This is a genomic window from Psychrobacter piscatorii (assembly GCF_001444505.1).
GTDB lineage: Bacteria > Pseudomonadota > Gammaproteobacteria > Pseudomonadales > Moraxellaceae > Psychrobacter > Psychrobacter piscatorii_B.
In genome coordinates this window covers 1-41,949 of record NZ_LNDJ01000058.1, presented here as the reverse complement: position 1 = coordinate 41,949, position 41,949 = coordinate 1, and the positions used below count along the sequence as shown (strand labels likewise).

The window sequence follows — 41,949 nt, the reverse complement described above, 5'->3', positions numbered from 1 at the left end:
ATCACTTTCGAAGTTGAGAGTGGGGTTATAAACATGCTATCGAATATGATGCTAACCACGAGTTGAATCTATATAAACAAAGCTTAAAAATCATCGCTTCTATAGCAGCCTGTTATTAACTTAGCTCATCACTTGTATTTCTTGTACTACTGTACTAGAATGCTGATACAAGCCGAGAGCTTCATGGTTATCCTGACTGTTTTTGATTAAGACGACTGATTATAAGACGATAATTTATGAGTACTGACCCTTATCACAGCTTACTGAGTCATCTGGCAAACTGTACTGATAGCGCAGAGATTGAAAAGCTACTCAGTGCCCTGCTGACGGATAAAGAGCAGCACGACATTGCTAACCGCATTCGTATCTTTGACTTGCTTGATCGAGGTATCACGCAGCGTGACATCTCTGAGCAACTAGGCGTTGGTATCGCGACTGTCTCTCGCGGTGCTAGAGCCATGCACAGCCATGATGTGAGTGCATTACTTGCGACTCATAGAGAACGGTCTTAAACCACCGATCCCAATACCGTTTACCCTTTTCCTCATTACTTTATTAATTGTTGATTGACACATATTTGAACCATTTTGGAATTTATTATGACTGCTAGTACGCCCATACATACCCAACCTGCACCTATCGATATCCCGAGCAAACCACAACGTATCAAGCTCACGCAAGATATCGATTTTTTTGCATTATTCAAACGTATCGAGAGCGCTTTTGACACCTGTTATTTGCTCGAGTCATTGGGCGAAGACAGTCATATCTCACGCCATCACGCCATCGGCTTTGATCCTGTGACCACCATCGCTGCTATTGACCGTAATACGCTCGCTATCACGGACAATAAAACGGCTGAAACGACTCGTTATCAAACTGACAATCCTTATCAATTGCTCCGCGCCATCACGCCGCAGCACGTCATTGCCCGTGATCAAAGTGGCGGTCTCGTCGGTTATTTGGGCTATGATTGTGTGAATTTTTTTGAGCCAAGCCTGACAGCCAAAGCCAGTGAAGACTTTGAGCCGTTCAAATTCGGTGTCTATTTAGATGGATTGACGCTCGATAAAATGACGGGTGAGATTTTCTACTTTTATTATCCAACCGCTCAGCAGAATAATCGTATCGAGCAAATCAAAGCCCTACTTGATGAGCCAGTTCCCAGCTACGAAGCGCCCACCGTTGAATTTTTGGGCGATGGTATGAGTCAAGAGGAGCATGCCAAGGTAGTGATGCAAGTCAAAGAAGACATCATCTCTGGTCGTATCTTTCAGTGTGAGGTTGGGTTTAAGTCCAAATATCGTATTGCTGGCGACAAAATGCCCATCTACGAAAAATTGCGTACCGTGAACCCCTCGCCGCACATGTATTTTATGAAATTTGCTCAGCAGTGCATCATTGGTGCTTCCCCTGAGCTACTGTTTCGTTTGCGTCAAGGCGAGATGGAAACTTACCCACTCGCAGGTACTGCCAAGCGTGGCGTCGATGTGGCAGAAGACCGCAAACTTGCTCGCGCCCTACTCAACGATGATAAAGAAATTGCCGAGCACAATATGTTAGTCGACTTGCATCGTAATGATATTGGCCGAGTGGCGCGATTTGGCACGGTAAAAGTGCGTAGTTTGATGGACATCAAGCGCTTCTCGCACGTACAGCATATCTCCTCTGAGATCGTCGGCATCCTGCACCCTGACGAAGATATGTTCAGTGCCCTTGCCAGCAACTTTCCCGCGGGTACGTTATCAGGCGCTCCTAAGGTAGAAGCTATTAAGGTGATTAACGAGCTGGAGCCCGATGGGCGCGGTGCTTATGGCGGCGCGCTGGGTTCATTTAATTTTAATGGCGATTGCATCTTTGCCATTCCAATTCGTAGCCTGTTTATCAGCGGCGAGTCAGCCTACGCGCAAACGTGCGGCGGCAATGTCTATGACTCAAACCCAGCCGATGAGTATCTAGAGATTCAGCGTAAGCTGTCGGCGATGAAAGTCGTATTAGACAGCTTTATGCAACCATAATTACCCCTATTTTTATCAAAGAGTTTATGACCCATGAATGTTTTAATTATCGATAACTACGACTCGTTTACCTTCAATCTGTACCAATATGTGGGCGAGATTCTGCAAACCTTGAGCGATGATAAAGAAACCAGCGTCACCGTGAAGCGCAATAATGAGATTACCCTCGCAGAGGTAGAAGCGATGAATCTGGATAGAATCATCATTTCACCTGGCCCTGGCTCCCCTGATGATCCCGCTTACTTTGGTATATGTAGCGAGGTCATCGAGAAACTGGGCAAAACTGTGCCGCTACTGGGCGTATGCCTCGGTATGCAAGGTATCGCGCATGTGTTCGGTGGCGATGTGGTACGTGCCAGTGTGCCGATGCATGGCAAGGTCTCATCGATTCGCCATGATGCTAAGGGTATCTATCAGGGTTTGCCGCAAGAGCTTGAAATCATGCGCTATCATTCACTGGTGGTCAAAGCCGATACGATCCCAAGCTGCCTAACGATTACCTCAGTAGTTGCCAATGAGAGCCGTGCTGATCTGAGCTTTGATGAGTCAGCGCTGACAGGTGATGAGATTATGGGACTAAAGCACAAAGACTATCCGATACAAGGCGTACAATTTCACCCTGAATCTTTTGCCACTGAAGGTGCTAAGCGACTGCTGAGTAATTTTTTATTGCAGGTGTAAATGCTACTATCCAGCCACGTCTTCCATTTTAAATAATAGTCGATTGAATTTAGACCACGCCCTAGTAGCAGTTTATAATCTTTTAATGATAGACTAAAAGAACAAACAAAAGACAGCCCTTGAACCGGTTGTCTTTTCTTATTGCAATACGGCTTGGTGCCCTCAAATCACAGGCGCTTTGGCAATAACCCAATGTCATTTAGATCGTAAGAAGAAACCACTATGGCAAATATCGACAGTACAGCGGCGATACACTCGCATCAGTCATGGATAGGCATTGTCCAAATCATCACCGCAGCGACCTGCTGGGGGACACTTGGGATATTCTCAACCTACCTCAATCAAATGGGCTTTAGTGGTTGGCAAGTCACAATATTACGCATCGTGACGGCGGCAGTGATTGTGCTGGCCATGTTACCGACCCTATGGCCACAGCTGATGAAGCTGAGCGCCAGACAGTGGTTTGGCTTGGCGATGCAGTCGATAGTTGGTGTACTGGGGATGTCCGTCTGCTATTTTTTTGCTGTCAGTTATGTTGGCGCGGGCCCTGCGGTGGCTTTGCTTTATACCGCACCCGTGTTTAGCCTGTTATTCTCAAAGTTTTTGCTCAGTGAGTCCATCACGCGCAAATCTATCGCGCTGGCATTCATGGCAGTGTTTGGGGTTGGGCTGACGATGCTGGGTGAGCAAGCAGAGGTCAATTGGGGTATTTTGCTCGGCTTAGCATCAGGGATGTGCTACTCCTTATACGGCGTGCTCGGTAAGCGCGCGATGCATGACGCGCACCCTGCCCCGTTGGTATTTTTTACCTCCGTGGTGATTAGCGCATGCGGGCTGCTACTACTGCCTGAGACGTATCAGACGTACACGCAGCTACTTACCCTGCCATTATCGACTTGGGGTTATGTGCTTGGGCTGTCGCTCTTGGGTACGGTTGTGCCCTTTGGCCTGTATATGAAAGCGCTGGAGAAATTGCCTGCCTCTCGTGCATCTGTGTTTACGATTTTTGAGCCGTTGACGGCGATTGCGCTGGCAATGATACTGCTACATCAAGCTTTGTCTTGGATTCAATATCTGGGCGTGACGCTGATTTTACTGGCGGCGTTGTTAAATGCAGTGGTTAATGGCACGACCACGCGCGTTCCTCGTTGGCTTAAAAGACGGCAAACGGTCTAGCCTTGTTATTTAGTTGTCTGGCAGGGCGCGATAACCAAATTTGGATTAAAAAAACGACGCAATAGATAGGCTTGATTAATGGTATAAACTTCAAGTTAAATTAAAATGATCATTTATAATCTATGAATTAGAACTATTTATCATGCAACGCTCTTCCATCTGGCAATCCAAATAAAACTAAGATCTTATCCAAGTTGCACTTATCTGAAGGTGTGGTTTTTAAGCCTTTTAGAATATAGCCGTTAGGATTATCTTTAGAAGTTAGAGTCCCTCCAGCGCTTATAGTATCGCCTACTTGGTAAATGACATTAAAATATTTTAAAGTCTGATTCTTTTTATCCCAGCTCGAAACCCCGTATGGTAGCAGCGGTACGGCTTTGTGTGGGCCATACTGGAAATAAATACATTCATTTTCGTATTTAAGCTGTACATTTACACCTTGTAAAATTTCACTCTCATTGAGATCGGAAAAATTGAAAGGGTAAGTATAAAATAAACCCTGACCACTAGTAGAAGAGTAATGAACTAAAGGCATAGTACTTTGAGAATAGTCCTTTGCTACTTTCATGTCTTTCGAAGGAGAGGTTGTAACTTGACAAGCAGTCAACAAAACGCAAAAGAAAATTGATACGTTACGAATATTCAAACCAGCTCCTTTAAGCAATAGGTTAAGAGTTTTTTTAACTTTATTAAAACATCAATATAAATAAAAAAAAGTTTTAATATATTACTATTTTGTTAAGGTGGCTATGATGCTTAGAATAGATCAAGTATGAGTATATGTATTCTTGACCTTACCGACTTGGCTTTTAAAAAAGGTATTTTTCTCGCTTGCTGTATCTACGCTGACAGAGGCTGTGTAAAATTTATTCCAAACCGTTAAACTCAAATTATAGATATAAAAAAAGCCCTCAATGGGCTTCTTTCTAACTGAACATATTGTAACGATATCAACGGCTTACTGTTCAATACGCTGCAAAAACGCTTGCGTACGCGGATGCGTTGAGTCTTCAAATAACTGCTTAGCGCTGCCCTCTTCGACGACAACGCCGTCTTCGATCAAGACCACATGATCGGCAACGTCACGGGCAAAGTTGATTTCGTGAGTGACCACGACCATCGTCCAGCCTTCTGACGCCAACTGCTTCATCGTCTCAAGGACATCTTGTACCAGCTCTGGATCAAGTGCAGACGTTGGCTCATCAAACAATAACAATGAAGGCTCAATCGCGAGCGCACGAGCAATCCCAATACGCTGCTGCTGACCACCAGATAGCTGGAACGGGTACAGCTCAGCTTTGTCTGCCAGTCCGACTTTTTCAAGCAATACCAGCGCGTCTTTACGCATCTCAGCCTTGTTTTTACCTTGCACCACCGTAGGCCCAAGCATCAAGTTTTCAATGGCTGTCTTATGCGGGAACAAATTATAAGACTGAAACACCATGCCAGATTTACGCTGCAAAGCGAGCAGCGTTTTTTTGCTTGGCTTAGTCGCAAAGTCAACTTTTAAGCTGTCATCATCAAACGCAATGACACCTTTATCAGGAATCTCCAGTGCATTAAGACAACGTAGAAAAGTGGTTTTACCCGAGCCTGAAGGTCCTAATATGACGACCACTTTACCTTTATTAATGGTCAAGTCGATGCCTTTAAGTACCTGATTGCCACCAAAGGCTTTATGAATATTAGTGACTTTGATCATAAAAATTCCTATTGTACTGGTCTATATGTACGATGGTCTGTTGCTAAGCGCTCTTGTCAAGCAGCTCGGCTATGACTTACTTTGCCACGTAACGGTCTAATCTGGTTTCAAGCTTGCCTTGGATAAAGGTCAAGAATAAACAAATACCCCAATAAATAATCGCCGCTTCGGTATACACCAGCATGAATTCATAGTTACGGGCCGTAATGATCTGCGCTTGTTTAAACAGCTCAGTGACCAATACCAATGAAGCAAGTGAAGTATCTTTTACTAGACTGATAAAGGTATTAGACAATGGCGGCACTGACACGCGCAGTGCTTGCGGCAAAATCACATGACGGAAAGTCTGCAAATACGTCAAGCCAACGGTTGAACCCGCTTCCCACTGCCCTTTCGGAATCGACAAAATCGAGGCACGCACCGTCTCTGATGCATACGCACCGATATTGAGCGAGAATGCAATGATCGCTGAGGGGAGCGGATCGAGCTTGACGCCCACACTTGGTAAGCCATAAAAGATAATAAATAGCTGCACCAGCATCGGTGTACCACGAATCGCGGATACATAGATACGGGCCAAGCGATAAATAATCTCATGGAACCAACCAGTACGCGGTACGATTCGAATCAAAGCAACGGTCAAGGCAATGGCCATACCGATAGAAAACGATATCAGCGCCAGCGGTATCGAATAATAGATACCGCCTTTGAGCATTGGCCAAAACGACGAGATGACGATCTGCGCCCGATCAGGGCTCATAAATGGCAATAATGCCAATAAGTCAGCGAGCACAGATGTGATAGAAGCCAACATTACTTCTGCTGACTTACATCAGCACCAAAGAACTCTTCGCTAAGCTTGGTGAGTGTACCATCAGCGGCGAGTGCAGCCATTGCTTCATCCAATTTTGCCACCACTTCATCGTTGCCTTTGATAAGCACGAGACCTGAGCCTGTTTGTTCACTTGGTGGGGCTGTCAGTTTGATCTCAAGATCAGAATCTGGGAATTTTTTGAGATAATCAAGCACGGCTAGATTGTCATTCATTGTAAAGTCAGCGCGGTTTTGCTTGACCAATTGAATCGCTTGTGCCATACCATCAACAGGGACAATCTCTGCGCCGTATTTTTCTGCCAGCTCACCGTAGTTACTGCTGAGTGATTGAGCCGTACGTAAACCCTTTAAGTTATCCCAAGAGCTATAACGGTTGTCATCAGTCGGTGCCAATGCAACCGCGCCTGACCAGCTATAAGCCATAGATTTGTCATATTTGGCTTGACGCTCAGGCGTCGTTAAGCTGACTTGGTTGGCCACCATATCGAAGCGTTTTGAGTCCAAGCCTGCCAGCATAGCATCCCACTGAGTCTCTTTAAACTCAACATCAACGCCCAGTTTGTCCGCGACTGCGCGAGTCACTTCGACGTCATACCCTGTCAGCTTGCCGCTCTCATCATGATATGTGAACGGAGGATATGTACCCTCTGTACCGACGTTAATCGTGCCGCCGTTATTGATACGTTGCAGCAAATCAGAACCGCCTGTTGACGCAGTGTCAGTGGTAGTAGTGTCAGCTTCATTAGTATTAGACTGACCACAAGCGGCAAGTAACACAGTACTAGCAGCAAGGGCTAAAAAAGTACGACGTTTCATAAGACGTCCTTATAAAAGTAGATGAATGAGATAAAAGGGTTTACATGAAAACAGTTAGCGCTAATAAATAGGGAAAAACCGATACAAGAGGGCAATATAATAATCGCCCTGCAACATTCGGCTTTGGCTGCTCGATTTGAGGATGCTCAGCATATTTTTCAATGCGGCTTCCCTATTATTTTTGAACTTTTATAGCGTATGATTATTCAATAGGCAGCCGATCAGACGTTCATAGTTGCTACTGGAACAATCGCCGCTCATAAATATAATATCTTACTTTAGATAAAAAAGCGTACAAACTCCGTGAGCATACGTCAGGTAACGACTGTCATTAATGGACGACTACAGCTCACCGGAGAATTGATAGCGATCACCGGCATGCCACATCTTCACAAAAGTGACGACCTGACCGGCTGAATAAGTCTGGCGACGCAATACAAGCGTTGGTGACTGCGGCGCAATCTGCAACGCATCTGCCACCTCGTTTGGTGCCGCTAGCGCACGTATGGTGTAGCTGCCACTCTCTAGCGGTATTTTGGCAACCAAATAATCACTGGTATTAACCACAGTAAAGTTTTGCTCAATAAACTCAGGCACTTTTTTGGCATCGACCCAGCGCTCTTCGAATTGTATAGGCTGACCATCTGCAACGTGAATGATTTTTACCTCATATAAAACGGGCGTATCACTGCGGTTATCTAGCGTTGTATCGGGCGTATTGGTCGTCTCTTCAATACCAAACTTGCGGCGTAGCTCATCATCGAGCAGCGAGGCTGTGACCGCGCGCTTACTCACCACTTTTGCTTCATAATCGCGATTGGCAGATTTGAGATCCTCTGCGATATTACGCACTTCTACAAAGGTATGGTTGAATTGCTGCTGCGCGACAAAGGTTCCTGAGCCTTGACGCCGCTCCAATACACGCTCTTCGCTTAGCTCTTTGAGCGCGCGATTCACCGTCATCCGTGAGACACCAAACTCTGTCGCCAGTGCCATTTCTGTAGAGATCGCACTGCCCGCTTGCCATTTGCCAGAGTGAATATTGTCTAATATCGCATTTTTAATCCGCTGATACGCCGGAATCGTTTTTGTCATATTTGTTTTAAACCGTCAGTTCCGCTAATAAGAGTAGCGCCATAATATCACGACAATCATGCGAACTTTTATTCATATCACTCTATCAGTTATGCTCTTTTTTTCATTAATTCTAATTTTTATCAAAAATCCTTGCATGAAAAAAGTATCTTTGATAATTTGTATATACAACTTATAGCAAGTCTAAAAATCTTGATCTAGCTACTCTATATTTCGATGCCTTTATAGACTGCCTATAAAACATTTACTCTGATTATTTTATCGCCCTATGAGTTACCACAAGGATATGACCATGACTACTGAAAACGGAACCAACAATAAACTTACCCGCCGTGATGAGTCTCGCGATATCGCTGCGCCCACAGGCAGCACACTACATTGCAAAAGCTGGCTGACCGAAGCGCCGTATCGCATGCTGCAAAACAACCTACATCCTGATGTAGCAGAAAACCCAAAAAGTCTTGTGGTATATGGCGGTATCGGACGCGCTGCCCGCAATTGGGAAAGCTATGATCAAATCCTAGAGTCGCTCAAAGAATTAGAAGATGACGAAACCTTACTCGTACAATCAGGCAAGCCTGTGGGCGTGTTTCAAACTCATGAGAACGCACCGCGCGTACTGATTGCCAACTCTAACCTAGTACCACGCTGGGCGACATGGGAGCACTTCAATGAGCTCGATCGCAAAGACTTGTTTATGTATGGACAGATGACCGCAGGTAGCTGGATTTATATCGGCACCCAAGGTATTGTCCAAGGTACGTATGAGACTTTTGTTGAAGCGGGTCGTCAGCATTATGATGGTAGCTGGGCAGGTCGTTGGATTCTGACCGCGGGTCTTGGCGGTATGGGCGGCGCGCAGCCACTAGCCGCAACCTTTGCAGGCGCAACCTCATTGAACATCGAATGTCAGCAGTCTAGTATCGATTTCCGTTTGCGCACGGGTTATGTCGATAAGCAAGCGCGCGATCTCGACCATGCTTATGAGTTGATTGAGCAGCATACCAAAGCAGGCGAGGCGATCTCTATCGCACTATTGGGCAATGCCGCCGACATTTTACCTGAAATCGTTAAGCGCGCTCGTGAAGGAGACATCAAACCTGATTTGGTGACCGATCAAACCTCAGCGCATGACCTGATCAATGGTTATCTGCCAAGCGGCTGGACGGTCGAAGAATGGAAGGCCACTCAAGAAGATCCAGAGCAGCATGCAGCATTGACCAAAGCCGCTGCTGAGTCTTGTGCGGTACACGTCCAAGCGATTTTGGATTTGCAAGCGATGAATATCCCAGCGACCGATTACGGTAATAATATCCGTCAGGTGGCGTTCGATGAAGGGGTTGAGGATGCCTTTAATTTCCCAGGTTTTGTCCCTGCCTATATTCGTCCGCTGTTCTGCCAAGGCAAAGGCCCATTCCGCTGGGTAGCGCTATCAGGTGATCCAGAAGACATTTATAAGACTGATCAAAAAATCAAAGAGCTGTTCCCAGAAAACACCCACGTCCACCGCTGGCTCGATATGGCAAAAGAGCGTATTCAATTCCAAGGTTTGCCTGCACGTATCTGCTGGTTAGGTCTGGGCGAGCGTGACAAAGCAGGTTTGGCATTTAATGAAATGGTCAAAAACGGTGAGCTAAAAGGCCCAATCGTGATTGGGCGCGACCACTTGGATACAGGCTCTGTTGCCAGCCCCAACCGCGAAACCGAGAGCATGAAAGACGGCTCAGACGCGGTATCTGACTGGGCACTATTAAACGGCATGCTAAACGTGGCAGGCGGCGCGACGTGGGTATCACTACATCATGGCGGCGGTGTCGGCATGGGCTACTCGCAGCATTCAGGCATGGTCATTGTCGCAGACGGTACAGATGCCGCAGCCAAACGCTTGGCACGCGTATTGGTCAATGACTGCGGCTCAGGCGTTATGCGTCATGCCGATGCTGGTTATGAGTTGGCGATCAAAACCGCAAAAGACTATGGTTTAAAGCTACCGATGATCAAATAATTTGCCCTCTGTCCTTATGAGCTTGTAGCTAGGCATAAGGACATAATCGCCTATTTATCAAGGAGGATAATATGATTGAACAAGACACCACCTCTGATCTGCATGATGACCATGCAACGACATCGTCAAAAAAACTGCTATCAAAGCCTGTGGCACTGATACAGCTGATTGTCTTTAGTGCTATCGGTCTGGTGATGTTCTTTGTGCCGTTTACCATTGGTGAAAAAAGCACGATATTGTTCGATCATGGCGCGACCTACTTGGTGACGCAGCAGCATACTTTATCTGTCACGCTATTGTTTTTACTCATGCTCTACGGCGTGAGTAAACCATTTATAGACGGCTCGTGGCGTAAGAATATCACTCACATGATTATGACCACTTTTAAAGTGATCGGTCTAATATTGGCGGTGATGTATGTTGCTGGCGCTGCGCCTGCCTTCATGATGGAAGCCGATATGCTGCCGTTTTTATTTGAAAAACTGGCACTACCCGTCGGAATGATTGTACCCATTGGTGCGCTGATTTTAGCCTTTTTGGTGGGCTTTGGGCTGCTTGAGATGGTTGGTGTGCTGATGCAACCCATTATGAAACCCATTTGGAAAACGCCGGGATCATCAGCGATTGATGCCGTTGCTTCCTTTGTCGGTAGCTACTCTATCGGTCTGCTTATTACCAATCGTGTGTACCTGCAAAAACAATATTCAGCGCGTGAAGCCGTCATTATCGCCACTGGCTTTTCGACGGTATCGGCCGCATTTATGGTAATTGTTGCCAAAACGCTTGGTATCATGGAGTTTTGGAACCTCTTTTTTTGGTCAACGCTAGTGATTACTTTTATTGTCACTGCGATTACTGCTCGGATTCCGCCCATCAGTCTGTTTGATGATAAGGTGGAGCGTCCAACCCTCGATCACGCAAGAGGTAAACGACTAGCCGCAGCATTTGATTTGGGTTTGTCCACTTCCCGTCAAGCAACTGACCTCAAACAAATCTTATGGTCTAATTTTCGTGATGGTCTGACGATGGCAGCGGCTATTGTGCCTTCTATCATCGCTGTTGGTCTGACCGGATTACTATTAGCAAAATATACGCCCGTGTTCGATGCGTTAGGCTTGCTGCTTTATCCGTTCACATGGCTTGGCGGCCTACCAGACCCTCTAGTCGCTGCCAAAGGAATGTCAGCAGGATTGGCTGAGATGTTCTTGCCAGCACTACTACTGAGTGACGCAGATGTACTGACGCGCTATGTCGCAGGGGTCATCTCCATTAGTAGCGTGCTGTTTTTCTCCGCCATGATTCCTTGTGTCCTTGCAACCGAAATCCCAGTCTCTGTTGCTAAAATGGTCATTATTTGGTTTGAGCGCGTGGTTCTTAGTATTTTGCTAGCCGCAGCGTTTGGACAATTGGCGCTGTATATGAACTGGATTGGTTGATAAAAATGATATCAAATAAGATATATTAAATGATCTAAAAGCGCCCAAACAGCTTAACCTCACAACGATTTGCCTTAAAAATAATACCATTAACACCGCTTACAACCCTAGGATTACCCCCATGAATAATATCAAACAACTAACCCTACACCCGCGCCAGCTTAGCTTTAAGATGCTACGCGACATCTACGATCAGCCCGTGGTATTGAGCTTGCCTGAGAGTGCTTACGCGGATATTGACGCCTCGCATAACAATGTCAAAACCATTATTGAGCGTGATAAGAGCGCCTACGGCATTAATACCGGCTTTGGTCTGCTTGCCAAGACACGTATCAGTGATGATCAACTTGAGCTGCTACAGCGCAACCTGATCATTTCTCACTCGGTAGGTACGGGTGACGCGCTACCAGAGGGCGTGGTGCGCCTGATTATGGTGATGAAAGTCGCCAGCCTAGCACAAGGTGTGTCTGGCGTACGTCGCGAGGTGGTTGATAGCTTGCTTGGTTTAATCAACAATCAAATCACCCCAAATATCCCAGCCAAAGGCTCAGTTGGTGCCTCTGGTGACTTAGCGCCACTATCACATATGACACTTGCGATGATGGGCGAAGGTGATGTGTTTGTCGCTGGTAAAAAAGTGTCAGCTGCTGATGCCCTAGCAAAGCATGGACTTGAGCCAATCACATTGGCAGCCAAAGAAGGCCTTGCGCTTATCAACGGTACGCAAGTCTCAACTGCGCTAGCATTACGTGGTTATTTCTTAGCGCGTGATTTACTTGAGACAGCTACTATCGTCGGCTCACTGTCAATTGATGCCGCCAAAGGCTCAGATTCACCATTTGATGCGCGTATTCACGAAGTACGCGGTCATCATGGTCAAATAGAGATCGCCAAAGCACACCGTCAATTGATCAAAGGCAGTGCTATCCGTGCTTCGCACGATGGCGAACAAGATGATCGCGTTCAAGACCCTTATTGCTTACGCTGTCAGCCACAGGTCATGGGTGCCTGTCTTGATATCATCAACCAAGCAGGGAAAACGCTGCTAATCGAATCTAATGCGGTAACAGACAATCCGCTTATCTTTAATAATGAAGATGGTCCGGTCGCCATATCAGGTGGTAACTTCCATGCTGAGCCAGTCGCTTTTGCCGCGGATATTTTAGCATTGGCAATCGCTGAGATTGGCTCGATGTCTGAGCGCCGTGTCGCTTTGCTGATCGATGCAACTTTGTCAGGTGGTCTGCCACCATTCCTAGTCGATAACGCTGGGGTAAACTCAGGCTTTATGATTGCTCATGTAACCGCAGCAGCACTGGCTTCAGAAAACAAATCTATCGCCCATCCTGGTAGCGTCGATAGCATCCCGACTTCTGCCAACCAAGAAGATCATGTCTCAATGGCTACCTATTGCGCACGCCGCCTATATGAGATGGCGCAAAACACTGCGACTATCATAGGTATTGAGCTACTGGCTGCTGGTCAAGGTATTGATTTTCATCGCGGACTCGAGACATCAGAGCCGTTGACTGTGGCACATCAAAAACTACGTGAGAAAGTGACGTTCTATGATAAAGATCGCTACCTCGCCCCTGATATCGAAGCGGCCAAGCAGTTAGTATTAGACGGTACACTTGCTCAGCACTGGCAAGAACTACGTAGCGACTGGTACGAGTCTAAGTAACGGTTAATTGTTAAAAGGAGAGCAATGATGGCAGTCACAAACATGACCACACCCATTAGCCATATACCTGCTGATATGCCCCAATGGACAGGACGCACAGAGCCGTTTGAGACTGCACGCGCCCGTTATTGGTATCAGCTTGCTCAGCCTTATGAGGCTCAACATATTGGGCTAATTGGCTTTGCCTGTGATCAAGGCGTCAGACGCAATCAAGGCCGCGTGGGTGCTAGAGCTGCACCGCCATTGATTCGTCGAGCTTTTGCTACGCTGCCAGTCATCGCTGATTTGCAACAACGTTTTGATAGCCAATTATCAACCTTATTGGGTGATGCTGGCGACATTCATTGTGATGATAATGATGGCTTTGCCGACAGTATTCTTGAGCAAGCTCAAATCAAATATGCCGATGCAGTGAGCACTATCGTCAAGCAAGGTGGATTACCCATCGGGCTTGGCGGTGGTCATGCCATTGCTTATGGTAGCTTTTTGGGATTATGGCAGGCCTTAGAAAAGGCAAACGATACAACTATCAGCACAAACACAGCGCCTACTATCGGGATTATTAATTTCGATGCCCATCTTGATATTCGTCAGTCTGATGTGGCGACTTCTGGTACACCGTTTCGCCAGATTGCCGAGCATCTTGACGCACACGATCAGCCCTTTCATTATTGCTGTATTGGCGTCAGTCGCTTTTCTAATACGGCAGCGCTCTTTGATCGCGCTGAGCAACTGGGTGTACAGGTTATTAGTGATGAAGACTGTCATTATCAACCTTGGGACACCATTGCCGAGCAGGTCAAAAGCTTCATAGATCAGGTTGATATTATTTATCTCACTATTGATATGGACTGTCTCCCCTCTAGTGTCGTTCCGGGTGTCAGTGCGCCTGCTGCTTTTGGTATTGAGCTTGGTTTTGTTGAGCGTATGGTCAAGCTGATTGTGTCATCAGGCAAAGTAAAAATGGCAGATATTGCTGAAATCAACCCGACCTTTGATGTGGATAGTCGTAGCTGCAAAGTCGCTGCTCGACTGCTGGCAACGATTGTAGAACAGCACTTACTTGTCAGCTAGCTCTTACAAAAAAAGGTCTTAACAGGTTACTCGCCTCCCAATTATTAGGAGCATACTATGAATGAATCAGAAAATTTTAAAGAGCAGACGCTCGACAAATCTACTATGACATCGTTTGATCAACTCATTATCAATGCCAATATTGCGACGTTTTCAGCGCACTATGGTTTTAATAATAATAAGAATGAAGACGCTCGTAGTATCCCATATGGTCAGTTAGAGAACGCGGCTATCGGTATTAAAGACGGCAAGATTGCATGGATTGGGGCACAAGAGCAAATCACGACGCATCTGCCACATTATAAAGACAAGCAGGTTACAGACGCCGATGGCAAATGGCTAACGCCTGGGCTTATCGATTGTCATACGCACATTGTCTACGGTGGCAACCGCAGCAATGAATTCGAAGCGCGTTTGCAAGGGGCCAGTTACCAAGACATCGCAGCACAAGGCGGCGGTATTGTCGCGACCGTTAGTGCCACCCGCGCCGCCAGTATTGAATCGCTATTTTCCCAAAGTGAAAAACGTCTAGTCGCGCTAATGAAAGAAGGCGTCACCAGCATCGAAATCAAGTCAGGTTATGGTCTCGACTTAGACACTGAGCGCAAAATGCTCACCGTCGCGCGCCAGCTTGGCGAAAAATACGACATCCACGTCAGCACCACGTATCTTGCAGCACATGCGCTACCACCTGAATATAAGTCTCACTTGCAAGACCGTACCGACGACTATATCGAGCAAGTCTGTGAGTGGCTACCAATCCTGCATGCAGAAGGCTTAGTCGATGCGGTGGATGGTTTTTGTGAAAACATTGCGTTTAGTAGCGATCAGATTAGACGCGTTTTTGAGGTTGCACGCTCCTTGGATCTACCAGTCAAACTACACGCTGAGCAATTATCTGATATTGGTGGTAGCGCTTTAGTTGCCGAATACAAAGGGCTATCTAGCGACCATTTAGAACATTTATCAGAAACTGACATAGAGAAAATGGCTGCTAGCAACACGGTTGCCGTGATATTGCCGGGTGCATTTTATACCTTACGTGATACCAAGCTGCCACCGATTGAGGCACTGCGCAAGCATCGCGTCCCGATGGCGATTTCAACCGATTGTAACCCTGGTACCTCACCTTTAACATCGCTGTTGTTGGCAATGAATATGGGCTGTACGCTGTTTTACCTTACTCCTGAAGAAGTATTGGCAGGATCAACCGTTTATGCAGCCAAGGCTTTGGGTCTATCTAATAAAGGCAAAATAGAAGTGGGCTGTGATGCTGATTTAGCACTATGGGATATCGCTCGTCCTGCTGACTTGGCCTATCAGATGGGACTGAACCCTATTGCAGGCACTATGTTTCAAGGTCAATGGCGCGACACAATATAATCAATCTACCTTTGTTTATCTCAATTAAAAAGCCCCAACCATTCAATGATTGGGGCTTTGCTATTTGTCCATATTAACCAACCACTAAGGCTTGTTTACCACTTATAAGTAAGACTAGTTCAAAATACCAAAAGCGACCAACGCATCAGCCACACGTTTGAAGCCAACCATATTGGCACCAGCCATATAATCGACATAACCATTGTCAGTTTGACCATATTGTTCTGAAGCATTCGCAGCACTGTCGTGGATATCTTTCATAATACCTTTTAGACGCTCATCGACTTGCTCAAAGGTTTGATATTGACGGACAGAGTTTTGCGACATTTCAAGCGCAGATACTGCTACCCCGCCCGCATTAGCAGCTTTACCAGGTGCATAATGAACACGGTGCAAACGGATATAATCAATTGCTTCCGCAGTGAGTGGCATATTAGCGCCTTCCACCACATACTTCACGCCATTTTCGACCAACAATTTGGCATCAGCTTCATTGACTTCATTTTGAGTAGCGCATGGAATCGCAATATCAGCTTCAAACTGCCACGGTTTCTGTTTGGCAAGCCACTCGCCACCATAAACATCAACATACTCTGCTAAAGGCTTGTTTTGCTGCTTTTGTTTTTTGAGCCAATCAATTTTTTCTTGATTGAGACCATTTTCATCATGCAACGTCCCTTGTGAATCAGAGACAGTTATTGCCATACCACCTAGCGTATTCACTTTTTCGGCAGCATGTAATGAGACATTACCTGCTCCTGATATCAGCACCTTTTTGCCTTGAAGCTTATCGTTCTGAGCGATGAGCATATTTTCTAAGAAGTAGACTGCACCGTAGCCAGTCGCCTCTGTACGCATCAAGCTGCCACCAAAGCCCACGCCTTTGCCAGTGATAACCCCTGTTGATTCACGCGTTAAATTCTTATACATCGCAAACATATAGCTAACTTCTCGACCACCGACGCCGATGTCACCAGCAGGCACATCCATGTCTTTGCTCACGTAATGATGTAGCTCACGCATAAAGGCATAGCAAAAACGACGTATCTCACTGTCTGTTTTACCTTTAGGATCAAAATCTGACCCACCTTTACCGCCACCAATAGGCAAGCCAGTTAAGGCATTCTTAAAGATTTGCTCAAAGCCTAAGAACTTCAATACGGATTGATTGACGGTAGGATGGAATCTAAGACCGCCTTTGTAAGGGCCTAGAGCATTGCAAAACTGCACACGCCAACCACGATTGACTTGTACCACGCCTTGATCATCTTCCCAATTGATACGAAAGCCAAATACCCGATCAGGCTCTACCAAACGCTCGAATACCTTTAACGTACTATATTCAGGATGCGCATCGTATAAAGGTTGAATCGTAATTGCCACCTCTTTTACTGCTTGAATGAATTCGGGCTGATGGGCATAACGTGCTTCGACTTTTTGGATGGCTTCACTGATGCTCATGTATTTCTTCCTTAGGATAAAACTGGTGATAGTAATTATTTACATCGACGCTACAACATATTGAGTAAACGAAAGGACTATAAACGTTGATGTAAAACTGAAATCGCCCCTATACAAGATTATGTATAGAGACTGATAGGATCAAAAAAGCTGACTCAATTTGTATTTTTATAACGCATTTAGAAGTGTCAACATTTATCCCCTCATGACTGTATATCATTTTTGAGACTTATAAGTCTAGTAAATATCTTCATCATAAGAATCTATAAGCGATTTTTATTAGCTAAATTCCAGCGGCTCCGTTTGATAGCAATGGTGGACATTAATCTATAGTTACAAAGAATATCTCTATTGAAAAAAAATACCAAGGATTTTGCTAGGTATTCAACCGCTCATCGATTAGACATAATAAAAAACCACCATTTTCCTCGAAAAAATAAAGATAAAGGGTAATGATTTGATGACAAAAGGCAAAAAAGTCCAAAAAAATTTACTTTTAATTGGGCAAATATATATCAATATTATCAGTAAGGATTTATAATACCATTTTTTAAACAGGGTTATTTTTGACTAACTTCATTAGTTCATAAATAAAAAACCAATCACCAGTACAGAGAAAGCGATATGCGTACAGATTCATTTCAACAGATATTGGAAGACTTAAACAGCTCATCAGCAGATGTTGAAGCATCTGCCCTAATCTCTAACGATGGTCTGATGATTGCCTCAGCTCTACCAACTGGCGTTGATGAAGACCGCGTGGGTGCGATGTCAGCAGCACTGCTATCATTGGGCGACCGTGCAGGCCGTGAATTGGCACGCGGCAGTATTGATCGCATCATGATTCAAGGCGAAAAAGGCTATGTGATTATGACCTCATCAGGCGATGAAGCGGTCCTTACCATTATGGCAAAACCCAATGCCAAGCTTGGTTTGATATTCTTGGACATCAAGCGCGCCTCAGAAGCCCTAGCAAAACTCATTTGATTGGTGGCTTTGGCTTTTTGACGAGTGCCCTATGTACTCGATTTTACTCATTATAAATATAACGACCAACGAAGGAGATGACCATGGGTTCTCCAATCCCTGATGCACACAAGCCTGACCTGCCTGCTGAGCAAATCACCCTGACCTATCATGATGGCACCTCTCGGACTGTCTATGATACAGGTGTAGAGCGTCCCTACCCAGATGGTAAGCTCATTGTCTCGCGTACCGATTTAGACGGTATTATCACTCACGTCAACGACGCCTTTGTCGAGATTAGTGGCTATCACGTCGATGAGCTCATCGGTCAACAGCACTATATTCTGCGTCATCCTGATATGCCAAAAGCCGCTTACAAAGACCTGTGGGATACTGCTGAGTCTGGACAAAAATGGCATGGCTATGTCAAAAATTTATGCAAAGACGGCAGTCACTACTGGGTATATGCCACGGTCGTGCCCAATGTTCGCCGCGGCGAAACTGTAGGATACACTTCAGTACGCCGTAAGCCATCACGCAGCAAAATCGAAGCGGCAATGGCTCAGTACGCCCAAATGAAACAAGATGAGGAAGGCTAAATCATGACGACACACAATATGTTAATCGCCCCTGATTTTTCGCCTGAGCGCTTTGCTGGCTGGCACATGTTCAATACGCTGATTCAAAAGCGTGCCAACCTAAACATGCACCTCAATATCCCAGCCTCACATGCTGAGCAAGAGACCTTGATTGAGGCAGGTGATATTCAAATTATCTACGCCAACCCTTTTGATGCCGCTGCCCTCATCCGTGAGCAAGGCTACCGTGCAGTTGCTCGTCCCATTGGCAAATCTGATGAGATGGTCATTGCCGCGGCGGCCAATAGCGACATCAATCACTTAGAAGATATCCATAAAGGCGCAACCGTTGCGATGGCAGACAATCGAGACGTCAAGCTGATCGGTTTGCGTTTGCTCGAAGCTGTCGATATAGAAGAATCTGACCTCAACTGGGATATCACTGAGACCTATCAAGCAGCTGCTCGCAAAGTCATCAAAGGCGATGCCCAAGCGGCTTTCTTCTTGGCGGAGATTTTTCACAGCTTCTCACGCTTGACCAAAGCTCAGCTCTCAGTATTGATTGAAAGTGATCTGGCAGACATAAGCCACGTCCTTCTCATCAAAGACGACTTTCCAGATGCGCAAATTTTTATAGAAGCCATTCTGGATTTGCATAGCGATGATGATGGAAAAGAAGCCTTAACTGAGCTTGGTATGTCTGAAGGGTTTGAGGCAATGAGTGAAGAGGATGCTGAATTTATGATTGATTTGATGCAGACATTGCTGGATTGATGGCTCATTGACACTCATATTATCAGAGGTTGTTTTGCTGAATGAGCTCATAGCCTGAGGCGCTGGTTGTCGTCACGGCTATGACACAAGGAGACCATTATGTCTGACTCAGACCTGATCAAAGAAAACGAGAAAGTGGCGCACCGAGTCTTTCGGTTTTATTCACGCAAAGTGTTTTTGGCACCCAACAACCGTCATTTTCATGAGCAGCGCATCAACGCCGCCTTATTACTCACCGAAAAAGAACCCCTACAGGGCGCGGTAGCAGATTTTTTCTATGGGTGCTGGTTTGACATTCCATACGATGTCAATAATTTGTTTACGCGTATCAAAGACCGTTTGACCCCTGAGGCCAAGCAAGGGTTTCGCGAGTGTATTGACAAAAAAAGATACATTCAGCGTAACAGTATGCTCGCCACTCGCTGGAGCGTTTTGGTATCACCGTCGCTCAATGAGCAAAAACAACGACTGCGCATCAGTAGCGATGATGCCAAAGAAATCGCTAAAGACATCACCGCTGAGTTGATGCAAGCACGTGCTAGCCAAGACTGGGGCACCATTGAGCAAATTGAAAATGAGTTTTTTGCCTACTGTACGGCGCGCAACGATCGTCTGGCATTTTCCTTAGTATGGTTTAGCTTGGGCAAAAGTGATTGGCAATTTGATCAACGCTGGGATAACTGCCAACAGCATTTGGATCAGACCATCAAGCCTACCACGACATCATAAACTGTCATGCGTTTATAACTTAACTTCTATCACTTTTTACCACTTTTTCATCGCTAAGGTAGCCCTATGTCTTCTTATTTGAATGCCGATAAGACCTATCTAACCTTAACGCCTGCTGGTATTTTTGAGGCGTTTTCACAGAATGAGCCGACGGATGAGCAGTTGGCGCTACAAGATTTATTGTCTTATGGGCAGACACTACTCGCTGCCGATTGGTTGCAGCGTTATTCTGATGAGTGGTTACAAAGCTTTATCGAGCATGGCTGGATCGAAAAACTGTCTTTGCTATTGCCAGCGCCCAATCTACCATTGGATCAGTTTTTGCCTTATGTCGTGGCAAGCCTGTCTGGTAAGCGCCGAGCGGCGATTGGCTCTGATGAAGGGTTTTGTTTGGCTCGGATTGGTTATAGTCAAGAAGAAGCGGACATGCTCAGTGTTGCCGCCGCTGACTTTTCAGGGTTTATGCTGCGCCAAAAGCAGCGCGGCTGGGCAGTCGAGAGCCAAGCTATCTCGTTTTTTCAGCAAGTCGACTTGCTCATTCCTGAAACCAGCTTTGTGTTTTTATGGATCGATGGCGCAGGTTATGTGCTCATCATCGATGGCGAACCCTTGACCAACAGTCGCGCCTTTGTAGAGCTGGTCTGGGCACTTAAGACCTCTGGACTCAAATTTCTAAATTGATTCAGCAGCACACGCCAGCTTTAATCCTCTCTTGTATGGGCTTGTCAAAATAAACGACAAGCCTATCATGCCAGCATAAAAGCCATTCAACATCTCTCATACGCTTCTTTTACCGTCCGCTTTCACCAGCCCTTTTATCCAGCAATAACAATACCTTCAGAATTAACAATAACTTGTCATCATTTAGGTCATACTCTCCTCACACTTGTAAGACGCTTTTCTTGGCGCTGCCTAGTCTTTTCTAAAACAATAACTTCTACAAACGCTCATTTTCTACCATTTCTAAGATTTAGACACCCTATTCCAACGTCCTACCTCATCGACAGTGGCAATCTTTGCCAACCTTTGCACTTTTGCTTATTTTTTAGGACAGTTTATGACTTCGCTGACCACTGTGCGCGTGCGCTATCAAACGATTGAAATTGGCAACACCGACATTCACCTCTGCACCCTGCGTGACAACCAACAATTTAGTGACCCCGATGATGAGGCATTAAACTTGGGTATTTGCTCCGCTTCTTGGCCGATGTTTGGGGTAATCTGGCCGTCAAGCTTGGTATTAGCCAATCATATGCTGGAATATGATATTAAGGACAAACGGATATTGGAAGTGGGCTGCGGCATGGCGCTATCAAGTTTGCTGCTCAATCATAGACATGCTGACATCACAGCGACCGACTATCATCCGACCGTTGAGTATTTCCTTGATAGAAATACCACGCTAAATAATAACAAAGAGATTAACTTTGAGCGTTTGGATTGGGCAGAGGATAACAGCCACCTTGGCAAGTTTGATATTATTATCGGTAGCGATCTGCTCTACGAAGACCAACATATTGGGATATTGGCTGAGTTTATCGAACGTCATGCGCTGCCAACTTGTGAAGTCATCGTCGTTGACCCTGGTCGCGGTCGCAAAAACAAGCTTACCAATAAGATGATTGAGTTTGGCTTTAGCAGTCAGCACGTCAAACCTGAAAATACGACTTATCTAGCGTTACCTTTTAAAGGGCATATTTTGACGTTTTCAAGATCGGCCGTATAATATAAATAGAGTCCGTTATACTATAAGGGCTTGCCACTGCTGACGCGTGATTTTATACAGGACATGCTCAGCCAGTCGATGCTCAGCATCGAGCATTGGATGAGAGAAGTTGTCCTGCGTATCAGTCATACCAAGACGCTGCATAAGCTTTTGCGAGCGCTTATTGATAACGGCAGTAAAGGCAACAACCTCGCTAAGTTCTAAAACTTCAAAAGCATAGCGCAAAGCAGCCAGTGCGGCCTCGGTCGCATACCCTAGACCCCAATAATCCCTGTGCAAACGCCAAGCGATCTCGACAGCAGGGGCAAAGGGCATATCAGAATGAACGTTATTTAACCCAACCATACCGATAAAATCATCGCTTTTATCTGCGCCATCTTTACGAGCCACCGCCCAAAATCCCCAGCCATGTTCTTCAATTAATTTTTGACACTTATTGACAATGGTATTACTCAATGCAGGGGTTAATAGTTTAGGAAAATACGCCATCACTTCAGGATCAGCATTCATCTCGGCAAACAGCGCAAGATCACTTGCTTGCCACTGTCTTAGGTAGAGACGCTTGGTTTCTATCATGCTTGTCATGTCAGTCGCTTACTATTCATATTCGTTCAGAGTGCTGATCAAGCCAGCCTTTTTTTTGAGCAAACGCTAGCTGTGCTGGCGTATCGATATCATAACTGAGCTGCTTATTGATCACTGTATGTATTTGGCTTGGCGGTAATGCTCTGATTAAATGACGCAAGCCTTTATCACCTGTCAATTCAGTTTGCCATTGTCTGAGTAAACCTGTATCAATCACTAGCGGTAAGCCGACGATATTTTTTGGTTCTGTAGCGCTTAATTCATCTGAATACGTCCAGCTATGATAACTGCTGGCTACCACAGACTGATCACCAGCCAGCAAAGCCGTTAAATGCGACTCAGCTAATAGAACCTGATCAACTCCCATGATAAGCACGCGCTCGATTGACGAATTTCCAAGACTCGCAATGCTCTCAATACCCAAACGTAAACTGTCCGCCATACCAGTCTCAGGTTTTGGGTTTACTACCGCTTGAACCGCTGGATATTGCACAGCCAACTCTGTAACTACACTAGCAATTGCAGGATGCTTATCAGGAATCACAACGATGACGGCTTGCGGATTGGTGCTCACTGCCTGCCCAATCATATAAGTGATCAGTGACTCGCCATTCTTAACGAGCAGCTGCTTAGGTTGGCCAAGGCGCTGACTGAGGCCACTTGCCAACATGATGACCGCATGATTTTGCACCTGTCTGTTCTTGTCTTCTAAGACAATACTACTCATACGGTAATCGGCACAATATCAGCATCCGTATTACCAACGCTTGCTTCTAAATTCGAGACCCTACTGTGAGAGCCTTCTACTGATGCAGTTTGATCATGCATGACTGCATTTATCTGTGCCATGATACCCAGTGCGAGTGCCTCTGGACCATCTCCTCCTAGCTTATAGCCAATCGGATAATGCAGTTTTTGAACGCCAGTATCCAAGATAGCAGGATGATCCATGTTAGCGCTTATCTCATTGATTAAGCGTTCGGTACGATAGCGCGGCCCTAACTGTCCTAAGTATCTATAATTTTGCGCATGTGCTAGCAATATCGCCAAGCGAGCGCGGTCTTGGGTCAGACTATGTGACATAAGAGCGACCGCTGCGTTATTACTCAGCTTTAGCAGGGTATCACTATCCTCTAAAGATAATGACATTACTGCATCTGCCTGAGGAAACCGCATACGAGTCGCATATTGCGCGCGACTGTCTATGACCGTGACATGCCAATCTTGTAGCTTGGCCATGGTCACCAATGGCATCACATCATTACCTGCGCCACAAATTAATAAACGCACTTGTGGTTGCAGGCGTTGTACGAGCCACTCGGTGGTTGCCTCGTCCGTTTTCATGGTCACGTATTCAGTATTGCTCTCAGACAGCTTGTACTCTGCTAACTTTTCTACAATATCGGCAATTATATTCGAAGGGTTTATTATCTCTTGTTTTGGTAAATTTTCCGAATTGTGATATTCGTCTAGATTGATACGCAGGCCAACTTGCAACTCGGTATTCTGACAACCGTTGTTGCGAATCAAAGTAGCGACCATAACTGGCTGCTGATGACGTCGCACCTGACGAACTGACTCTAAAAATGGTGCGGCTGTTGCCAGACGCTCAAACAGCACATGCACACGTCCATTACAGCCAAGCCCAAAATTCAACTCATCAAAGTCCATGTCATCCAGGCCATCCAAGTCGTCTAGATCGTCTGTATCGCCAGCTTCTTTGTTGATCGCTACCTGCGCTTGACCATTATCAGCGTACTCAATGTCATCACCTGTCTGATAAACCTGAACATTGGCACCGTCACGCGTGAGCCAAAAGGCACGTTTGATGATGTGAGGCTCCAAGCAGCCACCGCTGATCATTCCGACCGAACGACCATCTTCACAGATGAGCATCATGGCACCAGCACGGCGATACGCTGAGCCTTCTGTATGAACGACAGTGGCCAATACAGCATCAACACCTTGCTGCTGAGCCTCGCTTGCTAGCTTCAGAATGTCAGCGACTTGATTCATAATGCCTCTTATTTAATAATTGTTTTTTGTTAGTGAATTTTTTGCTAGTAATAAAATATACTACCGACTCAGTTACAAAAACCCGCTCAGTAAGCGGGTTCTTGTCATACATAAGCTGATAAAACTACTCTGGCATCTCATAAAGCAGCTTGTCGAGGGTAATCGGGAAGTCATAAACACGCACACCGACCGCATTATAGATAGCATTGGCAATCGCGGCAGCAGCACCTGAAATAGCCGTCTCACCGATACCTTTGATGTGCATTGGATTGGTATAAGGATCATCTTCTTCTACCAATATGACATCTAACTGCGGTACGTCCGCATTAACTGGCACATGATACTCGGCAAGGTCATGGTTACAGAGACGACCGTCACGTTTGTCATGAATCACTTCTTCCATCAACGCTGAGCCAATACCGAACACCATACCGCCATAGCATTGCGACGTTGCAGTTTTGTGGTTCAGAATACGACCAGCGGCAAATGCACCTGTCATACGTTTCACCCGAATCTCACCAGTGACTTTGTGAACCGCCACTTCAGCGAAGTTCGCACCAAAAGAGGCTTGGCGATGGCTCTTACCGTTCTTACCCGGTTTTATCTGGCCTTTGGCAGTGATTTTTTGCTCATCATAGTCAGCGACCACATCCGCAAGCGCATAAGACTCTGTATTATCAAAATCATACTCTTGTGATGCTGACTGTCCTGATAGCGAAAGCCCTGTGGTTTGCGATAGCTTATCAATAGTGCTGTCAGCAAATGATTGGCCGCTCTTTTTGGCAGCTTCCATTGCCGTTAAAGCATGCTCGCCTGTTTTCTTGATTTGACCATTGTCTAACTGAATGTTGTCAGGATACAGACCAACTTTTTCTGCTAGCATTTCACGCAGCTGCTCACAAGCAAGATAGACGCCACTACCCGCACTCGCAGCACCCCAACTGCCACCTGAGCCTGATGCTGGTGGCAATGCAGTGTCACCTAGTTTCATCTCAACATGGTCGATAGGCAGTCCTAACAGGTCTGCCGCTACCTGAGAAAACACCGTATAAGACCCTGTACCGATGTCTGTCATGTCTGTCTCGATAACTGCTTTGATACCAAGTGCTTTTGACTCATCTACCTGTAGGGTTGCACGTGCTTCAGATGGCTGTAATTGGTTACCACGAGCAGCCGCCGCCATGCCTGTACCTATCCACCAGTCACCTTCTAATTGACTGGCAGGCTTGGCGTTTCGCTCACTCCAACCAAAATGCTCAGCACCTTGTTCCATACAGGCAATCAATTGGCGCGTTGAGAAAGGAATATCTTGACTCGGATCTTGCTCTGGCTCATTACGACGGCGTAGTTCAACCGGATCAATCTCCAACTGTGTGGCAAGCTCATCCATGGCACATTCAAGCGCGATCATACCTACCGCTTCGCCAGGCGCACGCATAGAACCTGACAACACTTGGTTCATGTCTACCATCTCATAATTCACACGGCGGTTTTTGCCTCTATATATGTGGTGCGTAGATAGAGCAGTTGGCTCAAAGAAAGCCTCACCTGGCAAATTACTAGAGATCGTATCGTGAATCAATGTATCGATCACGCCGTCATTGTTCGCGCCGATTGCGATACGCTGACGCGTGTTTGAGCGTCTGACCGTTGCTTCCATCACTTGTGAACGCGTCATAGTAATTAGCACAGGACGACCCAGATCTTTTGCAGCAATCGCCGCTGCAATAGATTCAGGAGCAATACCGAGCTTACTACCGAACCCACCACCGACATAGTGTGCGATCAGTTGTACTTGATCTTTATTTAGGTCCAGAGCATCCATGACTTGCTGTTTGCAAGAAGCGAGCATCTGATTGGAAGTATACAGAACGAGCTTATCGCCTTCCCAATGAGCCAACGTTGCATGGGGCTCCATCGGAGAGTTGCTTTGACTTGGGGTATGATAAAAGCGATCAACGGTCACTGCCGCATCAGCTAAGCCTTGGTCTGGATCGCCTTGGACATTATTTTTATCAGAGCCTTTTTTTTCATCTACCGCATGTGCGTTAGAGAGCTCTTGGGTAAAGTTCAGTGCCGCTTGGTCAGTCTCATCCTTATAAGTCACTTTCAGCGCTTTAGCGCCTTCTCTTGCCGCCTCAAAAGTCTCAGCAACTACGACAGCAATAGGCTGACCATGATAAAAAATCTCGCTAACCCCTTGCTTGGGTGCTTTAGTTTTTGTCCCTTGTTGAGAGTTACGCAAAAAGTGCTCAGGATCGGTCACAACTTTAATAATATTAGGAATGCCTTTTAGAGAGTCACTATCGATACTCTCAACTTGACCTTTAGCAATGGTCGCGCCTACCAATACACCATAGGCTTGATTGTCCAAGCGTATTTCGGCACTGTATTTCGCTTGACCGCTAACCTTTAGGGAACCATCAACACGGTTGATTGGCTTACCAACTAGCTTGCTTGCCGTTGTGCTAAATAGCGTTTCAACAGGCTCATCCATGGTCAGTTTTTTGGTTGGTTCTGACTGGGTGATTGATTCTAATAGTGCCATGATTATGCTCCCTCGCCCGCTAATGCGCGCTGAATAACTTGTTTTAATAGGCGACGCGTCAACGGTATTTTAAAGTCGTTCTGACCATTACCTTTGGCATCATGCAATAATAGATCAGCGGCCTGCGTGATAACGTCGCTATTGCCATCGGTATCCGTTAATAGTGCCTCAACCTCTTCATTACGCCATGGCTTGGTACCGATGCCACCGAACGCCAATCGTACTGTCTTTAGGTTGCCATTGTCGTCAGCATCGATGACTGCGGCACAAGATACCAGTGCAAAGGCGTAAGAAGCGCGATCACGCACTTTGTCATAGGTATGCATGCCCTTAATAGGGGCAGGTAATACAACATGAGTAATCAGCTCGCCTGCTTCTAGCACATTTTCGATATGCGGCGTGTCTTTTGGCAAACAATAAAAATCTTTGACATCGATAGCGCGAGTCGAGCCATCTGCTTTAACTGTCTCTATCGTGGCATCCAGTAAGCGCATTGCCACTGCCATATCGGATGGGTGCTGAGCAATACATGAATCACTGGTACCTAAGACAGCTAGGGTACGGTTCTCCCCGTTGATAGCAGGACATCCTGTGCCCGGTTCACGTTTATTACAAGCGCTGTCTGTTTGATAAAAATAATAGCAACGAGTACGCTGCAAAAAGTTGCCGCCCGTTGTCGCTCTGTTACGTAGCTGACCAGTCGCTCCTGCCAAGATAGCTCGGGACAATACTGGATAGTTTGCAATCACCTCAGGATGCGCGGCCAAATCGCTATTGGTCACAAGCGTACCAATACGTAAACCACCATCGGCAGTCGTTTCTACTTGCTCTAATTCTAAACGAGTGATATCGACCAGTTTGATTGGGGTTTCGATCTCTAGTTTCATGAGATCTAATAAGTTAGTACCACCTGCGATAAAAGAAGCGTCTTTGCTGCTAGCAGAGATTGCGGCTTGCTTAGGTGCATCAGCGCGGCTATATTCAAAACGTTTCATGAGTGGTCTCCTGCCTTGCCTGTTATTGTTTTGTTATTCGCTGAGGCTTTATGGAACTGAGCCTCGCTTGGCGGCGGTGACCAAATACCTGTTACGCTTGAATTTTGTGTAGAGGTGTCATTGGTCTGGGCAGCAGACTCTGACATCTCATTTTCAAGTACTTGTGAGATGGCTTTAATGATATTGGGATAAGCGGAGCAGCGACAGACATTACCACTCATGCGCTCAGCGATTTCTTGTACTAGAAGGCTATCAGGATTCTGCAAGTCTGTGCTCACATGACTTGGCCAATTTTGTTTTACTTCTTCTATTAAGGCAGTCGCTGAACAAATTTGACCTGGGGTGCAGTACCCGCACTGAAAAGCGTCGTTGTCTTTAAACGCTTGTTGCAGCGCCGATAGTGAGTCCGGCATACCGATGCCTTCGATGGTCGTAATCTCATCACCATCATGCATGATAGCAAGTGTGAGACAAGAGTTGACTCGGCGACCATTGATGAGCATGGTACAAGCGCCGCATTGGCCGTGGTCACAGCCTTTTTTGGGTCCAGTAATTTGTAAGTGTTGACGACAGACGTCGAGCAGTGTCGTACGGGCGTCAAGATTCTCGAGCTGATAATCCTGCTTATTGATTGTTAACGTCAAGGTAGACATGCTGGCTTCTCGCTGGCAGATGAATATAATGGGTGAAAAAAGCGCCTCAGTGATAAGGCGTCAGTAAAATTATTATGTCTTATCGAGGGTGATATGTTGTGTTAATTTTGTAGTGGTTAGAGTGTAGTTTCTAATCCACTCGCATGTTAGATGTGAGCGGCGGCAATGGCTGAATAGTTATTGATAATCATTTACCTATCTAAACCTCAATACTGCTCATTGATTTATAATCACTAGATATCACTGACCAAACTCCTAAATATAGACCTTTATATACTGCAGCATCATTGATACGCTGAGAGGATAAATCAAAAGCATTTTTGGCATAAAAAAACCCCACAAACCGATGGTTTGCAGGGCTTTTTATCAGTCCGTTGATTCAAGTAGACATTTTTTGTGGCTTTCTTAGCGATGACTGAATTAAGCTTTTGTGATAATCGTCTCTTCGTCAAATCGAGACTTAGGCAGATCAACATTAAAATTATCTTCACTACGATAGCCAAGCGATATCACGGCGACAGCGGTATAGCCTTTACTACGTAACTCAAACTCTTCATCAAGTGCTTTTAAGTCTGCGCCTTCCATTGGCACAGCATCAATACCCAATGTGGCAGCGCCAAGGAGCAAAGCCCCCATATTGAGATAGAGCTGCTCTATCAACCAATGCGGCTCGTCTTTTTGCTCGTAGCGACGAATGTCCAAAAACATTTTACGCGTTTGATGCATTTGCTCTTTGAACTTTGGTTCTGCAAAGCGACCATCGGCATCTTCTTTGTCAAGCAAGCCTTCTAAAAACTCGTCATCGGCATAGACACGGCTACAGAATACGATGACATGCGAGGCATCTTTTACTTTAGCATCATTAAACTCATACATGCCTTCTGTGCCTTTGGCGACTCTCTCTTTGCCCGCTTCGTCATCTGCAATCACAAAGTGCCACGGTTGAATGTTAGTACTCGACGGACTGAGACGTAAGATATCTTTTAGACTCTGAAAGTCTTCTGCTGATATTTTTTGTTGGTGTCAAAGTCTTTGGTGCTGTAACGCCATTTCATTGCTTCAGTGATATTTTTCATATATGACACCATAGTGAGTGTTAAGTTTTTATTGTTTATTGAATTATTAGTATTAGCGTTATTTATAAATAATCATCGCTCATTTCAATGGAGCAACTTTAAATAAAAACCTATTTTGTGACCACGGCAGATTGGTTAAGTAGTCATGGGTTTTGTTATTAGTGCGTCAGTTGTTAGACCGTTTTTGCAAAAATTTCGGCTATCCTACTGATAATAGTTACAATTGAGCTACCTAAGTGATAACGCAGACTGTGCAGACTACATTGTAATCGCTCCCTCATTCTCTTAATATTGACTGAGCGATATTATCCAAAGCTGATTCAACCAAGTCGCTTTGGCTGATATATCTAGCTATAAAATACCATCGTAAAAAATAAATAATAATGCCTGCGAGGATATATGAGCACATCAGAAAAACCACTTCGAATAGACATCGTCTCAGACGTTGTATGCCCTTGGTGCGTCATCGGCTATCGCCAACTGGCAGCAGCACTTGAGCAAACCAATACCGCACACACCATTCATTGGCATCCGTTTGAGCTAAACCCCAATATGCCAAGCAAGGGGCAAAACTTGCGTGAGCACATTATCGAAAAGTATGGCTCGACTAAAGAAGAATCAGATGCTAGCCGAGTCAGAATGACTGAAGCTGGACAGGAAGTTGGCTTTGAATTTAATTTCAATGACGACACTCGCATGCACAATACATTTAATCTGCATCAGCTGCTGCATTTTGCAGACCAGCAAGGATATATGCATGAGTTAAAACAAGCGTTATTTGCGGCACATTTTACCGATAACAGAAACATCTCCGATATCAATGTGCTTGCTGACATTGCAGCTGAGACTGGACTGGATCGTAGTGAGGCACTGGCAGTGCTAGAGGGTCAGTTCTTTGCAAAAGAAGTGCGAGCAGAAGAACAGCATTGGCAGCAGCAAGGCATTCAAAGTGTGCCGGCGATTATCTTCAACGAGCGTCATTTGGTCAGCGGTGCGCAAGGGGTTGAAAATTACATCAGCATATTAGAACAATTGGCGAACATGACTGACTAAACCGTCTGTCATTGTAAAAAAATAAAATAAAAAAAAGCTGCTTCAAAATTGAAGCAGCTTTTTTTATTGTAGCGTCATCAGGTTAAAACTGTGATTTTGATATTACTGTCAGTAACGACGCTTAGAAATTGACAACCGTACGAATGCTCTCGCCTTTGTGCATTAAGTCAAACGCTTCGTTCACGTCTTCTATTGGCATCGTGTGGGTGATAAAGTCTTGTAAAGGAATCTCACCTGCCAGATAGCGCTCGACATAACCTGGTAGCTCCGTACGGCCTTTCACACCACCAAATGCTGAACCTTTCCAGACGCGACCCGTCACTAACTGGAATGGACGGGTTGAGATTTCTTGTCCAGCACCAGCGACACCGATGATGACCGACTCGCCCCAACCTTTATGGCAGCACTCTAGCGCTGAACGCATGACATCGACGTTACCGATACATTCAAACGAATAATCCACACCGCCATCGGTTAGATCAACGATGACTTCTTGAATCGGTTTGTCGTAGTCTTTTGGATTGATGCAATCGGTTGCGCCTAGTTTTTTGGCCAACTCAAACTTGCTCTCGTTAATATCAATCACAATGATACGGCTGGCTTTTGCCATCGCCGCACCGATGACTGCGGATAGTCCAATGCCGCCTAGACCAAAGATAGCAACGGTAGCGCCCTCTTCAACTTTTGCTGTATTCATGACTGCGCCCATGCCCGTGGTCACACCGCAACCAAGCAAGCAAACTTCTTCTAGTGGGGCCTCTTTATTGACTTTGGCTAGAGAAATCTCTGGTAGCACAGTATATTCAGAAAACGTTGAGCAACCCATATAATGATAGATAGGCTCGCCGTCTTTGTAAAAACGCGTCGTGCCATCTGGCATCAAGCCTTTACCTTGCGTCTCGCGTACTGCTGAGCAAAGATTGGTTTTGCCTGAGCGGCACATTTTACAAACGCCGCACTCTGCCGTGTATAACGGAATGACATGATCACCGACCTGAACGCTGGTTACGCCTTCGCCGACTTGCTCAACGATACCGCCACCTTCATGACCCAAAATCGCTGGGAATACGCCTTCTGGATCTTCACCAGATAAGGTAAAAGCATCTGTGTGACAGACACCACTGGCCACGATTTTTACCAGTACTTCGCCTTTACGTGGTAGCATGACGTCTACTTCTTCGATAGACAATGGCTGCTTTGGGCCCCAAGCGATGGCGGCTTTTGATTTGATAAATTTATCTGACATAGGAATCTCTCTTTTTGATTGTTATTGATGGATTGTAACGTAGCGTAAACTTAAAACGTCATTCACGCCCAATCATTCTTATTGTTCAATATAATTCTTTTTGTTCAATAAGGCTATCTGCTCGTTTTAATCGTCACGATTTCTACGATTAAAACGGATAAAGATAGACTGAGCTTATCTTGCCTGCCCTCTGTAGGCAAGCATTGATGACCATAAAGCAGCATCTATTTACATTGATACTAACCATTATATTTATTTCTGAGCAGATAACAATATGCTATATTTGCAAATATCTTTTACATATTGGTAATAATCATGCGCTGGGAAGGGATTAGTGAGTTTGTCTGTGTGGCAGAGTACGGGAGCTTTACGCGCGCTGCAAAAGCCCTTGGTATCTCGACCGCACAGGTCAGCCGCCAGATCAGTGCGTTAGAGGAGCGACTGAAGATCAAGCTGCTATATCGTACCACACGTAAAGTCTCACTCACCGAAGAGGGCCGCGTGTTTTATGAGCATTGCCGCAGTGTGCTCGATGGTTTGAACGCGGCTGAGCAAGCGGTGAGCAATTTGCAATCAAAGCCTCAAGGTAGAATTAAATTGACCGCGCCTGTGACTTATGGCGAGCAGCAACTACTACCACTCATCAATGATTTTATGATGCAGTATCGTGAGATCGAAGTAACTGCTTTTTTGAGCAATCAACAGATTGATTTGGTCGAGGGTGGCTACGATTTGGCCATTCGTATTGGCAAGTTGCGCGACTCTACGATGATGGCAAAAAAGCTTAGCCTGCGCACCAATTTTGTCTGTGCGACACCAGCCTATCTCAATCAATACGGGGTACCGCGCACGCTTGACGATCTCAGTCAACATAACTGCCTATTGGGTACGCGCGACTATTGGCACTTTGTCGAAGATGGTACAGAAAAGAACTTGCGCGTCTCTGGTACCATACAGTGCAACAGCGGTTATAGTCTGGTTGATGCGGCGTTAAAAGGGCTTGGTATCGTACAGTTGCCTGATTACTACGTACAAAAACATCTGGCATCGGGTGCGTTGGTGAGCTTACTCGACGACTATAGAGAACCCAAAGAAAGCATTTGGGCGCTCTACCCACACAACCGTCAACTATCGCCAAAAATCAGACTACTGGTCGACTATTTGGCAGAGCGTTTGGTGTAACGATCAATTGGATATATTGCCATCCCCTGCCTGATGACGCACAATAAGTATTGGGTATTGCCACCTACTACGGATCGCTCAAGGATATCACTACGATTAAAATTGTCTCTATTGCCGCTCTGGCATTGGCCGTGTCATCTTGTGCCAGTGTCGATACGTTTTTGAATAAAGCCGATGCTACTGATTCACCGACAGCAACAACCCAGTCAATCAACGCTGACAAAGGTCTAGTAACCCTACAAAGCAATCATTCCGTCCAAGATACCGCAGATAAGCTGGTCTCAATGATCGAAAGCAAAGGCATGAAAGTATTTGCGCGAATCGATCATCAAAAAAATGCGCAAAGTGTCGATCTATCATTACGACCAACGCAAGTCGTTATGTTTGGTAATCCTAAAGCAGGCACGCCATTGATGAATTGCGAACAAACGGTTGCCATTGATTTACTACAAAAAATCCTAATCAGTGAAGATGCCAATAAAAACGTCTGGCTCTCATACAATAATCCTGACTACCTAAAGACACGCCACCATATCAAAGGCTGTGATACTGAGCTTGATAATGCCTCAAAAGCGCTCAACGCTGTCAGCACGGCGGCAGTTGCCAAATAATACCAAACGAGAAAAGTATCATCTAAGCAAAAAAAAAGGTGGGTGAGCAAAATCTCTACCCACCTTTTTCTTTGTGTAACTTATAAGCTGCATCAGTCACTATCAGATAACGACATTTCAGACTGCAGCTCTACTTTTAACTTCTTTGCGCACTCAATAATTTTTTTCCTGTCGGCAGGCAGCGCCCCCTTCTCAAGGGCTGTTTCGCGCATTTGCACGGTAATATCATAATGCGGGTAGCTTGCGGTGCGGTGGAATAAACGTGGATCTACCTCGATAAACGCTGCAAAATCATGCAGCTCTTGCAAACTATCCGCAAGCATATGGCACCATTTATAGCCTTTGAATTTTATCTGCATAAAATCTACATATACCGCCATATTACACTCTCTTGCTAACTCATTTTATTAAACAGTTCTAAAGCAATCTATCAGGCATATAATAATTAAGACGTCCAATCTCAATACCAAGTGATTGAAAAATCACAGTAGATCGCGTACATTTTTTTTCAGCTGCTTAAGTAGTTTTTGATACTCACTGTGATTGGTATCAAACGTACTCAAGCGCCCATAACGTAACTGACGGTAATCTTGTCTAATTTCAATCAGTTTTGTCTGAATCGCTATCGGGTTTTCACTGTCTGTTAAACGACTTGCATGACGGTGAGTATCGTTATCTAAGCGACTATCGATAGCAGATGCTAAGCGTTCTAGCCATGCCAACTGTCCTTCATTATCCTCTCGATCCAATAATTTATCGCGCTTGCCGATATGTTTTGAGAGCTGGGCAAGCGGCAAATCTGCTGGATGCCAGCGTTTGCGCCGGCGCTGCCAAATGATGAATACTAAGGTAGTCATAACGATAATAGCACTGGCCGCTAACCAAATCACTTGCTGCATAATGGAGCGGATATTAAACCATTTTAATAGCGAATCTGCTTGTTTGTCTTGATCATAACCAACCACGTCTTTTTGCCAATAGTAACTGGCTTGGTCAGACAAGCGACGTAGTGTTTGTAGCATTTGATACTGCTGGTAGCTGATTTGCGCGCTAGCACCACTGCCAAACATGGCTGCGCCTTGCTGCTGGGTCATCGCATTCATACCCTGCTCAACTCGCTCAGGCGCCACAAATGACGTGGGATCGACACGTACCCAGCCTTGGCCTTCGAGCCAAACTTCAGTCCATGCATGCGCATCTTTTTGACGCACTTCCCAAACATCACCACCTTGACTCAGCTCACCACCTTGATAGCCTGCTACTACCCGCGCTGGAATACCAGCTGCGCGCATCATAAAAGTAAAGCTTGAAGAGTAGTGCTCACAAAACCCTGCTTTGGTCTCAAACAAAAACTCATCGATACGATCAGTATTGAGTCGTGGCGGTGACAACGTATAGCGAAACTCTGTTTGATTGATCCAGCGCTCGATAGCAGCCATGTAGCGCACTGGATCTGAGCCTGATTGTACAAATAACTGCTTAGCAAGCGCGCGTGCTTGCGGATTGCCCTCTGCTGGTAGTGCCAGATTTAGGCGTCTTGATGCCTCTGTCAGCACAGAATCAATACGCATTGATGAGAATTGCATTACATTATAGCGAAGCTGCTGCGTAACAGGCTGATCTTTTGATAATGTAAAGTTGGAAGTAATGTTGATATCTGGCTGCTGAGAAAAAGGATAATCGAGCCCGAATAACCAGTTCTGCTGAGTAGGTTCTAGGATAATTTGATAGCGAGTAGGTGCGGCTTGCACTTGCTCAGGAACGGTAGCAAAGGCATTTTGAATCCATGTAGGGGCTTGCGATCTAGTCGGCCATTGGCTTACCTGATTGCTTGGACGCCAGGTAACTCCGTCAAAATCACTAAACACGAGTCCGCGCCAATATAGTTGCTGTTGCGGTGGACGCTCATCGCCAAACTCTACGCGAAAAGCCAGCTCAGTTGACTGGCCTAAATTGGCAAAATCACCGGGTGACATACTATCAGACACACCTGTGGTCGCTTGCTGACCTGATAGTTGTACTGACCACAGTGGCGGCAGCCTAGGGAAAAATAGAAACAGCACCACCAACAATGGCAGTGCCCCAATCCCTAATACCCCTAAAGTACGCAGGCGTCCATCACCGTCATCATTGCTATCGTCGTTTAGGGCAATAAACGCCAGCAGGACAATAACAGCGCCCAGTACCACCTCTAAAGTTGTCAGCAACCCTTGATCCATTAAAAACAATGCAGCAAGTACAAATAACGATAGATTCAACACCACGTAAGCATCGCGCCGCTTGTACAGCTCCCAAAGCTTACTAGCGAGACATAGCACCAAAAATGCCACGCCCATGTCTAGCCCAAAGGCTGTGTTATACGTTAGCCATAGACCTACTAGACCTAATAAAAAACCCAGCATCTGCATGCTTTGATAGACACGTTTTAAATGCGAGAGTTTTTTTAGCCGACTCTTGAGACGCGGTAGTTGGGCAATGATACTAATCGCCGCAAACCCGATTAACCATATTGGCAAGTGAGCAGCATGTGGCAACACGACTGCTATTTGAGCAATTAGCACCCAGTAGTAGGCTGGTAGAGCCAGTAATCGCCGATACCATTTATTATCAGCTGCTATGCCACTTTTCGCTTGTATATTTTGACCGAGTGCTAACTGCTCAAAGCTTGCCGTTTTTGTGGCATCGGTTGCAGAAAACTGTTTGGGTTCATTCATGGTGCTTTCGCCAGCCTTAGCAAGCACGCTTGCGCAAAAGTCTCGCCATCACCCACCGCTGCGCTAGTAGGCGTATCATTGGGTAAACGCATTTGAAAGGGCACGCCTAATTGACCCAATGTCAACGCCCCATGAGCCAATTGCGCAAGCTTCTGTTCATGATGAGCACCTGGCATATCTGCATAATCAAGCGTTTGCTCATGACCGACAGGGTCTGCAAAGTGCTTGGTAAACATGCCTTGACCCCGTGCCACATGGCCCCAAGAGACACGGGCCAGTGACTCCCCTTCGACATAATTATCCAGTCGCTCAAAGTCGTCTTGCCCTTGTCGATATTGTCCGCCAGTTGGCAGATCCTCCGAGCTTGCAACTGAATACTGCACCTGCCAGTCAAATGCTTCAGGTTTGGGATACACCCAAGTCTTACGCGCAAAATAGACATAAGACCAAGCACGCATAATACCCAAAGGATAAACGGTTTTAATTATTAGTCGTGGCAGCTCAAGAGGACCGCGATTGTAGGTTTGAACAGGTAGGCGAATAATTTGCTCACTTTGTAGACTCGTTACGAGTATGGAGCTTTGCCGATTCGTGCCACTTTTATCCTTCTTGTCAGCTGCTTGCTCAAACTCAAATAATAACTGTCGCCGTGGTTGACGGCTCTCACTTTTGAGTTGCAGTGTCACCCAAGCAGGTGTCCCCGCCTCTGTCATAGTGACCTCCAGCAGACGCACTTGCAGACCCGATATGTGCGCAAAAGTCACATGAAAACTAATCAACCAAACGCTGACCAGATAAAAACACAAGCCAAGTACCAAGTTATTGCCATAATTGATACCTGCGATAAAGGTAATCACTAATAGCACAGCAAATAGCATACCCTCACGACTAAAAAAAATATAGACGTTGCGTAGATTGAGCGTCGCGCTATCATTTTTGGGTGCGCGCGAGGCAAACCAACGGCTCATTGCTGACCTGATTGACGCGGTTAAGGCTTTTGGTAAAAAGCTCATGACTACCCTATTCTTACCATGTAATTGACTCTAGTCGCTAGTCCTCAGACTAACAGACTCAATGATATAGCCATGTATTATCAAACCTGCTCGTACTTCAATATAGATAACTAAAAATATAGACAGCTAAACGATGACAGGCACGTCTGCTAAAATGCGTTGGGCGATGGTCTGCGGTGCTTGCCCACCTACCACTTGTGCAGGGGCAAAACGCTGCCCGAGACGATGATCAGCCACGGCAGCGAAGACCGCTTGGATATCTTCAGGCGTCACCTCCATATGCCCCGACACATAAGCATAAGCCTGTGCAGCACGCTGTAGCGATAGCACGCCACGTGGTGATAACCCATGATACTCTTGGCTTGCTCGAGTCTTTGCAACAAGTCTTTGTAGATAATCCAATACCACATCCGCCACATAAACTTGTTTTACGCCTTGTTGTGCCAATAGCACAGCCTCAGTATCAAGCACCGTATCTAGATCCTTTAATAGCTCACGGCGATCTTGACCTTTTAGTAGTTCACGCTCTGCCATAGGTGATGGATAGCCCAATGACACACACAGCAAGAACCTATCTAACTGTGATTCAGGTAACGGATAGACGCCAGCTTGTTGCAGTGGGTTTTGGGTTGCAATAACAAAGAACGGCTGCGGCAAGGGATAAGTTTGTCCATCTTGCGTCACTTGTCGCTCTTCCATTGCTTCAAGGAGTGCGCTTTGCGTCTTGGGGCTGGAGCGGTTGATTTCGTCAGCAAGTAGCAGTTGAGTAAAAATAGGACCGGGACGAAATTCAAAACGCAGTTTACTTTGGTCATAGATACTCATGCCTAAGATATCGGCAGGGAGCATGTCATTGGTGAACTGCACTCGGCTAAAACTCAGGCCTAACAGCTTAGCTAAACCTTGAGCCAGAGTCGTCTTACCCATACCAGGTAAATCTTGTAGCAATAAATGCCCACCTGCTAGTATGCCACTGAGTGCCAATTTAACTGCTTGCGGTTTATCCAATACAATTTGGTTCAATTGCGCCATCAATTGTGCAATTTTCTGCTGATTGCGTTGCAAATCGGTGCCACTAGGAGCGGACTGACTAAGCGTTTTGGCTATTTTTTGATATGTAGGTGATGGTGCTCTATCGTTAGGGGCATGGGTCATAGTAAATTATCGGCTCATTTTTTGGGTCATAACGATCAACCAGTAAGGTCAGTTCGCATCATCTACGACGATCGGCGCATCAGCGCGGAGGGTTGATAAATACGCAATAACATCCGCGCGCTCTTTAGCATCTGGCATAGGGTCTGATAGCATCTTTGAATCTGGCATGGCTTTTTGTGCATCCGCGATATAGGGATCGAGTGTTTTGGCATCCCATACCCATCCTGACTCTGTGAGCCCTTCGCTATAAGTGTAATCTTTTAGCTCAGCAGCTGGTGCGCCGTATATATTCATTAATTGCGGGCCCTTTTTATTGAGACCAGCGTTGAGCTGGTGGCATTGACTGCAAGCATCTTGATAAATTAACGAGCCATTATCTGCATCTCCATTGACATATAGTGGTAGTGTCACAGGGTCGCGATGATCAGGCGGGGTATGCTCACAAGCAGTGAGCAATAAAACAGCGGCAAAAAGACTGCTTATTTGATATTTACTAATAATAGACATTTTGGCAATCTTTGGTTGGTGAGCATTAGCGATAAAGATTTTGTAGCATCGCAATGTGTTAACTGGCGATCTTTAGCGTTTTGCTAGGCTTTTCTAAATAGTATCCTTGCAGATAGCGCGCCCCCACACTCCATGCGACTGACATAGTCGCTGCATCTTCAATATACGGCATTAGCACATCAACATTTACCTCATTGATGCGCATGATAAGTGATTTAACCGTGTCTAAGTTATCTGCTGAATTGATATCTTGTACATAGTTACGCGCCAAACGCACGATATCCGGCTGCACTAAATTGACAATTTCGATAGATTTGGCAGAAGAACCAAAATTAGTAATGCCCATTTGACAGTTGACTTCGTTAAGGGCCGAAAACTGGGATTTTGCCACAGTTAAATGATCCGAGATGTCTTTTTCGTTAAATTGCAACGTTAAGACACCAGCGGCGCCGCCTACTGCCTTGATCAGTTGGCTTGCAACATTAGGCAGTTTCTTGTCAATTAATGAGGCACTGGTTAGCTGCACCAATAGTCTGGCTTCAGGATGCTCTTTACGGACATCATTGATTTTTTTGCACGCATTAATGAGTACCCAGCGATCTATCTTTTCAAGTAGCTTGTGTTTTCTGGCCACAGCCATAAACTGATCAGGAGTCAATACCGTGTTATCGGCATCGGCCAATGGCAGACGTAGATACACTTCAAAAAAGTCACTGCGATCTTGATTGATATCGTATATTGGTTGAAATGACAGCTCAAATCGACTGTTTGTAATAGCATCAATCAGAGACTCAGCAAGCGCATGATCATCACTATTGGCATGCTCACTTGGATCATATAGATGATAAGTACCACCATGGTTAGAGGTTTCGACCATGATCTGGCTAATAGCATCCATAGCACGCTCTATTATTATAGCGGGCTCTGCGGTATTTTTTTCGATTTTGACGATTGCGATACTTACCGTGGTACTCGTCGTACGCTTATCTACCTCAATGAGCATCTCACTGATACGCGAACCGATGTTCTCAGCCAGCTCTTCGAGCTCTGAGGTAGTTTTGTCTTTGACAAGTATCATAAATGCGGTATCACTAAAGCGGCTGACATGTCCATCCGATACCAGTTCATCTAGTGCATAGGCAACCTGTTTAACAGTCGTATCTACTCCTTGCAGACCGAGGCTACTTCTTATTTTTCCAATGTTATCGAGCTGTACATAGAGCAATGCTGCTGTCAGCACGCCTTGAGTTGCTTGCTGGTGCACTATCGCCATTTGCTCCTCAAAGCCGCGGCGATTATTCACACCTGTCATGTTATCTTTACGCTCTGCTTCAGCCAAGCGTTTGGCAACCTCTGCGCTGTTGCTAGCATTTTGTTGTATGATAATCTGAGTAACGGGTTCGCCATCTAAAGTCGCAGATGCCAACTGTAATTTTGCCTCAAAAGTACTGCCATCCGTGCGCACGCTTTCAAAGTTAAACTCGACTTCGTCACGGCTACCTTTATCGAACTGACGTAGAAATTGCTTGAAGTCCTTGACACTATCGCCACCTGAAATCAAATCAACAACAGGCACACCTATGGCATCATTCATTGACCGAAAGCCAAACAGTTGAAGATAGGGATCATTGGCAAAGATATGGATACCTTCATCGATATAGGCAACTGCACTTTTCGAGTTTTTAATCAGCACATTGGCACGTTGCTCTGCTTCTGATAGGACATGGCGTAGTTTCTTGAGCTCACGGCGACTACGCAAGCTGTCATGCTGTAAGCAGATAGCCATAACGATAGCCATCTCTTGATCAGCCTTGAGTGCTTTGACCATGGTTCCGCTCATCACCGCAGGCAACCCCTCATTATTACACGCGGTCGATATTGCCTCACCCTTCATCAAATAAATCATCGGCAAATCAATGCTCTGCTCTTGAATGATGCCAACCACATCCGTAAAGCTCACATCATAAGCACTAACGAATACCAGCACATCCCACGACTGGCGCAGTACTTTTAGTAGCTCTTCTTTATCATCCAAAAATCCTAAATTCACGCTGTCATAATAATCACTCAGTAGATGTACAAGACGCTCAGCATAGAGCTGATCATCGTTAATCACTAATAGATTTAAGGTGGACTGAATGCGCATAGGTGGCCTTTTAATCTTATGGTTGTATCTTTATCTCTTATTTTTGACACCTTATACTGTTTCCAAAAATTAATCTGGCTTAGAAAACATTATAGAGAATATGCTCAGTGATTATTGTGATAGTAGCTGAGTTTTAGTTGGCGTAATATATTCTAGCGCCCGAGGCATCTTATAAATTAGAGTAACAATATCGCTCATTATAGACAATAATTTGATTGACTGCAGGTTAACTTATGACCTTGTTTGTTTAATATCATTATCAAAAAAAACATCAGCCTTTTTTCTTATACGGTACAACCCCTCTTTCTTTC

General features: G+C 45.6%; 38 protein-coding genes. 18 read left to right on the top strand and 20 right to left on the bottom strand.

Features of this window, described 5'->3' with window-relative positions; all coding sequences use genetic code 11:
- The first annotated feature begins 236 nt into the window (after positions 1-236).
- The 4 genes from AS194_RS05365 (at position 237) to AS194_RS05350 (ending at position 3,875) form a co-directional block, all read left to right on the top strand.
- Positions 237-512, top strand: coding sequence for a Trp family transcriptional regulator (locus AS194_RS05365; protein ID WP_058024441.1), 276 nt, complete (start codon positions 237-239; stop codon positions 510-512).
- 87 nt (positions 513-599) lie between these two features.
- Complete coding sequence (locus AS194_RS05360; RefSeq protein WP_058024440.1) at positions 600-2,018, top strand: anthranilate synthase component I family protein; 1,419 nt, start codon at positions 600-602, stop codon at positions 2,016-2,018.
- A 33-nt stretch (positions 2,019-2,051) separates the two neighbouring features.
- The gene (locus AS194_RS05355; protein ID WP_058024439.1) at positions 2,052-2,699 is read left to right on the top strand and encodes an anthranilate synthase component II; all 648 of its coding nucleotides are present in this window, start codon (positions 2,052-2,054) and stop codon (positions 2,697-2,699) included.
- Between the two features lie 222 nt (positions 2,700-2,921).
- Positions 2,922-3,875 carry a DMT family transporter gene (locus tag AS194_RS05350; RefSeq protein ID WP_058024438.1) on the top strand — a complete coding sequence of 318 codons (954 nt, stop codon included), beginning with the start codon at positions 2,922-2,924 and terminating at the stop codon, positions 3,873-3,875.
- A gap of 133 nt (positions 3,876-4,008) precedes the next feature.
- Here AS194_RS05350 and AS194_RS05345 read toward each other — a convergent pair whose 3' ends face one another.
- The 5 genes from AS194_RS05345 to AS194_RS05325 all read right to left on the bottom strand — a co-directional run bounded on the left by AS194_RS05345 (position 4,009) and on the right by AS194_RS05325 (position 8,322).
- Positions 4,009-4,521, bottom strand: a complete 513-nt coding sequence (locus tag AS194_RS05345; protein ID WP_152978606.1) for a hypothetical protein — start codon at positions 4,519-4,521, stop codon at positions 4,009-4,011.
- Positions 4,522-4,833: 312 nt separating this feature from the next.
- Positions 4,834-5,577: an amino acid ABC transporter ATP-binding protein gene (locus tag AS194_RS05340; protein WP_058024436.1), complete on the bottom strand. Its 744-nt coding sequence runs from the start codon at positions 5,575-5,577 to the stop codon at positions 4,834-4,836.
- 76 nt (positions 5,578-5,653) lie between these two features.
- Complete coding sequence (locus AS194_RS05335; RefSeq protein ID WP_200960325.1) at positions 5,654-6,337, bottom strand: amino acid ABC transporter permease; 684 nt, start codon at positions 6,335-6,337, stop codon at positions 5,654-5,656.
- A gap of 53 nt (positions 6,338-6,390) precedes the next feature.
- Entirely contained in the window at positions 6,391-7,227 is an 837-nt protein-coding gene (locus tag AS194_RS05330; protein WP_058024434.1) for an amino acid ABC transporter substrate-binding protein, read from the bottom strand.
- Between the two features lie 342 nt (positions 7,228-7,569).
- Positions 7,570-8,322: a UTRA domain-containing protein gene (locus AS194_RS05325; protein ID WP_058024433.1), complete on the bottom strand. Its 753-nt coding sequence runs from the start codon at positions 8,320-8,322 to the stop codon at positions 7,570-7,572.
- A 292-nt stretch (positions 8,323-8,614) separates the two neighbouring features.
- On the opposite strand from AS194_RS05325, the gene hutU reads away from it, so the two are divergent.
- The 5 genes from hutU to hutI all read left to right on the top strand — a co-directional run bounded on the left by hutU (position 8,615) and on the right by hutI (position 15,904).
- Complete coding sequence (hutU, locus tag AS194_RS05320; protein ID WP_058024432.1) at positions 8,615-10,327, top strand: urocanate hydratase; 1,713 nt, start codon at positions 8,615-8,617, stop codon at positions 10,325-10,327.
- A gap of 71 nt (positions 10,328-10,398) precedes the next feature.
- A complete protein-coding gene (locus tag AS194_RS05315) occupies positions 10,399-11,763 on the top strand; it encodes a YjiH family protein (protein WP_083499605.1) in 1,365 nt (454 codons plus the stop codon).
- 121 nt (positions 11,764-11,884) lie between these two features.
- Positions 11,885-13,447, top strand: a complete 1,563-nt coding sequence (hutH, locus tag AS194_RS05310; protein ID WP_058024431.1) for a histidine ammonia-lyase — start codon at positions 11,885-11,887, stop codon at positions 13,445-13,447.
- 42 nt (positions 13,448-13,489) lie between these two features.
- Positions 13,490-14,521, top strand: a complete 1,032-nt coding sequence (gene hutG / locus AS194_RS05305) for a formimidoylglutamase (RefSeq protein ID WP_058024443.1) — start codon at positions 13,490-13,492, stop codon at positions 14,519-14,521.
- 57 nt (positions 14,522-14,578) lie between these two features.
- Positions 14,579-15,904, top strand: a complete 1,326-nt coding sequence (hutI, locus tag AS194_RS05300; protein ID WP_058024430.1) for an imidazolonepropionase — start codon at positions 14,579-14,581, stop codon at positions 15,902-15,904.
- Between the two features lie 114 nt (positions 15,905-16,018).
- Here hutI and gdhA read toward each other — a convergent pair whose 3' ends face one another.
- Positions 16,019-17,365, bottom strand: a complete 1,347-nt coding sequence (gene gdhA / locus AS194_RS05295) for an NADP-specific glutamate dehydrogenase (protein ID WP_058024429.1) — start codon at positions 17,363-17,365, stop codon at positions 16,019-16,021.
- A gap of 624 nt (positions 17,366-17,989) precedes the next feature.
- On the opposite strand from gdhA, the gene AS194_RS05290 reads away from it, so the two are divergent.
- From AS194_RS05290 to AS194_RS05265, 6 genes are all read left to right on the top strand, one after another.
- Entirely contained in the window at positions 17,990-18,352 is a 363-nt protein-coding gene (locus AS194_RS05290) for a roadblock/LC7 domain-containing protein (protein ID WP_010201036.1), read from the top strand.
- An 83-nt stretch (positions 18,353-18,435) separates the two neighbouring features.
- Positions 18,436-18,930, top strand: coding sequence for a PAS domain-containing protein (locus tag AS194_RS05285; protein ID WP_058024428.1), 495 nt, complete (start codon positions 18,436-18,438; stop codon positions 18,928-18,930).
- 3 nt (positions 18,931-18,933) lie between these two features.
- Positions 18,934-19,683, top strand: coding sequence for a PhnD/SsuA/transferrin family substrate-binding protein (locus AS194_RS05280; RefSeq protein ID WP_058024427.1), 750 nt, complete (start codon positions 18,934-18,936; stop codon positions 19,681-19,683).
- Positions 19,684-19,782: 99 nt separating this feature from the next.
- Complete coding sequence (locus AS194_RS05275; RefSeq protein WP_058024426.1) at positions 19,783-20,412, top strand: hypothetical protein; 630 nt, start codon at positions 19,783-19,785, stop codon at positions 20,410-20,412.
- 66 nt (positions 20,413-20,478) lie between these two features.
- A complete protein-coding gene (locus AS194_RS05270) occupies positions 20,479-21,093 on the top strand; it encodes a hypothetical protein (RefSeq protein WP_058024425.1) in 615 nt (204 codons plus the stop codon).
- A 376-nt stretch (positions 21,094-21,469) separates the two neighbouring features.
- Positions 21,470-22,138, top strand: coding sequence for a class I SAM-dependent methyltransferase (locus AS194_RS05265; RefSeq protein WP_058024424.1), 669 nt, complete (start codon positions 21,470-21,472; stop codon positions 22,136-22,138).
- Between the two features lie 15 nt (positions 22,139-22,153).
- On the opposite strand, the gene AS194_RS05260 is transcribed toward AS194_RS05265, so the two are convergent.
- The 7 genes from AS194_RS05260 to nfsB all read right to left on the bottom strand — a co-directional run bounded on the left by AS194_RS05260 (position 22,154) and on the right by nfsB (position 29,913).
- Positions 22,154-22,714 (bottom strand): GNAT family N-acetyltransferase, encoded by a 561-nt coding sequence (locus AS194_RS05260; RefSeq protein WP_264753432.1) that lies wholly within the window; start codon positions 22,712-22,714, stop codon positions 22,154-22,156.
- Between the two features lie 25 nt (positions 22,715-22,739).
- The gene (locus tag AS194_RS05255; protein WP_058024422.1) at positions 22,740-23,450 is read right to left on the bottom strand and encodes a nucleotidyltransferase family protein; all 711 of its coding nucleotides are present in this window, start codon (positions 23,448-23,450) and stop codon (positions 22,740-22,742) included.
- On the bottom strand, positions 23,447-24,739 hold the full coding sequence (locus AS194_RS05250) for an XdhC family protein (RefSeq protein WP_058024421.1): 1,293 nt from the start codon (positions 24,737-24,739) through the stop codon (positions 23,447-23,449). Before AS194_RS05250 ends, AS194_RS05255 begins: the two co-directional genes overlap by 4 nt.
- A 124-nt stretch (positions 24,740-24,863) precedes the next feature.
- Complete coding sequence (locus AS194_RS05245) at positions 24,864-27,287, bottom strand: xanthine dehydrogenase family protein molybdopterin-binding subunit (RefSeq protein ID WP_058024420.1); 2,424 nt, start codon at positions 27,285-27,287, stop codon at positions 24,864-24,866.
- A 2-nt stretch (positions 27,288-27,289) separates the two neighbouring features.
- Positions 27,290-28,282, bottom strand: a complete 993-nt coding sequence (locus AS194_RS05240) for an FAD binding domain-containing protein (RefSeq protein ID WP_058024419.1) — start codon at positions 28,280-28,282, stop codon at positions 27,290-27,292.
- Complete coding sequence (locus AS194_RS05235; protein ID WP_058024418.1) at positions 28,279-28,935, bottom strand: 2Fe-2S iron-sulfur cluster-binding protein; 657 nt, start codon at positions 28,933-28,935, stop codon at positions 28,279-28,281. Before AS194_RS05235 ends, AS194_RS05240 begins: the two co-directional genes overlap by 4 nt.
- Before the next feature lie 420 nt (positions 28,936-29,355).
- Entirely contained in the window at positions 29,356-29,913 is a 558-nt protein-coding gene (nfsB, locus tag AS194_RS05230; RefSeq protein ID WP_264753431.1) for an oxygen-insensitive NAD(P)H nitroreductase, read from the bottom strand.
- A 497-nt stretch (positions 29,914-30,410) separates the two neighbouring features.
- Here nfsB and AS194_RS05225 point away from each other — a divergent pair, with 497 nt between their 5' ends.
- The gene (locus AS194_RS05225; RefSeq protein ID WP_058024417.1) at positions 30,411-31,064 is read left to right on the top strand and encodes a DsbA family protein; all 654 of its coding nucleotides are present in this window, start codon (positions 30,411-30,413) and stop codon (positions 31,062-31,064) included.
- Between the two features lie 121 nt (positions 31,065-31,185).
- On the opposite strand, the gene AS194_RS05220 is transcribed toward AS194_RS05225, so the two are convergent.
- Positions 31,186-32,310, bottom strand: a complete 1,125-nt coding sequence (locus AS194_RS05220; RefSeq protein WP_058024416.1) for an S-(hydroxymethyl)glutathione dehydrogenase/class III alcohol dehydrogenase — start codon at positions 32,308-32,310, stop codon at positions 31,186-31,188.
- A gap of 315 nt (positions 32,311-32,625) precedes the next feature.
- On the opposite strand from AS194_RS05220, the gene AS194_RS05215 reads away from it, so the two are divergent.
- Together AS194_RS05215 and AS194_RS05210 are read left to right on the top strand one after the other, a co-directional pair.
- Entirely contained in the window at positions 32,626-33,492 is an 867-nt protein-coding gene (locus AS194_RS05215) for a LysR family transcriptional regulator (protein ID WP_058024415.1), read from the top strand.
- Between the two features lie 50 nt (positions 33,493-33,542).
- The gene (locus tag AS194_RS05210) at positions 33,543-34,103 is read left to right on the top strand and encodes a DUF302 domain-containing protein (protein WP_264753430.1); all 561 of its coding nucleotides are present in this window, start codon (positions 33,543-33,545) and stop codon (positions 34,101-34,103) included.
- Between the two features lie 92 nt (positions 34,104-34,195).
- Here AS194_RS05210 and AS194_RS05205 read toward each other — a convergent pair whose 3' ends face one another.
- The 6 genes from AS194_RS05205 to AS194_RS05180 all read right to left on the bottom strand — a co-directional run bounded on the left by AS194_RS05205 (position 34,196) and on the right by AS194_RS05180 (position 41,638).
- Positions 34,196-34,483, bottom strand: a complete 288-nt coding sequence (locus tag AS194_RS05205) for a DUF4031 domain-containing protein (RefSeq protein ID WP_058024414.1) — start codon at positions 34,481-34,483, stop codon at positions 34,196-34,198.
- A 102-nt stretch (positions 34,484-34,585) separates the two neighbouring features.
- Positions 34,586-36,817: a transglutaminaseTgpA domain-containing protein gene (locus AS194_RS05200; protein WP_058024413.1), complete on the bottom strand. Its 2,232-nt coding sequence runs from the start codon at positions 36,815-36,817 to the stop codon at positions 34,586-34,588.
- Positions 36,814-37,785 carry a DUF58 domain-containing protein gene (locus AS194_RS05195; RefSeq protein ID WP_227511579.1) on the bottom strand — a complete coding sequence of 324 codons (972 nt, stop codon included), beginning with the start codon at positions 37,783-37,785 and terminating at the stop codon, positions 36,814-36,816. The genes AS194_RS05200 and AS194_RS05195 overlap by 4 nt, the downstream gene beginning before the upstream one ends.
- Before the next feature lie 171 nt (positions 37,786-37,956).
- Positions 37,957-38,985 carry an AAA family ATPase gene (locus AS194_RS05190; RefSeq protein WP_058024411.1) on the bottom strand — a complete coding sequence of 343 codons (1,029 nt, stop codon included), beginning with the start codon at positions 38,983-38,985 and terminating at the stop codon, positions 37,957-37,959.
- 48 nt (positions 38,986-39,033) lie between these two features.
- Positions 39,034-39,492, bottom strand: a complete 459-nt coding sequence (locus AS194_RS05185; RefSeq protein ID WP_058024410.1) for a c-type cytochrome — start codon at positions 39,490-39,492, stop codon at positions 39,034-39,036.
- Between the two features lie 58 nt (positions 39,493-39,550).
- Positions 39,551-41,638, bottom strand: coding sequence for an EAL domain-containing protein (locus AS194_RS05180; RefSeq protein WP_058024409.1), 2,088 nt, complete (start codon positions 41,636-41,638; stop codon positions 39,551-39,553).
- Positions 41,639-41,949: the final 311 nt, after the last annotated feature.

What these genes read in the sequence shown, in the direction of transcription:
- AS194_RS05365 (WP_058024441.1), top strand. Translation starts at nt 237, where the DNA reads ATGAGTACTGACCCTTATCACAGCTTACTGAGTCATCTGGCAAACTGT.
- AS194_RS05360 (WP_058024440.1), top strand. Translation starts at nt 600, where the DNA reads ATGACTGCTAGTACGCCCATACATACCCAACCTGCACCTATCGATATC.
- AS194_RS05355 (WP_058024439.1), top strand. Translation starts at nt 2,052, where the DNA reads ATGAATGTTTTAATTATCGATAACTACGACTCGTTTACCTTCAATCTG.
- AS194_RS05350 (WP_058024438.1), top strand. Translation starts at nt 2,922, where the DNA reads ATGGCAAATATCGACAGTACAGCGGCGATACACTCGCATCAGTCATGG.
- AS194_RS05340 (WP_058024436.1), bottom strand. Translation starts at nt 5,577, where the DNA reads ATGATCAAAGTCACTAATATTCATAAAGCCTTTGGTGGCAATCAGGTA.
- AS194_RS05335 (WP_200960325.1), bottom strand. Translation starts at nt 6,337, where the DNA reads ATGAGCCCTGATCGGGCGCAGATCGTCATCTCGTCGTTTTGGCCAATG.
- AS194_RS05330 (WP_058024434.1), bottom strand. Translation starts at nt 7,227, where the DNA reads ATGAAACGTCGTACTTTTTTAGCCCTTGCTGCTAGTACTGTGTTACTT.
- AS194_RS05325 (WP_058024433.1), bottom strand. Translation starts at nt 8,322, where the DNA reads ATGACAAAAACGATTCCGGCGTATCAGCGGATTAAAAATGCGATATTA.
- hutU (WP_058024432.1), top strand. Translation starts at nt 8,615, where the DNA reads ATGACTACTGAAAACGGAACCAACAATAAACTTACCCGCCGTGATGAG.
- AS194_RS05315 (WP_083499605.1), top strand. Translation starts at nt 10,399, where the DNA reads ATGATTGAACAAGACACCACCTCTGATCTGCATGATGACCATGCAACG.
- hutH (WP_058024431.1), top strand. Translation starts at nt 11,885, where the DNA reads ATGAATAATATCAAACAACTAACCCTACACCCGCGCCAGCTTAGCTTT.
- hutG (WP_058024443.1), top strand. Translation starts at nt 13,490, where the DNA reads ATGACCACACCCATTAGCCATATACCTGCTGATATGCCCCAATGGACA.
- hutI (WP_058024430.1), top strand. Translation starts at nt 14,579, where the DNA reads ATGAATGAATCAGAAAATTTTAAAGAGCAGACGCTCGACAAATCTACT.
- gdhA (WP_058024429.1), bottom strand. Translation starts at nt 17,365, where the DNA reads ATGAGCATCAGTGAAGCCATCCAAAAAGTCGAAGCACGTTATGCCCAT.
- AS194_RS05290 (WP_010201036.1), top strand. Translation starts at nt 17,990, where the DNA reads ATGCGTACAGATTCATTTCAACAGATATTGGAAGACTTAAACAGCTCA.
- AS194_RS05285 (WP_058024428.1), top strand. Translation starts at nt 18,436, where the DNA reads ATGGGTTCTCCAATCCCTGATGCACACAAGCCTGACCTGCCTGCTGAG.
- AS194_RS05280 (WP_058024427.1), top strand. Translation starts at nt 18,934, where the DNA reads ATGACGACACACAATATGTTAATCGCCCCTGATTTTTCGCCTGAGCGC.
- AS194_RS05275 (WP_058024426.1), top strand. Translation starts at nt 19,783, where the DNA reads ATGTCTGACTCAGACCTGATCAAAGAAAACGAGAAAGTGGCGCACCGA.
- AS194_RS05270 (WP_058024425.1), top strand. Translation starts at nt 20,479, where the DNA reads ATGTCTTCTTATTTGAATGCCGATAAGACCTATCTAACCTTAACGCCT.
- AS194_RS05265 (WP_058024424.1), top strand. Translation starts at nt 21,470, where the DNA reads ATGACTTCGCTGACCACTGTGCGCGTGCGCTATCAAACGATTGAAATT.
- AS194_RS05260 (WP_264753432.1), bottom strand. Translation starts at nt 22,714, where the DNA reads ATGATAGAAACCAAGCGTCTCTACCTAAGACAGTGGCAAGCAAGTGAT.
- AS194_RS05255 (WP_058024422.1), bottom strand. Translation starts at nt 23,450, where the DNA reads ATGAGTAGTATTGTCTTAGAAGACAAGAACAGACAGGTGCAAAATCAT.
- AS194_RS05250 (WP_058024421.1), bottom strand. Translation starts at nt 24,739, where the DNA reads ATGAATCAAGTCGCTGACATTCTGAAGCTAGCAAGCGAGGCTCAGCAG.
- AS194_RS05245 (WP_058024420.1), bottom strand. Translation starts at nt 27,287, where the DNA reads ATGGCACTATTAGAATCAATCACCCAGTCAGAACCAACCAAAAAACTG.
- AS194_RS05240 (WP_058024419.1), bottom strand. Translation starts at nt 28,282, where the DNA reads ATGAAACGTTTTGAATATAGCCGCGCTGATGCACCTAAGCAAGCCGCA.
- AS194_RS05235 (WP_058024418.1), bottom strand. Translation starts at nt 28,935, where the DNA reads ATGTCTACCTTGACGTTAACAATCAATAAGCAGGATTATCAGCTCGAG.
- AS194_RS05225 (WP_058024417.1), top strand. Translation starts at nt 30,411, where the DNA reads ATGAGCACATCAGAAAAACCACTTCGAATAGACATCGTCTCAGACGTT.
- AS194_RS05220 (WP_058024416.1), bottom strand. Translation starts at nt 32,310, where the DNA reads ATGTCAGATAAATTTATCAAATCAAAAGCCGCCATCGCTTGGGGCCCA.
- AS194_RS05215 (WP_058024415.1), top strand. Translation starts at nt 32,626, where the DNA reads ATGCGCTGGGAAGGGATTAGTGAGTTTGTCTGTGTGGCAGAGTACGGG.
- AS194_RS05205 (WP_058024414.1), bottom strand. Translation starts at nt 34,483, where the DNA reads ATGGCGGTATATGTAGATTTTATGCAGATAAAATTCAAAGGCTATAAA.
- AS194_RS05200 (WP_058024413.1), bottom strand. Translation starts at nt 36,817, where the DNA reads ATGAATGAACCCAAACAGTTTTCTGCAACCGATGCCACAAAAACGGCA.
- AS194_RS05195 (WP_227511579.1), bottom strand. Translation starts at nt 37,785, where the DNA reads ATGAGCCGTTGGTTTGCCTCGCGCGCACCCAAAAATGATAGCGCGACG.
- AS194_RS05190 (WP_058024411.1), bottom strand. Translation starts at nt 38,985, where the DNA reads ATGACCCATGCCCCTAACGATAGAGCACCATCACCTACATATCAAAAA.
- AS194_RS05185 (WP_058024410.1), bottom strand. Translation starts at nt 39,492, where the DNA reads ATGTCTATTATTAGTAAATATCAAATAAGCAGTCTTTTTGCCGCTGTT.
- AS194_RS05180 (WP_058024409.1), bottom strand. Translation starts at nt 41,638, where the DNA reads ATGCGCATTCAGTCCACCTTAAATCTATTAGTGATTAACGATGATCAG.